General features: G+C 47.8%; 57 protein-coding genes and 1 riboswitch (1 of these 58 cut by a window edge). Of the genes, 14 read left to right on the forward strand and 43 right to left on the reverse strand.

The genetic code is table 11. The annotated features are described in order from the left end of the window. Positions 1 to 239: 239 nt before the first annotated feature. Positions 240 to 1,241, reverse strand: coding sequence for an NAD(P)/FAD-dependent oxidoreductase (locus FC26_RS06590; protein ID WP_057778951.1), 1,002 nt, complete (start codon positions 1,239 to 1,241; stop codon positions 240 to 242). A 176-nt stretch (positions 1,242 to 1,417) separates the two neighbouring features. Here FC26_RS06590 and FC26_RS06595 point away from each other — a divergent pair, with 176 nt between their 5' ends. Further along, positions 1,418 to 2,377, forward strand: coding sequence for a nucleoside hydrolase (locus FC26_RS06595; RefSeq protein ID WP_057778953.1), 960 nt, complete (start codon positions 1,418 to 1,420; stop codon positions 2,375 to 2,377). 118 nt (positions 2,378 to 2,495) lie between these two features. Here the strand turns inward: FC26_RS06595 and FC26_RS06600 are convergent, their stop codons facing one another. Further along, positions 2,496 to 3,887 (reverse strand): amino acid permease, encoded by a 1,392-nt coding sequence (locus tag FC26_RS06600; protein WP_057778955.1) that lies wholly within the window; start codon positions 3,885 to 3,887, stop codon positions 2,496 to 2,498. Positions 3,888 to 4,126: 239 nt separating this feature from the next. Continuing rightward, positions 4,127 to 4,732, reverse strand: coding sequence for a L,D-transpeptidase (locus FC26_RS06605; protein WP_057778956.1), 606 nt, complete (start codon positions 4,730 to 4,732; stop codon positions 4,127 to 4,129). A 155-nt stretch (positions 4,733 to 4,887) separates the two neighbouring features. After that, positions 4,888 to 4,977: riboswitch (TPP riboswitch) on the forward strand. Between the two features lie 240 nt (positions 4,978 to 5,217). Here FC26_RS06605 and FC26_RS06610 point away from each other — a divergent pair. The 4 genes from FC26_RS06610 (at position 5,218) to FC26_RS06625 (ending at position 10,169) form a co-directional block, all read left to right on the forward strand. Next, positions 5,218 to 5,784 carry an ECF transporter S component gene (locus tag FC26_RS06610; protein ID WP_057778957.1) on the forward strand — a complete coding sequence of 189 codons (567 nt, stop codon included), beginning with the start codon at positions 5,218 to 5,220 and terminating at the stop codon, positions 5,782 to 5,784. Positions 5,785 to 5,798: 14 nt separating this feature from the next. Further along, positions 5,799 to 7,181 (forward strand): ABC transporter ATP-binding protein, encoded by a 1,383-nt coding sequence (locus tag FC26_RS06615; protein ID WP_057778959.1) that lies wholly within the window; start codon positions 5,799 to 5,801, stop codon positions 7,179 to 7,181. Then, the gene (locus FC26_RS06620) at positions 7,181 to 7,837 is read left to right on the forward strand and encodes an energy-coupling factor transporter transmembrane component T family protein (RefSeq protein WP_057778961.1); all 657 of its coding nucleotides are present in this window, start codon (positions 7,181 to 7,183) and stop codon (positions 7,835 to 7,837) included. The genes FC26_RS06615 and FC26_RS06620 overlap by 1 nt, the downstream gene beginning before the upstream one ends. 121 nt (positions 7,838 to 7,958) lie before the next feature. Further along, complete coding sequence (locus FC26_RS06625) at positions 7,959 to 10,169, forward strand: cation:proton antiporter (protein ID WP_057778963.1); 2,211 nt, start codon at positions 7,959 to 7,961, stop codon at positions 10,167 to 10,169. 196 nt (positions 10,170 to 10,365) lie between these two features. Here FC26_RS06625 and FC26_RS06630 read toward each other — a convergent pair whose 3' ends face one another. From FC26_RS06630 to FC26_RS06655, 6 genes are all read right to left on the reverse strand, one after another. Beyond that, the gene (locus FC26_RS06630) at positions 10,366 to 11,304 is read right to left on the reverse strand and encodes an ABC transporter substrate-binding protein (protein WP_157061085.1); all 939 of its coding nucleotides are present in this window, start codon (positions 11,302 to 11,304) and stop codon (positions 10,366 to 10,368) included. Between the two features lie 25 nt (positions 11,305 to 11,329). After that, positions 11,330 to 12,319 carry a FecCD family ABC transporter permease gene (locus tag FC26_RS06635; protein WP_057778967.1) on the reverse strand — a complete coding sequence of 330 codons (990 nt, stop codon included), beginning with the start codon at positions 12,317 to 12,319 and terminating at the stop codon, positions 11,330 to 11,332. Then, positions 12,316 to 13,299, reverse strand: coding sequence for a FecCD family ABC transporter permease (locus FC26_RS06640; RefSeq protein ID WP_057778969.1), 984 nt, complete (start codon positions 13,297 to 13,299; stop codon positions 12,316 to 12,318). The genes FC26_RS06635 and FC26_RS06640 overlap by 4 nt, the downstream gene beginning before the upstream one ends. Further along, complete coding sequence (locus tag FC26_RS06645; protein WP_057778971.1) at positions 13,296 to 14,087, reverse strand: ABC transporter ATP-binding protein; 792 nt, start codon at positions 14,085 to 14,087, stop codon at positions 13,296 to 13,298. The genes FC26_RS06640 and FC26_RS06645 overlap by 4 nt, the downstream gene beginning before the upstream one ends. A 6-nt stretch (positions 14,088 to 14,093) precedes the next feature. Beyond that, complete coding sequence (locus tag FC26_RS06650; RefSeq protein ID WP_057778973.1) at positions 14,094 to 14,603, reverse strand: flavodoxin family protein; 510 nt, start codon at positions 14,601 to 14,603, stop codon at positions 14,094 to 14,096. Positions 14,604 to 15,050: 447 nt separating this feature from the next. Then, on the reverse strand, positions 15,051 to 15,953 hold the full coding sequence (locus tag FC26_RS06655) for an alpha/beta hydrolase (RefSeq protein ID WP_057779096.1): 903 nt from the start codon (positions 15,951 to 15,953) through the stop codon (positions 15,051 to 15,053). A 58-nt stretch (positions 15,954 to 16,011) separates the two neighbouring features. On the opposite strand from FC26_RS06655, the gene FC26_RS06660 reads away from it, so the two are divergent. From FC26_RS06660 to FC26_RS06670, 3 genes are read left to right on the forward strand one after another with little or no spacing between them, the layout of a single operon-like run. Then, on the forward strand, positions 16,012 to 16,926 hold the full coding sequence (locus FC26_RS06660) for an alpha/beta fold hydrolase (protein ID WP_057778975.1): 915 nt from the start codon (positions 16,012 to 16,014) through the stop codon (positions 16,924 to 16,926). Between the two features lie 13 nt (positions 16,927 to 16,939). Next, positions 16,940 to 17,353: a helix-turn-helix domain-containing protein gene (locus FC26_RS06665; protein ID WP_057778977.1), complete on the forward strand. Its 414-nt coding sequence runs from the start codon at positions 16,940 to 16,942 to the stop codon at positions 17,351 to 17,353. Between the two features lie 12 nt (positions 17,354 to 17,365). After that, positions 17,366 to 18,220, forward strand: coding sequence for a hypothetical protein (locus FC26_RS06670; protein WP_057778979.1), 855 nt, complete (start codon positions 17,366 to 17,368; stop codon positions 18,218 to 18,220). A 272-nt stretch (positions 18,221 to 18,492) separates the two neighbouring features. Here the strand turns inward: FC26_RS06670 and FC26_RS06675 are convergent, their stop codons facing one another. The 3 genes from FC26_RS06675 to FC26_RS06685 all read right to left on the reverse strand — a co-directional run bounded on the left by FC26_RS06675 (position 18,493) and on the right by FC26_RS06685 (position 20,490). Further along, on the reverse strand, positions 18,493 to 18,960 hold the full coding sequence (locus tag FC26_RS06675; protein ID WP_057778981.1) for a hypothetical protein: 468 nt from the start codon (positions 18,958 to 18,960) through the stop codon (positions 18,493 to 18,495). A 3-nt stretch (positions 18,961 to 18,963) separates the two neighbouring features. Then, positions 18,964 to 19,365, reverse strand: coding sequence for a hypothetical protein (locus FC26_RS06680; protein ID WP_057778983.1), 402 nt, complete (start codon positions 19,363 to 19,365; stop codon positions 18,964 to 18,966). A 114-nt stretch (positions 19,366 to 19,479) separates the two neighbouring features. Continuing rightward, complete coding sequence (locus FC26_RS06685; RefSeq protein ID WP_057778985.1) at positions 19,480 to 20,490, reverse strand: lipoate--protein ligase; 1,011 nt, start codon at positions 20,488 to 20,490, stop codon at positions 19,480 to 19,482. Positions 20,491 to 20,853: 363 nt separating this feature from the next. On the opposite strand from FC26_RS06685, the gene FC26_RS06690 reads away from it, so the two are divergent. Further along, positions 20,854 to 21,300, forward strand: coding sequence for a universal stress protein (locus FC26_RS06690; protein ID WP_057778987.1), 447 nt, complete (start codon positions 20,854 to 20,856; stop codon positions 21,298 to 21,300). A gap of 78 nt (positions 21,301 to 21,378) precedes the next feature. Here the strand turns inward: FC26_RS06690 and purD are convergent, their stop codons facing one another. The 15 genes from purD to FC26_RS06765 all read right to left on the reverse strand — a co-directional run bounded on the left by purD (position 21,379) and on the right by FC26_RS06765 (position 38,225). Further along, positions 21,379 to 22,638, reverse strand: a complete 1,260-nt coding sequence (gene purD, locus FC26_RS06695) for a phosphoribosylamine--glycine ligase (protein WP_057778988.1) — start codon at positions 22,636 to 22,638, stop codon at positions 21,379 to 21,381. A gap of 157 nt (positions 22,639 to 22,795) precedes the next feature. Continuing rightward, positions 22,796 to 24,334: a bifunctional phosphoribosylaminoimidazolecarboxamide formyltransferase/IMP cyclohydrolase gene (gene purH / locus FC26_RS06700; protein WP_057778991.1), complete on the reverse strand. Its 1,539-nt coding sequence runs from the start codon at positions 24,332 to 24,334 to the stop codon at positions 22,796 to 22,798. Between the two features lie 17 nt (positions 24,335 to 24,351). Continuing rightward, positions 24,352 to 24,948 carry a phosphoribosylglycinamide formyltransferase gene (purN, locus tag FC26_RS06705; RefSeq protein ID WP_057778993.1) on the reverse strand — a complete coding sequence of 199 codons (597 nt, stop codon included), beginning with the start codon at positions 24,946 to 24,948 and terminating at the stop codon, positions 24,352 to 24,354. Continuing rightward, positions 24,941 to 25,987, reverse strand: coding sequence for a phosphoribosylformylglycinamidine cyclo-ligase (gene purM / locus FC26_RS06710; RefSeq protein ID WP_057778995.1), 1,047 nt, complete (start codon positions 25,985 to 25,987; stop codon positions 24,941 to 24,943). Before purM ends, purN begins: the two co-directional genes overlap by 8 nt. 16 nt (positions 25,988 to 26,003) lie before the next feature. Further along, complete coding sequence (gene purF / locus FC26_RS06715) at positions 26,004 to 27,476, reverse strand: amidophosphoribosyltransferase (protein WP_057778997.1); 1,473 nt, start codon at positions 27,474 to 27,476, stop codon at positions 26,004 to 26,006. Beyond that, positions 27,461 to 29,665, reverse strand: coding sequence for a phosphoribosylformylglycinamidine synthase subunit PurL (gene purL / locus FC26_RS06720; protein ID WP_057778999.1), 2,205 nt, complete (start codon positions 29,663 to 29,665; stop codon positions 27,461 to 27,463). The genes purF and purL overlap by 16 nt, the downstream gene beginning before the upstream one ends. Positions 29,666 to 29,732: 67 nt before the next feature. Beyond that, positions 29,733 to 30,410, reverse strand: coding sequence for a phosphoribosylformylglycinamidine synthase subunit PurQ (gene purQ, locus FC26_RS06725; protein ID WP_057779001.1), 678 nt, complete (start codon positions 30,408 to 30,410; stop codon positions 29,733 to 29,735). A gap of 3 nt (positions 30,411 to 30,413) precedes the next feature. Then, the gene (purS, locus tag FC26_RS06730; RefSeq protein ID WP_057779003.1) at positions 30,414 to 30,671 is read right to left on the reverse strand and encodes a phosphoribosylformylglycinamidine synthase subunit PurS; all 258 of its coding nucleotides are present in this window, start codon (positions 30,669 to 30,671) and stop codon (positions 30,414 to 30,416) included. Continuing rightward, positions 30,671 to 31,393 (reverse strand): phosphoribosylaminoimidazolesuccinocarboxamide synthase, encoded by a 723-nt coding sequence (purC, locus tag FC26_RS06735; protein WP_057779005.1) that lies wholly within the window; start codon positions 31,391 to 31,393, stop codon positions 30,671 to 30,673. The genes purS and purC overlap by 1 nt, the downstream gene beginning before the upstream one ends. Next, positions 31,393 to 32,532, reverse strand: coding sequence for a 5-(carboxyamino)imidazole ribonucleotide synthase (gene purK / locus FC26_RS06740; protein ID WP_057779007.1), 1,140 nt, complete (start codon positions 32,530 to 32,532; stop codon positions 31,393 to 31,395). The genes purC and purK overlap by 1 nt, the downstream gene beginning before the upstream one ends. After that, the gene (gene purE / locus FC26_RS06745) at positions 32,516 to 32,998 is read right to left on the reverse strand and encodes a 5-(carboxyamino)imidazole ribonucleotide mutase (RefSeq protein WP_057779009.1); all 483 of its coding nucleotides are present in this window, start codon (positions 32,996 to 32,998) and stop codon (positions 32,516 to 32,518) included. Before purE ends, purK begins: the two co-directional genes overlap by 17 nt. Before the next feature lie 216 nt (positions 32,999 to 33,214). Continuing rightward, positions 33,215 to 33,598 carry a Rid family detoxifying hydrolase gene (locus FC26_RS06750; RefSeq protein WP_057779011.1) on the reverse strand — a complete coding sequence of 128 codons (384 nt, stop codon included), beginning with the start codon at positions 33,596 to 33,598 and terminating at the stop codon, positions 33,215 to 33,217. Between the two features lie 103 nt (positions 33,599 to 33,701). After that, positions 33,702 to 34,649, reverse strand: coding sequence for a 2-hydroxyacid dehydrogenase (locus tag FC26_RS06755; protein WP_057779012.1), 948 nt, complete (start codon positions 34,647 to 34,649; stop codon positions 33,702 to 33,704). Positions 34,650 to 34,749: 100 nt separating this feature from the next. Next, positions 34,750 to 37,209 (reverse strand): phosphoketolase family protein, encoded by a 2,460-nt coding sequence (locus FC26_RS06760; RefSeq protein WP_057779014.1) that lies wholly within the window; start codon positions 37,207 to 37,209, stop codon positions 34,750 to 34,752. A 287-nt stretch (positions 37,210 to 37,496) separates the two neighbouring features. Next, positions 37,497 to 38,225 carry a GntR family transcriptional regulator gene (locus FC26_RS06765; RefSeq protein WP_057779016.1) on the reverse strand — a complete coding sequence of 243 codons (729 nt, stop codon included), beginning with the start codon at positions 38,223 to 38,225 and terminating at the stop codon, positions 37,497 to 37,499. Positions 38,226 to 38,352: 127 nt separating this feature from the next. Here FC26_RS06765 and ybaK point away from each other — a divergent pair, with 127 nt between their 5' ends. The 3 genes from ybaK (at position 38,353) to FC26_RS06780 (ending at position 39,600) form a co-directional block, all read left to right on the forward strand. Then, positions 38,353 to 38,850, forward strand: a complete 498-nt coding sequence (gene ybaK, locus FC26_RS06770) for a Cys-tRNA(Pro) deacylase (protein ID WP_057779018.1) — start codon at positions 38,353 to 38,355, stop codon at positions 38,848 to 38,850. A 19-nt stretch (positions 38,851 to 38,869) separates the two neighbouring features. Beyond that, on the forward strand, positions 38,870 to 39,229 hold the full coding sequence (locus FC26_RS06775) for a hypothetical protein (RefSeq protein ID WP_057779020.1): 360 nt from the start codon (positions 38,870 to 38,872) through the stop codon (positions 39,227 to 39,229). An 80-nt stretch (positions 39,230 to 39,309) separates the two neighbouring features. After that, positions 39,310 to 39,600 (forward strand): hypothetical protein, encoded by a 291-nt coding sequence (locus FC26_RS06780; RefSeq protein WP_057779022.1) that lies wholly within the window; start codon positions 39,310 to 39,312, stop codon positions 39,598 to 39,600. Here FC26_RS06780 and FC26_RS06785 read toward each other — a convergent pair whose 3' ends face one another. From FC26_RS06785 to aroE, 16 genes are all read right to left on the reverse strand, one after another. Next, positions 39,601 to 40,257: an HD domain-containing protein gene (locus tag FC26_RS06785; RefSeq protein WP_083483772.1), complete on the reverse strand. Its 657-nt coding sequence runs from the start codon at positions 40,255 to 40,257 to the stop codon at positions 39,601 to 39,603. It lies immediately after the preceding gene. 172 nt (positions 40,258 to 40,429) lie between these two features. Beyond that, positions 40,430 to 41,383 carry a TerC family protein gene (locus FC26_RS06790; RefSeq protein WP_057779024.1) on the reverse strand — a complete coding sequence of 318 codons (954 nt, stop codon included), beginning with the start codon at positions 41,381 to 41,383 and terminating at the stop codon, positions 40,430 to 40,432. Beyond that, positions 41,380 to 42,228, reverse strand: a complete 849-nt coding sequence (locus FC26_RS06795) for a DUF368 domain-containing protein (protein ID WP_057779026.1) — start codon at positions 42,226 to 42,228, stop codon at positions 41,380 to 41,382. Before FC26_RS06795 ends, FC26_RS06790 begins: the two co-directional genes overlap by 4 nt. A gap of 247 nt (positions 42,229 to 42,475) precedes the next feature. Beyond that, positions 42,476 to 43,261 (reverse strand): ABC transporter ATP-binding protein, encoded by a 786-nt coding sequence (locus FC26_RS06800; RefSeq protein WP_083483773.1) that lies wholly within the window; start codon positions 43,259 to 43,261, stop codon positions 42,476 to 42,478. Between the two features lie 27 nt (positions 43,262 to 43,288). Beyond that, on the reverse strand, positions 43,289 to 44,563 hold the full coding sequence (gene ilvA, locus FC26_RS06805) for a threonine ammonia-lyase IlvA (RefSeq protein WP_057779028.1): 1,275 nt from the start codon (positions 44,561 to 44,563) through the stop codon (positions 43,289 to 43,291). Between the two features lie 324 nt (positions 44,564 to 44,887). After that, entirely contained in the window at positions 44,888 to 45,907 is a 1,020-nt protein-coding gene (gene ilvC, locus FC26_RS06810; RefSeq protein WP_057779030.1) for a ketol-acid reductoisomerase, read from the reverse strand. A 102-nt stretch (positions 45,908 to 46,009) separates the two neighbouring features. After that, complete coding sequence (ilvB, locus tag FC26_RS06815) at positions 46,010 to 47,710, reverse strand: biosynthetic-type acetolactate synthase large subunit (protein ID WP_057779032.1); 1,701 nt, start codon at positions 47,708 to 47,710, stop codon at positions 46,010 to 46,012. 135 nt (positions 47,711 to 47,845) lie between these two features. Beyond that, the gene (locus FC26_RS13200; RefSeq protein ID WP_157061087.1) at positions 47,846 to 48,061 is read right to left on the reverse strand and encodes a double zinc ribbon domain-containing protein; all 216 of its coding nucleotides are present in this window, start codon (positions 48,059 to 48,061) and stop codon (positions 47,846 to 47,848) included. 515 nt (positions 48,062 to 48,576) lie between these two features. After that, positions 48,577 to 48,843, reverse strand: coding sequence for a chorismate mutase (locus FC26_RS06820; RefSeq protein WP_057779034.1), 267 nt, complete (start codon positions 48,841 to 48,843; stop codon positions 48,577 to 48,579). 4 nt (positions 48,844 to 48,847) lie between these two features. Next, positions 48,848 to 49,357 carry a shikimate kinase gene (locus tag FC26_RS06825; protein ID WP_057779035.1) on the reverse strand — a complete coding sequence of 170 codons (510 nt, stop codon included), beginning with the start codon at positions 49,355 to 49,357 and terminating at the stop codon, positions 48,848 to 48,850. Beyond that, on the reverse strand, positions 49,354 to 50,208 hold the full coding sequence (locus FC26_RS06830) for a prephenate dehydrogenase (RefSeq protein WP_057779037.1): 855 nt from the start codon (positions 50,206 to 50,208) through the stop codon (positions 49,354 to 49,356). Before FC26_RS06830 ends, FC26_RS06825 begins: the two co-directional genes overlap by 4 nt. A gap of 15 nt (positions 50,209 to 50,223) precedes the next feature. After that, a complete protein-coding gene (gene aroA / locus FC26_RS06835; RefSeq protein WP_057779039.1) occupies positions 50,224 to 51,516 on the reverse strand; it encodes a 3-phosphoshikimate 1-carboxyvinyltransferase in 1,293 nt (430 codons plus the stop codon). Positions 51,517 to 51,567: 51 nt separating this feature from the next. Next, entirely contained in the window at positions 51,568 to 52,743 is a 1,176-nt protein-coding gene (gene aroC / locus FC26_RS06840; RefSeq protein WP_057779041.1) for a chorismate synthase, read from the reverse strand. Between the two features lie 39 nt (positions 52,744 to 52,782). Then, complete coding sequence (aroB, locus tag FC26_RS06845) at positions 52,783 to 53,847, reverse strand: 3-dehydroquinate synthase (RefSeq protein WP_057779043.1); 1,065 nt, start codon at positions 53,845 to 53,847, stop codon at positions 52,783 to 52,785. After that, positions 53,840 to 54,865 carry a 3-deoxy-7-phosphoheptulonate synthase gene (gene aroF / locus FC26_RS06850; RefSeq protein WP_057779045.1) on the reverse strand — a complete coding sequence of 342 codons (1,026 nt, stop codon included), beginning with the start codon at positions 54,863 to 54,865 and terminating at the stop codon, positions 53,840 to 53,842. Before aroF ends, aroB begins: the two co-directional genes overlap by 8 nt. Before the next feature lie 16 nt (positions 54,866 to 54,881). Continuing rightward, entirely contained in the window at positions 54,882 to 55,775 is an 894-nt protein-coding gene (gene aroE / locus FC26_RS06855; RefSeq protein WP_057779047.1) for a shikimate dehydrogenase, read from the reverse strand. Positions 55,776 to 56,514: 739 nt separating this feature from the next. Here aroE and FC26_RS06860 point away from each other — a divergent pair. Beyond that, complete coding sequence (locus tag FC26_RS06860; protein ID WP_057779048.1) at positions 56,515 to 56,757, forward strand: hypothetical protein; 243 nt, start codon at positions 56,515 to 56,517, stop codon at positions 56,755 to 56,757. Between the two features lie 34 nt (positions 56,758 to 56,791). Then, a protein-coding gene (locus tag FC26_RS06865; RefSeq protein ID WP_057779050.1) for a glycoside-pentoside-hexuronide (GPH):cation symporter crosses the window boundary here: on the forward strand, positions 56,792 to 57,671 show its 5' portion. 545 nt of this gene lie beyond the right edge of the window; only the first 880 of its 1,425 coding nucleotides appear in the window; it begins with the start codon at positions 56,792 to 56,794; the stop codon falls past the right edge of the window.

The following is a 57,671-nucleotide window of genomic DNA, read 5'->3' on the forward strand; positions in this document are numbered from 1 at the left end:
AGGAATCAACAGGTCTGGTACTCTGTTTTTTTAGTTGGGTTCCGCAGAGCAGACTCCTGCGCTTAACCCGTCTTAGGTAAGTCAAAAAATAATATGCCTAGTGTTACTTTTTACATTTCAGATTAGTTGGGTTCCGCAAGGGCAGAAGTCTGCGCTTAACCAAATAAGACCTGTCAATTCCAAATTCAGGAATCAACAGGTCTTATTCCGTTAATGCTCAACTTCTAAGCGCCCTTGCTTCACACCCTATTTTTTCTCGACGCCAACGATGTGCTATGCACTGGCGCGTGTCTATCTGGGTAGAGCTGCTTAGCCACCGAACTGATTGCCGTTGGGGCCTCTCCAAATGCACTCGCGATCAACTTCACCTTACCGTCAAAGTTGACGCCATCCCCAATCGCATACACACCCGCCACACTCGTTTGCATCGTCGAATCAACCACAATATCATGCCGATTTTGTTCTAATTCCAACGACCAACTCGTCAGTGCCTTATTGTCAGACGTAAAGCCGTAGTTGACGATCACATCATCAACATCTAGCTCCTTTTCGTCATCTGAACGCATTTTCTTCATTGTTAGGTGTAACGAATGGTCCGCATTTTCATCAATCTCTTTTAACAGGTAGGGTAATTCCAGTTGGACGCTCGACTGCTTGAGCTTCGTCACTTCGTGTTCCAGTCCGCGGAATTTTTCCCGCCGGTGCATCAAATGAACTTCCGCGGCCACGGGTTCCAACATTAAGGCCATATCAATTGCGGAATCTCCACCACCAGCAATCAGCACCCGTTGATCGCGGAAATCATCACGATGGGTGACTGCATAGAATAACTGGTGGTTTTCAAATTGATCAGCATTTTCCACGGCCAGCTTACGCGGTGAAAACGCACCATTGCCCAGCGCAATAATTACGGTCTTAGAATAGGACGTCCGTTGGTTCGTCACCACTTTAAAGCCCCCATCCACTTTGACAACGTCCTCGACCGTTTCGCCAAGGTAGTTTTCGATTGGTGCCTGCTTCATCTGCTCTGATAGCTGGTCAATCAGCTGTTGCCCCGTCACACTGGCAAAGCCCGCAATATCCAAAATTTCCTTTTCGGGATACAGTGCACTGACCTGTCCACCTAATTGGGGGAGACTTTCAATTAATTGGGCTTTTAGCTCCCGTAATCCGGCATAAAAAGCCGCAAACATTCCGGCTGGTCCGCCACCAACAATCGTCACATCGTAAAAATCTTGCATGTCAACTCACCTTTCGTTAAACCGTTTTACTTATCTTCTCCAGTTTATTAGGTCTTATTATAACAATTTTCGTAAATCATGCGTCAGTTTTGTTGTTTTGTTTGTTTTTTTACGGAAAGTTGGTTATCATTAAATATGCAGAAAAGGCTTACATCAACAAATTTGGAGGTAGTTACATGGCAACAAAAAAGATGATTCTTGATTTAGATACCGGTGTCGATGACGCCCTCGCCATTGCATACGCACTGGCTGCTCCCGACGTAGATTTGATCGGGATCGTAAGCTCATACGGTAACTGTTTGGTTGAACAATCTGGCGAAAACAGCCTCAAGCTTTTAGAGTTGTTAGGCGCAACTGATGTTCCTGTTTTCTTGGGTGCCAGTCATTCAAGCACCACCGATCACTTTGATGTGATGCAAGTTAGCAAAGATATTCATGGGAACAATGGGATTGGTGAAGTCGCATTACCAAAGGCGAAACGTCCCATCGAAACCCAATCCGGCATTGATTTTCTGATCGAAGCTGCTCACAAATATGCAGACAACTTAATTTTCGTGCCGACTGGCCCAATGACCAACTTAGATGCAGCCCTCGCTAAGGACCCTGCAATCGCAGACTTGATCGGCAACGTCACCTTCATGGGTGGTGCCCTCACCGTTGAAGGGAACGTTACCTCCGACGCCGAAGCCAACATCAACCAAGATCCAGAAGCTGCGGATCGCGTGATGCGCAGTCACTTGAAGATTACGATGGTCGGCTTGGACGTTACATTACGGACCCTCCTGACCAAGGCGGAAACTCAAGTTTGGCGGAATCTCGGCACCGATGCTGGTAAAAACTATGCCGACATCACCGACTTCTACATCGACGCTTACTACAACCTCGACATCGATAAAAACGGATGTGCCTTGCACGATCCCCTCGCTGTGGGCGTTGCACTGGATCCTTCATTTGTCCAAACCATCGATTTGAACATGAAGGTTACCTATGATGAAAGCAACTACGGCCGGACCGTTGGTGATAAGGATCGGCTCAACGACCCAACAACCAACGTCAAGGTGGCGGTGAACGTTGACAAACAACGCTACCTCGATACCTTTATGAACTACCTCACTCAATTATTTAAACAACACTAAATCGGTAAGTGACCAGCTACTATGGCGGGTCACTTTTTTAATTCACAATAAGATCACGGCAACTAAACGAGACGTATCGTCTGGCTGCCGTGATCTTATTAGTTAGCTAGAATTATTTTCATTTATTAACGACCACGCTACGTTGCTCCTCAAGATAGCACCAGCCACCAAAAACCAGCGTCCAAATAATCGCACCGACGGCCGGAATCGCATCCCCGCTAATGAAGAAGAGACTCACGAAAATGACCGCGAAGAAGAGAATGGTCGCCACACTGGTGACGCGATAACCGGGCATCTTGAAACCGGTAGGCAAAAAGTCAGCCGAAGCGCGGTAACGCCGGTGAGCCAGCATCGCCATTGTATAGACAATCAAGTACATATCGCTAGAAATAGAAGTCACAATCGTAAAGACTGCTAGCAGGCCGTGTGACAAACTCATGATTGGCGTGATCAACACGAAACCGGCAGAAATTAAAATGGCCGCCGCTGGAACCCCGTTTCTGGAAATGATGCCAAAATGACGGTGGACCCATGATTTCTCCGACGCTTCCGTGGCGAGCTGGTAAAAATGACGACCGGCGGAAAAAATGACGCTATTCAGTGCCGAAGCGGCGGCCGTCAACACGACGAAATTAATGACTGCAGCAGCGGCCGGCAACCCGGCCAACTGAAAGACTTGCACAAACGGACTTTGTGACGCTGTCAACGACCGCCACGGAATGATACTCATAATAACAACCAAGGCGCCAATATAAAAAATCAAAATTCTAAATAGGGTTTCGTTGATGGCCTTTTTCAATACCGTTCGTGGTTCCTTCGTTTCACCGATCGTGATGCTGACAAATTCAATTCCCTGAAAGGCAAAGAACACCATCGGAAACGCCGCAACAAAGCTACTAATCCCCTTTGGGAAAAGCGCATAACCACTGGTAATGTTACTAAACGTTGCGGTACCAGTTGGCGTTTTGAAATGCGTCACCACCATATATATTCCAATGACGATCATCATGATAATGGCAATAATCTTAACCATCGCAAACCAAAACTCGGCTTCACCAAATAGTCGGGCGGCAACTAAATTAATGGTCGTTAGGACCGCTAAAAAGACGATTTCGATAATCCACGCGGGCACCCCCGGCACCCAATACTGAACATAGGTAGCAACTGCTGTTAATTCAGCCATTCCGACAAACACTAGTCCGACCCAGTATGTCCAGCCGCTAAACTTGCCTGCCGCTGGACCCAGATAACGACTGATAAACGAGACAAATGTGTGCTGTGATGGATCTGAATAAAACATTTCACCAATTGCGCGCATCATCAAAAAGAAAAATAGTCCTAATACCGCGTACACAACTAAAATCGACGGTCCCGTTTTGGTAATCGTGCTTCCGGCGCCTAAAAATAATCCGGTGCCAATTGTGCCACCAATCGCAATCAACTGAACATGGCGATTACTAAGCGCCCGTTTAGTCCCATCGGGATTAGTTCTAATTCGTTGTTTTTCCATTCATATCGCTCCCATCATCCTCGTGTGCGACTACTCAACTTGAAGTCAGTATATCGGGACCTGCGCTTGAATTCATTATGCAAATTAGCTAAATTTATGGCGCCTTTTTAGGCATTCCAATCAACTAACCACGGTAATGTTAGCTTTCTTTCCGCACCAAAAAACGCCACTTGATTGGTCAATGACCAGTCAAGTGGCGCTGCCTATTTTATTGATAATCGCGGTAGTTCGGCTGCCAGCTAATGCACAACAACCTTCATACCGTAAGGAACGTTCTCATAAACCCACTTGGCATCGGGAATCGTGAGTTGCACACAGCCGTGAGAGGACGCTTTATGCCCGATATTATCGGCGATCGACTTAATATAGTTGCCGTTAGCGTCGACGGGCACCGTGTGGAATAAGTATTCACCATGATTCTTCCATGACACGTAGTAATTAGCCCCCTCTTTTTCACTCGCATTGTAGAAATGAGGGCCCCGTTCTGCTTGAATATGGTACGTACCACGCGGTGTGGCGTTATTCTTGCCGGTTGAACAATACATCGTGTACAACACCTGATTATGGTTGGCGCCGTCGCGAATGTATACCCGTTGCTTGGCAATGTTGACATCCAGCCAGGCTTTCGGATACTTCGTTAGATCAGGATACGCCTTTTTTTCCGAGGACTGTGTCCAGTCGACCGTCTTGACGACCTTCGCTACGGTACTACTTGAAGTACTGCTCGTCGCAGTGGCCTTTTGCGTCGTGCTGGCGGCATCGGCCGCGTTAAATGCAAAGTATCCCACCACCAATACGATGGCAATGAGTCCAATCAATAATCCACTCTTCTTTATTCTTTTCATGTGACACTGGTCCTCCCTTGAATCAATCCGTTAAAATTCTTCACCAGAGATGATTATACCGAGCTTAATCGGTGGACGCAAACATTTCAAATGATCATTAACTGAAAATTTATAATTGCATTTTTCAAACAGATCGGTTATATTGGCCTTAAATCATATTACATCTGGGGTGCCATTTTGGCTGAGATATACCCATTGAACCTGCTCTGGTTAGTACCAGCGAAGGGAGATATTAAAATCGCTATTATTAAGTCATTAATGATACTTAATTTAACGTCTCTCCGTTAGCGGAGGGACGTTTTTTAGTTGGTTTGGTTGGTTTTTTACCTGGGATGTGGTTTTGATTAATTTAGGGTGTGCAACAGAGCGGTTAGACGTTGAGCATCAACGTGATCAATTTAATTGATCCTGGGTTTGGATTGATTGAATTGATTGGGTTGAGCACAAACGTCTGCTCTGTGAAACCCAACTAGGGAGGATTCACCATGCATCAAGACAAAAAGTTACACGTTCGCGACATCATTTTACTAGCACTAATTGGCATTATATTCGGGGCCATTTTCATGGGAACAGATTTCATTTACAACGCCCTCACCGTCGTACTGACCCCCATTGGGCTCGCCCCAATGGCTAACGACCTCATGATGGGGCTGTGGATCATGGCGGGCCCACTGGCCGGTTTCATGCTTCGACTCCCCGGTACCGCCTTTTTAGGCGAATTTTTAGCGGCCGTTGGTGAAATGTTTTTCGGGGGTCAATGGGGCGCCGCAACCTTAATTTCTGGCGTCGTTCAAGGGGTGGCCGCCGAACTTGGGTTTACCCTGACCGGCTACAAGTATTACAACTGGGTAACGCTGGGACTCTCCACGATTACCTCAACCGTTTTGACCTTCGCGTGGGATATGTTTAAAAATGGGTATAGCGCATTCCATCTCCAACTTCTCATTATCTTGTTCATCGCCCGCCTCATTTCCATCTTTATCTTCGGGGGCGTGTTCGTCAAACTAATTACTAACCTACTCAATCGCGCTCACGTCTTAGTCGCCCGTTAGGAGCAATGACCCATATGGCACCCATCAAAATTGACCACCTGACATTTCAATACGATCAACAACCACCCACATTGACCGACCTCACGTTAACCATCCCCGCTGGCCAGCTATCCCTATTAGTCGGCCCATCGGGATGTGGTAAGTCGACCCTGCTGAAACTAATGGCGGGCCTGTATCCCACGTTCGGCGGCCAGTTGCTTCACGGCCACGTTGACGTCGCCACCGACCAGCAAATCGGCTTCATGTTTCAAGATCCCGATCAGCAGTTTACCTTAGACACCGTGCGCCACGAACTGATTTTCAGTCTCGAAAACTTACAAGTTGCCCCTGACGAAATTGATCGTCGGGTGCAACAAGCGCTGCGGTTTTGCCACATTGAACCGCTGGCCGACCGTCAGTTTAGCACGTTGTCCGGTGGTGAAAAACAGAAATGCGCACTAGCAATTATGATCGCCATGGACAGTCACATCTTTTTGCTCGACGAACCCTTTGCGAGTGTTGATCCACAATCACGCAAGCAGCTATTAGACCAGCTCGCTGTATTACGAGATCAGTATCATAAAACCATCATTATTACCGACCACGATCTGTCGGGGTATGACACCCTTGTCGATCAAATTTACCAGTTCAATCCCCAGCGGCAGGTTCGTCAACTCGCCACCGAGCAACGACACACCCTGCTGGCTAGCTATCATCAACAAGCCCACGTTCCAGTCGCCCTACCCGGCGCGACCGATCACGAGGTCATTCACCTCCAATCACTGACGCTCGCGCGGGGGACCCGATCTCTTCTAACCGCCGCTGATTTCTCGCTCTATGCGCATAAATTGACGCTGATTACGGGCCATAACGGGATCGGCAAGTCGACGCTGTTCACCGCTCTCGTTCGGATGTTTGCGTATCAGGGGACCATCACACTTGATGGAACGGATATTCAAGCCATCCGGAAAAAGAAGTATTGGCAACAAATTGCGCTCGTCTTTCAGGAGTCGGCCCATCAATTTATCGACATCACAGTTGCCGAAGAACTCGCCCTCAGCAAGCAGCACCGGTTAACCGACTACTTTTCTGATCAAAAAATTGACCAAGCTCTGACGCAACTCGGCCTCGACGGCATGGACGAGCGGGTGGTTTATTCGCTCAGCGAGGGGCAACAAAAAAAGCTTCAAATCTTAACGATGCTGATCATTAGTCCGGCCATTTTATTGCTCGACGAACCACTCAAGGGGCTGGACCGCCAGTCAATTAATCAGGTCTTTCAGCTCCTCCACGAGAGTTGCCAAGCACAGCATCAGACCGCCATCATCATCAGTCATCAGCTGACCGATCTGGCAACGTGGGTCGATTACCATGTGGTCTTTGACCAACATCACTTACAGTACGCGGAGGTGTTATAGTGAACCCCAGTCTCAAATTATTAACCGTTTTACTCGCCTCACTCGAGATTTCGTTTACCTATAATACGGCCGCTAACCTGCTAATCGTGGTGACGGCCAGCATCTACCTGATCAGCCACCGGATTCGTTGGCGCGCACTCATGTGGTTGCTGGTCGTACCACTCATTCCGGCGGTCGGACTCTTCACCACCATTTATTTTTTCGGTGCGCATCAACTCGCCACCGCGGTCGCCCTCTTCACCCGAATGTACGCCTACGTCTTTGCCGGCGCGGCGTTCACCTTAACGACCAGTCCACTGGTGCTTGCGCACAGTTTGGAGCAAAACTGCCATTTGCCTTCCAAGTTTGCGTACGGCACTCTCGCGGCATTTAACATGCTTCCCAAAATTAAAACGACCATCTTGACAATCAAAAACGCAGCGGCCATGCGAGGTGTCACCCTCTCATGGTGGTCACCGAGGCTCTACTTCAAGGCTATCTTGGTCGCCATTACCTGGTCAGAAAACTTGGCCCAGGCCATGATCTCCCACGGCTTTGTTGAAGGCCAACCGCGTAGTACCTATTCAGTCGTCCGTGTGACGGCAAGTGACATTGGCTGGACGATCGGCTTACTCGTGCTCCTTCAAGCCCCGATCGTTTGGGCTGGACTTCATTAAATTAATTTTTACCCAAGCTGACGATTCCCTATAATCGTCAGCTTTTTGTTGTTGTATACCTTAACTTTTCGATGGACTCTGGTAAAATTAACCCATTAAGTTTTGATCGGAGATGAACCACGTGACCATTATTACATCCGCCGTCTTGTTGTTAGCGGCCGTCGTTGGCGCCAACATTGTCGGATTACTACTGCCCAAGGTCCCACTGGCCCTATTTCAAATTGCGGCCGGTCTCATCCTTTCTTTGGATCCCATGTTTAACTTTAAACTCGATCCCGAAATTTTCATGCTGATCATCATTGCCCCGTTAATGTTTAATGACGGACAAAATCAGTCCCTCGAAAAGCTCTCCAAAAACGTGTCGAACATGCTGTCCATGGCCGTCTCACTCGTTTTGGTGACCATCATTTTAACGGGCGTGGCCGCCCACAGCGTCTGGAGTGCCCTCCCACTGTCATTAGCCTTCATGCTGGCGGCAATCATCACCCCGACCGACGCGGTTGCCGTCGAGTCGATCACCCAAAACGTCGTGGTTCCCAGTCATGTGCATAACGCATTGGAACACGAATCGCTCTTTAATGACGCATCTGGGATCGTCTTGTTTGACTTGGCCTTAGCCAGCTTTGTATCGGGTAATTTTTCTCTTTCCACCAGCGTTCTTTCCTTTTTAAAAGTCTTTCTCGGCGGCCTAATCGTTGGCTGGATTCTCGGAATGCTGATTGTGAGCTTGCGGATGTACCTGACCCGCACCCATACCGACATTAGTGCCGTCATCATCCCCATCAACGTCATGACCCCCCTGTTCGTTTATTGGATTGCCGAACGTCTCGGTGTTTCCGGCATTCTGGCCGTCGTGGCGGCTGGGTTAGCGCATGGCATGCTGCGATCCCGTCTTCAACTGACTTCGACAAAGCTGCAAATCGTGTCGAATACCACTTGGACCATCTTAGCGGACATCCTCAACGGGTTTGTCTTCGTGCTCCTCGGGACGACGCTGCCCCACGTCATCATGTCACTGAGCCTCCAAGAAAACACCTTACTCTTCGGAATTGGGTGCCTGCTCTACGTCTTGATGTTCGCCATTCGTTACAGTTGGGTCCGATTCCGGCTCGTTAAGATCAAGGAAGACACTCAGTCACCCCATCAAACGGCCCTGCAAGTGGCCACCGGTGGGATTCACGGAACGATCACCCTGGCGATGGCGTTCTCGATTCCAACCGTCATTGCCGGTCATGCCTTTGCCTTTCGCGATCAGATTATTTTCATTGCGGCCGTCGTGATCCTCATTAGCCTCTTAGTGGCAACAATTGTATATCCACTGATTCTGGCACCGAAAAAGCAGAGCTTTACGGATGATCAGTACAAGGATGCCCTGAACCAGATGGTCTACTCCGCACTGGAAGCTCTGCGACAGGGTAATCCGGCCTCCAAAGAAATTGAACAGGTCAGTCAGGTCATCACCAGTCAACTCGGCTTTGATCAACACGTCGATCGTAAGAGTTACATGCAGTTGATGGAAAAGGCGCAAAAAGTGGAACTAGAAACCCTCGATCAACTCACCGACGATGGCGAAATATCCGAAGCCACCCGCCGCATTTACCAACAGATGCTGAGTCGCATTTCCATCAAAAACGGTCCTGGGGGCTTTAAGGGCTTCACTCGGCTGGTATCGCGCCAACTAACTCACCGATTACGGAAACGACAAAACCAGCGCAAACACAAGAAGTTCATGCGTAAATACCACCAAAACATCGACCTCCTCACCACCGACATAGATAAATTCAAGAAACTTTACGGTGACAAGATGAGTCCAGAGGCGATGAACAAACTTCTGAAGTACGCGCAACAACGACCTGATCGTCATGGACGTCTTACACAATTGCCATCGTCATCCGCTGACCGTCCCGTCGAACCGAGTGCTCCCGCAACACCAACAGCACCGCACGACGCGCAACCGGCACTGACACCCGACAAAGCTCAGCACACGTCCCCATTTCATGATCGTGTGCACCAGCAACGCAAGGAAATCATGACCTTAATGGACCTCCTCACAAAAGCGGTGGTGGACTACCTCAATACCATCCAAACCGCTGATAACTTAGCCGAGGTCAACATGGTGCGTAATTCCTACCTGCAACGAACGCAACAGTTCCGGCAAAGTACAGAACTTGATGAAGACTACCTTGCAACACTCTTCATTCAGGTCTTTCAGGCTGAACACACCTTCATTCAGGAACGGCAGGCCAGTCAGCAAATCGTGCCCGAGCTCGCCAACCGACTCAACGAACAAATTTCCACGGATGAACTCGTTTATATGCAAAATCGCGTTTAAATGATCACCGTGCCGCAAAAAGTGGCTGGGGAACCCCCCCCAGCCACTTTTGTGTCTCCGAACTTTAATAGCCGAAATCGGGAAAAAAAGGCTGACTTCTCCGCTTAGCTACGATAACCAAACGATTCAAAGTATGAATCATTCGGTTTTCTAGGCTATGCTCGAAGTCAAACCGCCTTTTTTTCCACTCTTATTTTTAATTTTGCTTAATCATCGCGGCGGTGATCATCTTCATTTGTCCCTTAACTGCCGCTGGATCATAGTAATACATCTTGTTAAACGGTAATTCCACCACGTGGCCCGCCTTCACAGCCGGTAGGTTCTGCCATACCGGATTACTCTTTAAGTCGCTGACGGCCTGGTCACTACCACTCTTGGCCGAACTATAACTCGTAAAGAACATCCAATCGGCGGAATAGTGACTCAATGACTCGGTGGAAATTTGCTTGTATCCCGCGCCATCTTGAATCTTTTGAATCGAGGTTGGCAGCTTAAATTTCATCGCCGTCACGAGTGCTTCACCGCCCCGCCCCCAACTTGAGCCATCCACGTAGAGCTTACTATTTTGCATTTCGTACATCCCCACCGTCGTCTTAGCGGGATTAATGCCCGCCTGCGTCAATTTGGTTGTCTCTGTCTTCGCCGTTTGCTTCAGGTCACTGGCTACCGCCTTCGCCTGCTTTTGCCGGTTTAAAATCTGACCAAATTTCGTTAACGTCTGGTACACATTACCGGTCGACCCATAGGGAATATACACTACTGGGGCAATTTTCTTTAATTTTTTCACATCTGATTCATTGCTGGTAATGATCAAATCCGGCTTGAGTTTCAACACGGCTTCGCTATTAAGGCCGTTACCCAAATTTTTGATCTTCTTCACCGTCTTCTGGCTCAGAAAGGGGTTCGCCAAGTCCATGCTTGTTGACCCACTGACATGAACCCCCAATGATAAAATCTCACCGGTATACACGGTCGAAACCACCCGTTTTGGATGAACGGGAACCTTCACGTTACCCTTCGCCGTCTTAATCGTTCTCGTCTGCTGACTGCTACTAGACGACGAACTGGCCTTTCCACAGCCGGCAAACATCACTGCCGCTGTCAATACAACGGCTACCAATTTCCACTTTTTCATTCTCATCCATTCCCCTCATAATTAATTAACCCTTAAATAGTTGGTACAAAAAGTACGGCATCGTAATAACCGCAACTACTAATCCCACCGGCAATACCGATGGTAAAAAAAGATTATTGGCGACCACCGTGGCAAGCACCATGATCACGCACCCGAGTAAACAGGTCACTGGTAATAAGACCTGAATGCGACTTCCACAAAAGCGGCGCGCCATGTTCGGCGCCATCAGCCCGACTAAGCTAATCGCACCCCCGACCGAGACGGCAACGGCCGCCATTGCAACGGCGAGAAGCATGAGGAGACGCTTAACGGTCGTCAAATTCACCCCCGCACTGCGCGCCATTTGATCGCCTAATACCAGTACGGCTAACTCACGATGCAACAGCCACGTTGCGCCCAGTAATAGGACGGTGAGGCCCGCATACGGGCGTAAAAAAGCCATCTCCGTATTCCAAAAACTACCACTTAACCAAACTAAAATTTTATCAAAATCAAAACTATCCATTCGCAGTTGGATCATCAAAATGATCCCGTTCAGTAGGGCGGTCAACGCCACCCCACCAAGCAAAATTTGCATTTTGGTGCCACTTTTGCCGATTAGCATCACCAGTAACAGGCTAATGCAGGCGCCCACAACGGCGGCTGCAGGTAACCAACGATCAACGCTAATCGTTTTGACGAGCCCGCTCAAGCCAATCAAGATGACCGCGCCAAGACTCGCGCCGGCATTCACCCCTAACAGGCTTGAATCAACCAAATCATTATTCGTCAAACTCTGTAAAATGAGGCCACTGACGGCCAGACAGCTACCAGTAATTAAAGCTGCCCAAACATAAGGTACCCGCATATCCCAGACCACTAGGTTGGCGACTCGATCGGATGACAGACCCAACAACGTCTGGGTTGTCGTCCATAGCGACAGATGAATGTCTCCCATTGATAGAAGCAACAGACATAAGCCTCCCAGACACCCGAGCGCGCCAAGCCAACTGATGGTCACTCTTTTTTTACTCATCTTTCAGTCACCCGTGCACCTTTCATAATGACAAGCAACAGAAAGATTCCGCCGCAAATCGCGCTCAACGCGGACAGCGGTAATTCGCTCGGAGCAGTCAAAGTCTTGGCGACAATATCAACCACCATCATAAAGATGGCGCCAAGTAACACCGTTGGGACCACATTACGCTCCAACCGATCCGGATGCACATAATTAATCATTTGGGGAATTCCTAACCCAACAAAGCCGATATTTCCCGCAACGGCCACGCTAATCCCCGCACTAATCACAACCAGCAATGCGGCCACCACCCGTGTGAGGCCTGGTTTTGCGCCTAGGGAGCGCGCCGTGGTATCATCCAACACCAATAAACTCAGTTGCTTGCGCATGAGCAAAATCGTCGCCAGCACAATGATCAGACCGCCGCATAGCACCCGCACGTGGGCGTACGTCACCGCGCTGAAACCACCGACTAGTAGATTGCGAAATTGCATCGTTGTATTGGTGAGCAGGCTGCCCGCATAGGCTAGGCAACTAATAAAACTAGAAAAAACCGTGCCCCCGAGAATAAAGCGTAAGACGTCTAGTCCCTGCCGCGTCATTGCGATCAGGAGTACCGCCGTAAAAGCCACCGCGGCCCCCACCAAGCTCAACCATATCGTCGTCACAATCGACAGACTCATTCCGAGCAGCGACCCAATAATCAGTGCCAGCATGGCACCAGCATTCACCCCCAAAATCGAGGGATCCGCAATGGGGTTACGTGACAGGCTTTGCATCAGCAAGCCACTGACTGACAATAGCGCCCCCACCATCACAACGCTCAAAATACGGGGAATCCGAATGGTCCACATAATGCGCCCGTCTAAGCTTGCCGGTGCGCGCCATAAGAGGGTTAACGATTCCCACTTCACGCCCGTGCAGAGCCCCAAAACGGCCACGCTAATCAAAACAAGGGCTAACAAAACGTTGAGCTGCCACAGTTTTATTCGTCTCATCGGTTCACCAGCGTTTCGTAATCGGTCATCTGCGGATACTGCGTCTGCGTCCGGAAACTCACCTTGGCACTGACCTGAAAGACATCGGCTAAGAGCTGTTCCGTCAACACTTCATGGGGCGTTCCCGTGGCCACAATTTGACCTTGTTGCAAACAGACCAACTGGTCACAGTACTGGGCCGCCTGATTCAAATCATGCAGCACGAGCACCACCGTTTTATGCGCTGTGGTATTCAACTGCCGGAGCAAGTTCAGGACATCGAGTTGATGGGTCAAATCAAGGTAGGTGGTCGGTTCATCTAGCATAATGATTGGACTATTGTGGGCGAGTGTCATCGCAATAAAGGCACGTTGCCGCTGACCGCCGGATAGGGCATCAATTGGCCGATTAGCCAACTCGGCGACCTTGGCCGCTACCAGGGCCTGCTGAACCTGAACGGCGGCGTCCTGGTCCCGACCAAACAAGCCACGACCGTACGCATAGCGCCCAAGCTTAACTAAATTTTCCACCGTCAAATCTCCCGGAACACTGGGCGACTGGGCCAGATAGGCAATGCATTTCGCCCGTTGTTTGGTACTCAATCGGCCGATTTCACGCTCGTTGACAAATACTTGCCCCTCATTCACCGGTTTAATCCCGCTAATGGCCTTGAGCAATGTCGATTTACCACTCCCGTTTGGACCAATCAATCCGGTAATTTGGCCGGTAGCAATATGAATCGATTGATGATCAATAATCTTTTTATTTCCGTAACCAACTACAAGTTGGTTGCCAAATAGTGCATCCATCAGCCACTACCCCGCTTTGACGATCATATGTAATTTTTGTTGTTCGTTATGTAACGCGGCTGCATAGTCGGCCGGCTGCACGATGACACTCGTATCCACGTAGATGGCGTCTTGAAAATCCATCTTCAAAAAGTCGCACAGCTGCGCGACCGCTGGCGCAATTCCGGCCGCCGTTGTGGTGGGCGATTGCGTCCCGTTAATCAGCACGTAAACCGGGATTTGACTAAAATCAAACTGGCGCGCCACCAGCGTGCACCGGTCAAGAAATGTTTTTAGCAAACCCGTCATATCCGACCAGTAAATCGGCGTGCCAATGAGGAGGGCATCGACGGCCGCCACTTCTTTAGCAATTGCCAAAAAATCATCATCTTGGGCCTGCCGCTGCTGCCCTAACTGGGCCACATGGTGCTCCACTAAGTTCCAGCTCACCTGTGACTGATCCGCTAACAAGTACTGCGCCAATTTGGCCGTATGTCCGTGCGCATTTGGACTACCATTAATAAATCCCCAATGCATAATTCCATCCCCTAACATTATAAATTAGTGTGAATTATTCTGGATTTTCTCATAAATGTCAAGGCACGTTAATCTATTTTTAGTTTGATATTCACTAATCAGTTAATCATCTGATTATTTAAAAAGCTCATTTTTCGATCAGGTCAATAATCCGGCCAATGATGAAAAAAACGTGCTATTTCAACGCCTTGCCACGTATTTTTCCGTTAAAGCACCCCTTAACTCAAATAGTATTTTGACACTTTTGTTTGGTTCGTTAATTAGAAATATTAAAATAATGTTACAATAAGTAAGTGAGAACCGTTCTAAATTAGGATTAGAACCGTTCTAATTTACTCATTATTTTCAGTTCAATTATCGACTGGCAACTTTCCTTTGAGCGACATTCAGAATTCAATTAATGGATAAAAAAACGAGGAAATTTAATAATTTTCCTCGTTTTTTGCCTTATTTAACATACTGCTTCAAAAAGGCAGCGACATGTTGCTCATACTGCTTGGGGCTTGTCTGATACGACTTAGCGTGGCCGGCATTTTTAACGATCCACTTTTGCTTGGGTCCCCGAGTTGCTTGGTAGTTCTGGTCAATCATTTTGGTTGGCACAAAGGTATCCTTGCCCCCGTGGATGAACAGCATTGGGCGGTGATTATGGTGCAGTTGCGCAATCGCGTTCGCCTGCCCAAAGAAGTACCCCGCTCGAATACGGGTAATTCCGCTCACAATATTAATCAACGGCCATCTCACGATCGTGGGTAAATGATAGAGTTGTTGTGCCTGATAATTGATTTCCGTTTTGGCGTTTGTGTACCCACAGTCTTCCACGAACGCCTTCACCTGACTTGGTAGGTGCAGGCCGCTGACCATCATCGTCGTGGCGCCCCCCATGCTGACACCGAACATCACAATTTTCGACTGGTCACCATTTTTGTGGATAATTTGCTGAATCCATTTTTTATCATCTAAACGATCCGGCCAGCCGTAACCAATATAGTTGCCTTGGCTCTGCCCGTGCCCCCGTGCATCCCGTAGTAAGACGTTATAGCCGAGTTGGTGGAAAAGATAGGCGTACGCCCCCATATCATTCTTACTACCGTTAAACCCATGCGCAATGAGCACCGTCTTGGCCGACTTATGGGTTGCGGGAATATAGTTTGCCACCAGCCGATAGTTCCCGCCGGCCGATTTTATTGTCCAACGCTGTTTATTTGCGTTCTCATACCATAATTTTTGATGATATAATGGATCTGACTTACGCAACGGGGTTTTCTTACTCAAAAAACTTTTTTGGCCCGGCACAACGGCCACTTGATAAAAGTACAGTCCGGCTCCTAATAGGCCCCCTGCAAGCATGATGACGAAGATTGCTAAGATCCAATACCAGTATTTTTTCTTCAAAGGAGATTCCACCTTGTCTAACGAATTTCATTTTTTATCTAGTGATGATCATACTACTATTTATGCCAAAAAATGGTGTCCAACACAACCCCCAATCGGCATCATCCACATTATTCACGGGATGGCCGAACATATCAACCGTTACGACGAGTACGCGCAACACCTGGTCCAACAGGGCTGGCTGGTCGTGGGGGACGATCACTTAGGGCACGGGCATAGTTCCCCGACTGAGTTGGGTTACTTTGGCGAACACCCCGTTTTGCACCTTCTGGATGATGAGGTTCAGCTCTTTCATCAAGTCAAAGCGCAGTATCCTCACCTGCCCTACGTCCTTCTCGGGCATAGTATGGGATCGATGATGGCTCAGGCACTCTTGCCACGGCTGAGTAACCAGCTTGCCGGCTGCATTTTAACCGGCACAACGGCCCCGCATCCCGAGCTCATCCCCGTTTGGCCGCTAGTGGTCTCGTTGAGTAAAACTGCCGGTCATCAAACTGGGACCTTCTTTGACCGGTTAGCGTTTGGGAGCTTTTCCAAGCGCTTCAACCGCCACGTCAAATATTCTTGGCTGACGCACGATTCAAAAATCATTGATTCTTACAATCGTGATCCGTGGTCTGGCTTTATTTTCACGTATAATGGTTTCTACGCCCTGTTCACCCTCACCAAGATGGCAACAACGGCTGACTGGTACCACGGGATTCGGCGCGATTTACCGCTTCTTCTTACCAGTGGCACCCATGATCCCGTCGGCAAGTTTGGCCGTGGTCCCAAACGTCTCTTCGATCAACTGACACACGATCACTTCACGGCAGTTACGTTACACCTGTTTGACCAGATGCGCCACGAGATCTTAAACGAAACCGATCGATCGACCGTGTACGATTTTATTGATCAATGGTTACATAAGAATGTTAAAATAATCTAAAGGATGTGATGAGATGTTTCCAGAACGTTTACGGGCCCTACGCCGTGGTGAAAATATCACGCTAAAGGAATTGGCAACGGCGCTTAACGACCACCTGACTAAAAATGAAAAACCAAATACCCCGTCCCAAATTGGTAACTGGGAGCGGGGCATTCGAACACCGTCATACGTGGAAGCCAAAAAATTGGCGGAATACTTCGATGTCAGCTTAGACTACCTGACTGGCAAAACCGAAAAAGACGAGTACGATCTCGGTAAGCTATTCTTATCTGGCAAAGAATTAACCTTTAATCACCAGACATTATCTAGCGATGACCGGTACGAAATTTATCAGCTCATTGATGGCTACCTCTACGGTCGTACCCATCGTAAGGACACCGATAAATTCTATGGCAAGCAAGAAGAGCTTGACCTACATCTTTTCTAAACGAGGTTGGTAATGAATCCAAAACAGCGTAAAAAGCTCAAAAAAATGATTAAGACCCGACAAAAGGCCCAACCAAGTGGCTACATTCAACAATTGACAACGTATGCCACTTTATTTGACGACTTTCCATCCGTGAAATATCTCATTAATAACGTTATCGAAAGCGATCGGCTGCTAAAAAACGGGCTCCTACCGCAGCCCCTCCCCAAGTTACTTTTACCAGACGATATTCAAGATACCATCTTTCAATTCGTTAACCACAAGTATCCGGCTGGCGATCCGCAGGGTGATCAGCTCTGGAACCAGTACACGGCGGCGTTGCCTGAGGTCGATCGTCTCCTGCGAAACTATCGCGAATACTTAGAAACGACGTACGGCATGTGGGCTTACATCAGCGCACCGGTCATCAGTGACCTCGCGCACTACATCAATCATGCGCCCGTTTTGGAAGTGATGGCCGGTAACGGCTACATTTCCAAGGGGCTACGCAACCTCAGCCAGACCCAGACAATTTACACCACTGACAGTCAATCGTGGACGGCTGAAAACGAGACGGGCAAACATCCGGTGACCACGATCGAGCCCCTAGACGCCTTAGCAGCGCTGCGTAAATACGGCGATCAGGTCCAATTCGTCATCATGTCATGGGCCCCTGATAAGCAAACCACCGATTGGGAACTTCTCCAAATGATCCGCGCGGACTATCCCGACATCACACTCATCACCCTCGGTGAACAAAATGGCGCAACAAACTCCCACGAATTCTGGGAAAACGCACAGTTCATCGATCCAGAGGCAACACAACGGCTTAACCGCAACTTCGCGCCGTTTGATCTCGTCAATGAGCATCTCTTTTTAGTTAAGTAACTCTCGAATTAACTCATCGTACCACGCAAAAATGGACCATCACACAACTAACGTTGTATGATGGTCCATTTTCAATGTGTATTGATATTATCTCAGATCATGAGCGCTCCACAACGCATCATGATCGGACACCCTACATCATCCGGTAGGTAAACGTGTCCCACTCGAAATGTCACTAGCCGCTTGCGCGGAACAGCTCGAAAGCTGCCTGACGTTCTCGACTCATCGCATGGAACTAGCATACCATGTTTTAAGAATCGGTGCAAATCAAACTAGTCTTTTTCTTCCTTCGCGGCTGCAATATTATCGCGAACCGCTGCTAACTTTTCGTCGATCCACTGCTGAGCAGCCCCCGTCTCGCTGTCAGCATCGTCTACCAACGCGGTGGCCGACGCCAACTTATCGATGCGTAACCCCGACCGATTAATATCCGGCGTCTCACACACCAGATAGACGTTTACTTCCGCGGTGGCATTAACGTCCATAATCTTCGAAATGGTCTTGGCATTCACCAATGGTAAGTTGATCACGCTCGTTTCCAAGCGCACGCTTACTGGCTGTTCAGCTTCTGGCACCGTCACCTGCCACTCAAATTGCGCCAGTTGCTGCTGACTGATCGCCTGCGCCATCGCCGCGATACCGGTTGCTACCGTCACCTGACCATCGTCAACCGTCTCGCTTTGTTGCGTATACTGGCCATCCATTACTTGATCAATAAACTGTTGTACATTGATTTCCATGAGTTACTTCCTTCTAAGAAATTTAAAATTAGACTGATGGGTCCGTAGCCGCACCGCCGCAGCTGCACAGAGGACATTTATCACGACACCAATCACACTCAGTACATTAATTAGCATTTTAATAAAGGAACTGGCATCTGAGTGCCACGTCACCTGAACAAACGCCACGACTAGTGCAATCGTATAAATCAGAAGCACTAACATCATCACATAAACCGCACTACGGGAGTTCATCGCACTGAGAACCGCAGCGATCAAAAAGAGCGCTATGGCAATTCCGGTGTGGACAATGACTTCCACGCTCCAGAGGGCAGTCCCCGTCTGCGCGTACATTAATAGGCTTACGACACAATAAATGATCATTGCTACTGTTGCGTATGAAATTGTTTGTCTTGCTTCTTTCAAATTAAATCGCTCCCAATTGATAGTAGTTTCATTTTACTATTAAAATCAAAAAAGAACCACCAATATATGGTGATCCTTCATCGATCTGGATTAGTATGGCGTCGCGAACGCCCGCTAGGCCAGTAGATCGACCAATTGATCGGTCGTAATCCCGACAATATACTGGCTCGTATCGGCTTGATCGAGCACCTTTTTGAGAGTTTCCCGATCATAATGACTACCCTTGAGCTGCTCGGCTAGCGCACTCACATCTTGCGGGCCGAAGAAATCTCCGTAAAATTTAATATCCGTAATTTGGCCGTCTGCCACGGTTAGTCGGGCATCGACCGTCCCCATGTCAAAGTGTTGCCGCTTTTGAACACTAAACGTCGGTGATTTGCCGTACACCCAGTCCCAGTTATTATAAAATTGCTCATAAATCGCATCGATCTTAGTCTGCTCATCTGGGGTCACCACATATTCTTGATCTTTAATTTCGGCGAGGTCATCGACATGGAAAAGCTTCTTTAACAGAATGTCGCGAAATTTTGGTACGGTTAAATCCCGATAGTTATCGGCTAAGTAGGGTTTGAGATTCGTCACCCGTGAGCGGACGGACTTAATCCCCTTTGACTTGATCTTATCTTCAGGAACGTTCAAGGCGTGCGTCACGACGTCTAAGTCAACATCCAGCATCAGTGTGCCGTGTGAAAACGTCTTGCCATTCTTCGTGTACATGGCGTTGCCCGAGAACTTCTTGCCATCAACTAAAATATCATTGCGACCGCTGACCTCGGCCGTCGTTGCGCCCATTTCGTGCAGCGCATCGACGATTGGCTGGGTAAAGGATTTGAAATCACCAAACTCTTCGCTATTGCTATCAACCACGAAGCTGAAGCATAAATTACCGAGATCTTGATAAACCGCGCCACCACCGGATAACCGCCGCGTCACCCGAATATGATGATCATCGACGTACTTCTGATTGATTTCTTCCAGTGTGTTTTGGTTCCGACCGACAATGATACATGGCTCTTCATAGTAGAACAGCAGCAATGGCTCACCAAAATCCTTGTGATTCATCAAATACTGTTCCGTGGCTAAATTCCGACCAATATTGTGTGATGTCATTGAAACGTAGCGCATAATCAACGTCCCCCTACCTAAATCTCGATTTAATAGACTGTTTGAGTAATTATGTCATTCAATCAGCTTTCGCCCATAGCTTACCACCTTTTGAAACCGATTACAATCTCTTTTAAATCACCTATTTCTCCCATTCTGACGATGAAAAAGTTAGTGAAAAAGATTCACCTTATCGGACGGTTTAACGCTGATTTATCAATGACTGGCCTAATTTTTTGATCAAAAAATCACAGCTTTTCCTAGACGAAATATGAAACACCGTGCGCTAAGAGACTTTTTTAAGACTTTTGCTTACAGGAAGCGTAATCAATAGTATAATTAAGATAATAACAAACCATTCCATATAGAAAGAAGACCTGCCTTATGTTACAACAATACAAGAACGTCCTGGCTCCGGTGGACGGATCCAAGGCAACTCCACAAGTGATCGCTAAAGCAATTGAAATTGCTAAGCAAAATAATACCCATCTGGATATTTTAAACGTCGTGGAAGTCAATCAATTCTCTGACAGCTACGGCGGTGCCGTTAGTGGAGATGTGATCTATAGTCTGGTTGAAGAGATCGAACAACGTCTGGACGACTTGAAGCAACAAGCCCTCGACGCCGGACTAGAAGACGTCAGCATCCACGTTCGTTTTGGTAATCCTAAATCAGTCATTGCCCGCGAATTCCCCGCTGATCACGCTAACGAATTGATCGTTGTTGGTACCACCGGCTTATCAGCCGTTGAACGGTTCATGGTCGGCTCCGTTACCAGCTACGTCAACCGCAACGCCAAGTGCGATGTGTTGATCGTTAAAATCAAATAGACCACTCTAAAACCCCCACATCGTCAATGATGTGGGGGTTTTGTGTGCTAATATACGTGAATTCTATTTTTACTAAGCTTACTTGACGCCCTTATTGCCAATATCGTGCCGGTACCGCAAGCCGGGGAGCGTCTGTGCATCCAGCCAAGCGTATATTTTATCCTGAGCAGCGACAATATCGGCCGCTTGGGTGGTGAGGCACAAAATGCGCCCACCATGGCTCACAAGCTGACCATCATCCTCGGCCGCTCCGGCAAAATTGCAATGTAATCCGGCCGGCAACTGCGTAAACCGGGTTAAATCTGCCCCGTGACCGGAAGCTTGCGGATACGTTGCGGAACTCACAACCACCCCGAGATACGTTGCCGCCGTTTGCCACTGTGCGGTCACCGGTTGATGATCCAGTAAATCGACCAGTAATTGGTAGAAGTCACTCTTGAGTTGGGGTAATACCACTGCCGTTTCCGGATCCCCAAAACGAACATTAAACTCGATCACCTTGGGTCCCTGAGCAGTCATAATCAGGCCCGCATACAAGATTCCAGTAAACGGGGTGCCATTATCGGCCATCGCCGTCACAACCGGCCGCAAAATACTCGTCAAGCATTGGTCACTCAATCCAGCTTCAAACTGGGGCAACGGACTGTATGCGCCCATGCCACCGGTATTGGGCCCCTTATCACCATCGTAGGCCGCCTTGTGATCTTGTGCCAGTGGCATTGGAACGATCTGATCACCACTCACAAACGCCATAAACGAAAATTCCTGACCAACCAAGAACTCTTCAAAGATAATTTCAGTTGTTGAAAATTCGTGTTCTCCCAGCATTTGATGAACGGTGGCCGCCGCCTCATCTCGATCCTGAGCAATCACCACGCCCTTACCAGCAGCGAGCCCATTGGCTTTAATCACTAGCGGGAAGGTTTGGTCATTCAATGCCGCCAACGCCGTCTGCTCATCAGTATAGCTTTGATAGCGTCCCGTTGGTACCCCAGCGTGAGCCATAATTTGCTTGGCAAACTTCTTTGAACCTTCCAGTGCGGCCGCCTGCCGGTTAGGACCAAATACCCGTAAGCCCGCAGCCTCGAAAGCATCAACCGCCCCTCGTTGGAGGGGAAGTTCAGGTCCCACCACCGTTAAGTCCACATGGTGGTGTTGGGCAAACGCGACTAACCCCGCGAAATCTAATTCTTCAATTGCCACACAGGTAATACCGTCGTATGTCATCCCCGGATTCCCCGGTGCACAAAACACCTCTGTCACCTGTGAACTGTGGCGCAGTTGCCGACACATTGCGTGTTCGCGCGCCCCGCTACCAATTACTAATACCGTCGCCATGTTGTTGACTCCCCTCATTTGGTCAAGCTCTTTTAATCGATCATTCAACAAAATTAATCACCCATAAGTTGGATGATTAATTTTGAATGGTGTGATCCATGCTATTTAGGTGAAAATTCACCCCTTCGCGCCATAAGGCTGAAAGGCGTGCTCCGTTCTAATGTCTAAAGTGTCTGCGGCCAGAGAAGACTAATGTGACCCCATACTTGTTCGCGTTGTCGATCGATTCTTGATCTCGAATGCTGCCACCGGGTTCTACGATGGCCTTAATGCCGTGCTTAGCGGCAAATTCGACACTGTCACCCATTGGGAAGTACGCGTCCGAAGCGAGGACTGCTTGATCATAGTTAGCGGCTTTTTCTGCTTGTGCCACCGCAATTTCAGCTGATCCGACCCGGTTCATTTGGCCCGCGCCAATTCCTAACGTTTGCGTGTCAGTCGCCACCACAATCGCATTACTCTTCACGTGCTTAGCCACGATTTGTGCAAAGACCATTGCCTTCACTTCTTGTGCCGTTGGTTGCCGGTCTGAAACAACTTGAAAGTCTTCCGCCGATTCGATCAGCGTATCTTGTTCCTGACGAAGGACCCCGCCCATAACCGAAACCGTTTCGAGCTCTTTGGCATCTAAACGTGCGTTGAAGTCGACCGTCAATAAGCGTAAATTCTTCTTTTTGGCTAATACTTCGTAGGCGTCCTGATCAAAACTTGGGGCAATGATAATTTCAAGGAATAATTTATGCATCTTTTCTGCCGTCGCCAAGTCCACGTTCCGGTTAAGCACGATAATGCCCCCGAAAATTGACATGGAGTCGGCTTCATATGCCTTATCCCACGCTGCTTCAATCGTTTCTCCCAGACCAATTCCACATGGGTTCATGTGCTTCACGGCCACCACAGCGGGTTGCTCGAATTCTGCGGCCATCTTCAGGCCCGCATCAGCATCCTTAATGTTGTTGTACGATAATTCCTTACCGTGAAGTTGCTTAGCAGATGCAATTGAAAATGGTACGGGAATCGCATCTTGGTAAAAGGCGGCTTTTTGATGGCTGTTTTCACCATAACGGAGTTCCTGCTTTTTCGTGTAGGTCATGGTTAGGCTGTCAGGGAATTCTTCGGCAGCGGTCCGACCCAGGTATTGCGCGATCAGGGTATCGTAGGCTGACGTGTGTTGGAAGACCTTCAATGCCAGCTGACGGCGGAAAGCCAAATCAGCCGTATCATTTTCAATCGCTGCCAATACTTTGTCATAGTCAGTAGGATCGACGACGGGTAACACACCAGCAAAATTCTTAGCGGCCGAGCGTAACATGCTGGGACCACCGATATCAATTTGTTCGATAGCTTCCGGCTCAGTGACACCGGCCGTCAAGATGGTTTTCTTGAACGGATAAAGGTTAACAGCAACTAAGTCAATGGGATCAATTTTTTGCTTCTTTAAGGCTGCCATATGTTCTGGTAAATCGCGCCGAGCTAGTAAGCCCCCATGAATGGCAGGATGCAAGGTTTTAACCCGTCCATCTAGCATTTCTGGGAAGCCGGTCACATCTTCGACCGCGGTGACGGCGATTTGGGCGCTTTCGAGCGCTTTTTTCGTCCCACCAGTGGACAAAATCCGGTAACCCTGTTTAATTAATCCTGCTGCAAATTCAACAATTCCTGTTTTATCAGATACACTCAATAATGCCGTTTTCATTTGATAAATTCTCTCCTTTATCCGTTATCCTGTACCGTCAGTAATCCTTGATCACGTAATACCTGACACAGACTCTCAAAATACAGTTCATGTTCAACATCGTGAATCTTCATCGCCAGTGACTCCACCGAATCCTCCGGTAAGATCGCCACCGGTTGCTGGGCAATTACGGGACCACTATCGACACCCGAGTCCACGTAATGCACCGTCACCCCTGTCACCTTGACCCCGTAATCAAAGGCGTCTTCAATGCCGTGACGTCCCGGAAACGAGGGTAATAATGCCGGATGAATATTAATAATCTTGCCCGCATAGGCGTTTAGTAGTACCTGGGTCACAATTCGCATGTACCCCGCCAAAACTAGTAACTGGGCGTTGTCGGCTTGAACCTGCGTCAAAATTGCCTGTTCGTAAGCTTCCTTCCCCTCAAATTCCTTGAGCCGGTGCGTCCAAATTGGAATCTGCCGTTCGCGAGCCCGGTCTAACACCGCTGCTTTAGGTTGATCACAGATCACCCGGGTAATTTCAATTGGCAACTGGGCCTGCTTGATATGGTCGTAAAGGGCCACAAAGTTAGTGCCCGTTCCCGACGCAAATACTGCAATCTTAATCATTGTCTACCCCCACAAGTTGAACCGCATCCCCATTATCACGCGGCTTCATTCGGCCAATATGATAAAACGGTTCATGCTGCGCAATCAGCTGATCGGTGACAGCATCGAGTTGCGCTGGATGAACGGCCAAAACCATTCCAATCCCCATGTTGAAGGTCTGGTAACGGTCCGTCACCGACAAGTTGCCTAACTTCACGAGTTCGTTAAAAATCGCTTGTTGCGGCCACGTCCCCGTATTAATCTCGGCGGCCAAGGAATCGTTAAACATCCGAGGGACATTTTCTAGTAATCCGCCTCCAGTAATATGAGCCGCACCGGCGATCAAGTGTTGACCGAGCAACGGTCGTAAAACGTTCACGTAGAGTTTGGTTGGCCGGAGCAACTCATCGATCAGTGCGTGCCCAATACTGGGGAGCACTTGGTCAAACTGATAATCGTGGTCGGTAAACAAGATTTTCCGGACGAGTGAAAAGCCGTTACTGTGTAAGCCATTGGATGGTAACCCAATCAGATAGTCGCCGGCCTGCACGTTAGCCGGTGTCAATAATGCCTGTTTACTGGCTAACCCCACTGCAAATCCGGCTAAATCAAAGTGCTGCGGCTGGTAAACACCGGGCATTTCAGCCGTTTCTCCACCGAGTAGTGTGATCCCTTGTTCCTGACAGGCAGCCAAGACGCCACTCAAGATTTCGCTCACCTGATCTTCTTCCAGCTTCGACAAGGCGAGGTAATCCAAGAAGAATAGCGGTAAGGCCCCTTGTGCTAACAGATCGTTCACGCACATGGCAACGAGGTCTTGCCCGATCGTGTTCACCTGACCTGACTTGGCGGCCAGTAAGACCTTGGTCCCCACACCGTCACTTCCGGCAACTAACACTGGAGCATCCAGTTGGTCCTCACTGAGTTGGTAACAGCCGGCAAATCCGCCAATGCCCCCAAGAACGTGCGGATCAGTTTCATGAACCTTTTTTTGAAGTGCGTCAACGACGGCCTCCCCGGCGGCGATGTTAACTCCTGCTTCTTCGTACGCGTTTTTCATCGTTAAATCTCCTCCGTTAAATCGTCGTGGGCTGATTGGCCGACGCGGCTAAAACATGATCATCGGCCGTCTTAGGTGCTTCAAAACCCGCTTCGTAGTCGTACAGTGCAGTCGGATAGTCACCACTAAAGTACGCCACACACAGCCCTTCATTCGGTGCATCCTGCTTCAAGCCAATCGCCTTGATCAACCCGGGCAAGCTCAGAAAGTGAAGTGAATCCGCACCAATCTGGTCGCGCATTTCTTCCACCGTGTAGTTGGCCGCCATTAGTTCACGGGTATGTTCAATATCGATGCCATAAAAACATGGGTACTTCAACGGTGGCGAGGCAATTAAGAGGTGAACTTCTTTAGCACCAGCCGCCTTGAGCATCCGCACGATATATTGGCTGGTAGTGCCCCGCACGATTGAATCATCGACGAGTGCCACTTTCTTCCCCGCCACAACGGCCCGAACAGCCGAAAGCTTCATCTTGACCCCTTGCTCCCGTAGTTCCTGCGTTGGTTGAATAAAGGTCCGTGAGCTGTATTGATTTTTAATGAGGCCCATTTCATCCGGCACGCCGAGTTGCTGTGCCACTCCTGAAGCGGCCGAAAGTGATGAATTAGGAACCCCCACCACAATGTCAGCATCGATCGGGTTTTCTAGTGCCACCTGCCGCCCCATTTCTTGGCGCGCCATATGAACATTAACCCCATAAATATCAGAATCTGGCCGCGCAAAGTAGATGTATTCCATCGAACAGATTGCGAGTTGTGTCTCCGTGGTGTATTGCATGACGTGGTAGCCACTGTCATCAATCTGAATCAGTTCGCCCGGTTGTACGTCACGCACAAACTTGGCGCCCACCACGTCCAACGCACAGGTTTCACTAGCTACAATGTAAGAGCCACTTTCAAGTTGCCCCACGACTAGTGGCCGAAATCCATTCGGATCAAGGGCAGCATACAGCGCATCCTTCGTCAAAATCAGGTAGGCAAAGCCGCCCTTAATTTGGCGTAAGCTGGCCTTCAAGCGATCGACAAACTGCGCTTGTGGTTGACGCTGAATCAAATGCATCAAGACCTCGGTATCCGAGTTAGATTGAAAAATAGCGCCATCTGCTTCCAGCTTTTCCCGCATGCTGACCGCGTTAGTGAGGTTCCCGTTGTGTGCCAGTGCGACGTCTTCTTTTAAATAGTGGAATAGCAGGGGCTGAATGTTTTCAATTCCCCGGCTCCCCGCCGTACCGTAACGAACGTGACCAATCGCGCTGCGCCCTTGTAATTCGTCGATCGACTCTGGCCGATCAAAGACGTCTGCGAGAAGGCCGAGGCCCTTATGACCAATCAGACGATCCTCGTCGGTTTTGACCACGATTCCGGCGCCTTCTTGGCCGCGGTGTTGGAGACTGTGGAGACCGAAGTAGGTCCGTTGTGCGGCCTGATCGTCGTTCCAGACGCCGAACACACCGCATTCTTCGTTCAGACTTTTTAGTTCAGTTGCCATGCCAATGCCTCTTTCCACGAATGCTTAGCATCCGCTAGACTCATGTCGATGGACTGGCCGTTCGTGTGAATAGCAAACCGGTCATCATCAACGGTTCCAATTAGTTGTGCTTGATCACCTGCCAGCGCTTCGAACGCAGCCTGGTTGTCTGGTGTAACCGAAACGATGAATCGTGATTGGGTTTCCGCAAACAGCCAACTTTGTGGTAGATCGACGGTAACGGCCACACCCAGATCGCCGGCAAAACTACTTTCTGCCAAACCAACTGCTAAGCCACCTTCGGCTAAGTCGTGAGCACTCGCCACCAAGTGTTGGTCAATCAAGTCGCTGACCAAATCCTGATGTTGCTTTTCTACCTGCAGATCAAAGTCAAATAGCTGCCCACTAACCGTTTCATTTTGCATTTTTTGAATTTCACTACCATTAAAATCATCCTTGGTGGTCCCGATGACGTAAATCAGATCACCAGTGTGTTTGAAGTCGATGGTCGTTAGTCGATCCATCGATTCGATTAAGCCCACCATACCGACCATCGGTGTTGGATAGATTGGTTGCTTATTAAATTCGTTATAAAGTGATACATTACCAGAAATGACCGGTGTTCCAAAGGTATCGCAGGCTTCCGCCATCCCCTTTGTCGCCTGTTGTAATTCGTAATAAACTTCTGGGTCTTCAGGACTCCCGAAGTTCAAGCAGTCGGTGATTCCAAGCGGTTGGGCCCCACTCGCAACAATGTTTCGTGCGGCTTCACTCAACGCAATTTGGCCGCCCTTGTAAGGATCCAAATACATATACCGTGGGTTGGCATCGGTCGTCATCGCCAAGCCCTTATTAGTTCCGCGGAGTCGAATAACGGCTGAATCAGCCCCCGGTGCAACCACCGTGTTCGTTTGCACTTGCGAATCGTAACGTTCGTAGATGGCGTGCTTGCTGGCAATGGTTGGTTGTTCGAGCAACTCAATGAACGTGTCGTTCATATTTTCAATTTCTGGTTCGAACTGCTCAGTCACTTGCTTGAGGCGTTCCGGTTGGCGACTTGGTTGCGTGTAAACCGGCGCTTCATCAACCAGTGCGTGCACTGGTACATCGGCCACTTGCTGCCCCTTATGGAAGAGTTGATACTGCGTCTCCGCGGTCACATGGCCGATTTTAACGGCTTCGGACTCATACTTTGCGAAGAGCGCTTCAACTTCTTGTTCGTGGCCCTTCTTAACGCACAGCAACATCCGCTCCTGTGATTCCGACAGCATCAATTCGTAAGGAATCATGCCACTTTCACGTTGGGGAACGAGGTCCAAATCAAGTTGCATACCGTAGCCCGCCTTGGCCCCCATTTCAGCGGAGGATGATACTAACCCAGCCGCCCCCATGTCTTGAATGCCAACCAAAATATCGGCATGATCGTGAATCAATTCCAAGCAGGCCTCCATGAGTTGTTTTTCGGCAAATGGATCGCCAACTTGAACCGCGGAGCGTTGTGATTCCTGTTCGTCACTAAATTCAGCCGAAGCAAAGATCGCGCCCTGAATGCCGTCCCGCCCCGTTTTAGCGCCCACGTAATAAATCGAGTTGCCATCGCCGGCAGCGGCACCCTTTTGTTGGTCATCAACGTTTAAAATTCCGACACACATTGCATTCATGATCGTATTATTTTTGAAAATTGCGTCAAAGGTCGTTTCGCCGCCGACGGTTGGAATCCCCATACAGTTACCATAATCGCCAATTCCGGCAATTGTCTGATCGACCAAGTACTTGGTTGCGGCATCGTCTAACTCACCGAAGTGTAAGCTATCGAGCATGGCAACTGGTCGAGCGCCCATCGAAAAAATATCACGGACAATGCCACCAACGCCAGTTGCGGCGCCTTGATATGGCTCGACTGCGGTTGGATGGTTATGGCTTTCCGCCTTGAAGACAACGGCTTGACCGTCACCAATATCGAGCACGCCAGCCCCTTCACCGGGTCCTTGTAAGATCCGGTCGCTAGTCGTCTTGAACTGTTTCAAGAGTGGTTTGGAATTTTTGTAGGCACAGTGTTCACTCCACATTGCGGCAAATAAACCTGTTTCGGTAAAGTTTGGCAGGCGTCCTAAAATCTTTTCAACCTGTTGAAATTCGTCTTCGCTCAATCCCCACTGGAGATAAAGACCTTGAGCCTTAATTTCTGCGGGTGATAATTCGGTCATCATGTTTTGGAATTCTCCTTTGTAAGTTAGGGTGCGAAATAAAGGGTCACAGTGATACTGTCAGCTGACCCTACTGAGCGGCTGCAGTCACGCTGGCAATTAAGCTGGCGAATAGTCGTTGACCATCATCGCCACCTAAAATTGCTTCACTCGCCCGCTCTGGATGGGGCATCATGCCGAGGACGTTCCCCCGCTCGTTTGTCACACCGGCAATATCTGCCGTACTCCCGTTGGGATTATTTTGATAGGTAAACGCAATTTGGTGATTTTGCTTGAGTTGCGCCAACGTTGCGTCGTCGCAGTAGTAGTTTCCCTCACCATGCGCAATGGGAAACATCACGGTTTCACCCGCATCAAACTCGTGGGTAAATAACGTAGTCGCATTTGTCACCGTCAATGGTTGCGGCTTGCAGATAAAGTCCAGGCTACTATTTTTTCGTAATGCACCGGGCAACAGACCGGCTTCTGTGAGAATTTGGAATCCATTGCAAATTCCAATTACTGGATGGCCCGCATCCGCGAACGCCTTCACGGCCGCCATAATCGGTGAAAACCGGGCAATCGCCCCACTTCGTAAGTAATCCCCGTATGAAAAACCACCGGGAACCAACACGGCCGCCGTTTCATCTGGCAACGTGGTTTCCCGATAATCGACAAATTCAGGGGTCACTGCCATCACATCACGTAATACGTAGAACAGATCCCAGTCACAGTTTGAGCCGGGGAAGCGAATAATTGCATACTTCATTAACTAGCCCTCCGTAGTCGTTGATTCGATCTCGTAACGGTAGCTTTCCATGTTCACGTTGGCCAATAATTGATCGCACATTTGATCGACTTCTTCGTCAATATTTTGACCACGATCAGCAATGTTTAATTCAAAGTACTTCCCAACGGTTACCTTTTCGACGGTTTGGTAGTCGAGCCGGTGTAAGGCAGTCTTAACGGCTTCGCCTTGGGGATCAAGGATCGATTCTTTATAGGTCACATAGACTTTAACGCGATACATTAGGCTTCCTCCTGTGAGTCGTTCAACCGGTTCAACACTTCTTGATAGGTGGTTACGAGGTCGCCAGTCTTCTTACGGAAAACATCCTTATCGAAGGAATCACGGGTTTCCAGATCAACTAACCGGCATGAATCGGGTGAAATTTCATCGGCCAAAATAATTTCGCCATCGGCCTTCTTGCCAAATTCAACCTTAAAGTCAACTAATTCTAAACCAGCCTTGGCAAACCGTGCCTTGAGTAAATCGTTAATTTGAAGTGCCAGTTCCTGTAGTCGTTCACTTTCACCGGGTTTAATCACGCCCAATGCCAAAGCTTGACTGGTATTAATCGCAGGATCATCCAACTCGTCTGACTTGTAGAAGTATTCCACAACGGGGTGGTCAAATTTTTGTAAGTACGGTACCGCAAATTTTCGTTGGAAACTACCCGAGGCCGCATTCCGGACCACAACTTCGAGGGGAATAATGTCAACGGTTAGGTTTAACTGTTCGTTATCGGATAGCTGCTTCACAAAATCGGTGTGAATGCCGTTATCCATCAACATCTTGAATAACATCGTATCGATCTGGTTGTTCAAAACACCCTTGCCGACGATGTGATCCTTGCGTTTTCCGTTCAGTGCGGTTGCCTGATCCATGTATTCAACCCACACGTAGCCGTCCTCGTCAGTGTGATATAACCGTTTTGCTTTTCCTTCTTTAATTAACGTACCCTTTTCCATTATGATTCAGCCTCCCAGATGCCTTCTGATTTAATTGATGTCAATGATTGATCAAGATCGCCCAAGATGGTGATATGGCCCATCTTCCGATCCTGTCGACTTTCAGCTTTGCCATAGTCATGAAAATGCCACTGTGGTCGCTGTGGTAATTTTTGCCGCGCGGGTTGTAACTGTTGGCCCAGTAAATTGACCATGACCGCGGGCTGCTTGAGTTCGATGGTTGGAATTTCTAATCCACAAATACTGCGAATATGCGCTTCAAATTGTGAGACGTTACATGCTTCGATTGTGTAGTGACCGGAATTATGAGGTCGTGGTGCCAGTTCGTTAACCATTAGTTGACCATCGGGGAGCATAAAGTATTCAATCCCGAGAACGCCGCGCAGATTAAGTCCTGTGGCAATGCGCCGAGCCAACTCCTGAGCATGATCGTGAACAGCTTGATTCACCCGCGCAGGAATGATGCTCTTATGCAGAATATGGTGATGATGGATATTCTCCGAAACTGGAAAAACTTGAATCGTCCCTGCTGCACTACGCGTGACCATCACGGAAAGTTCCTTTGCAAAGGCCTGGCGCTTTTCCAAAATACATTGCGCTTGACTTGCAAGTTTTCGCCCAGCCGGTAAATCGGCCGCCGAGTTTAAATCTTGCTGACCGTGACCATCGTAGCCCCCATCGGCCGTTTTCAAAATACTAGGATACCCGATTTGAGCCACCGCAGCGGTTAGTTGATCAGCACCATCAACCACTGCAAAATCGGTAACGGGAATCCCGTGTTGTCGCAGGAACGTTTTTTCGTTAATCCGATTACCCGTAATTTCGAGTAACTCGGTTCCCTGTGGCAGAGCCGCCAACTTTTGGGCATCTTTGAGCGTGGCAACATCAACGTTTTCAAATTCATAGGTTAAAACATCGCTTTTCTTAGCCAGTTCAAGTAACGCATCGTGGTCATCATATTCAGCCGTAATTTGGAAATCAGAAACCTGTGCGGTAGGACAATCCGGTGTCGGATCGAGAACGCCAACCTTATAGCCCATTTCTTTGGCCGATAAAGCCATCATCTGGCCTAGCTGACCGCCCCCGACAATCCCAATACATGCTGGCGGTAATAGTGGCGTCTCAGAACTGTTGTTCACTATTGATCGCCTCCTGCGTTTGATGGGCCCGAAAGGCCTTCAAGCTTTTTGTCACCGTTGGTTCAGTAATGGCAAGCATTTCGGCTGCTAACAACGCTGCGTTCTTCGCCCCTGAATTACCGATCGCCGTCGTTGCAACAGGAACACCGCTAGGCATTTGGACGATCGACAGCAATGAATCCATGCCATGAAGCGCATGACTTTCAATGGGCACGCCAATCACAGGTAACACCGTGTTGGCCGCTAACATTCCGGGTAAATGAGCGGCGCCACCGGCACCCGCAATAATCACCCCGAAGCCTTGATCGGCCGCTGTTTGACCAAATTCTTGTAACTGCACCGGCATCCGGTGCGCTGAGATAATATGACGTTCATAAGGTAGTTTCAGCTGGTCTAATAAATCGGTAGTAAGTTTCATGGTTGGCCAGTCAGAAATTGAACCCATCACAACCGCAATTTTTTTCATGATTCTTCCTTTCCTTAATCCATCATTTTGCACCCTTAGTGTACCAACCTGACCCGGTCCCGTCAATTGATTTTCCAAACATTTTTAAATTTTATCTTCTTAATGTTCGTGTTTTTATTAGTTTAACGTTTTACGAAACGTTTTCAACTACTATTAGATATAAAAAAATAGGTAAAGGCGAATTTAATCGTCTCTACCTACTTTGATCTCGAATCATTATTTAGTTGCAATATACTCAATTTCGATGAGTGCCCCCGCTGGTAGCTGAGCCACTTCAACACAGGACCGCGCCGGCAAGACCTGACTATTTTGGAAAAATTGTTCGTATAATCCGTTCACCGTTGCAAAATCAGCCACGTTATCCAAAAAGATGGTGGTCTTAACCACATCGGCCGGTGTGAATCCGGCTTCGGTCAAAACCGCGTTAATGTTCCTAAAAATCTGACGCGCTTGTGCTTCGATCGTAGTGCCGGCAAATTCACCCGTTTCCGGATTGAGGCCCACTTGGCCCGACCCGTACAACACGCCATTGGCGAAAACAGCTTGTGAATAGGGTCCTAACGCGGCGGGTGCATTGGGTGTTGCAATTACTTTTTTCATTTGAATCCCTTCCTCATCATCAATACTTTGTTTCTCATGGTTCTATGATACTCCTGATAATGAGGATGAACAACGAAAAATCTCATCATATATTAATATGATTTTAATTAAGTGCGAATCTTGGCGTGCGTTCTTCAAACAAATCAATACAGTTTTGGGCAACCATGTGTGCGGTCTTAACTTCTGCTTCGATGGTAAACCCGCCAATATGGGGCAGTAGCACAATCCGTTCATGCGCTAATAATGGACTTTGCGCTGGAACAGGTTCCATACCCGTCGTATCCAATCCGGCACCCCCAATGATACCACCATCAATTGCGGCAACCAGATCAGTTTCATTCACCAACGACCCGCGCGATGTGTTGATCAGAATGGCATCAGTTTTCATTTGCGCAAACAACTGCCGATCAAACAAGCCTGTCGTCTCAGCAGTGGCTGGTAAATGGAGTGACACCACATCCGATTCAGCCAAGAGAGTCGCCAAATCGACAAATTGACCATATTTTGGCGTATGGGGGTGACGCGCAGTCACCAAAATTTTTGCCCCAAATCCAGCCACCATTTGCTCCGTGGCCTTCGCAATATTGCCATACCCGACTAAGCCGACCGTTCGCGATCCCAAACTATGACTAACGAGATAACTTGGATACATTTTACCCGTCAGTTGGTTCAGATAATCACGCGCAGCTGGCATCTTACGAACCGTCTCTAACATCAATCCCACGGCAATTTCAGCAACCGAACTGGCATTGGCCCCCGGCGTATTTGCAACCCACACGTGACGTTGTGTGGCCGCCTCAATCGGAATCTTATCATAACCGACACCCCGCCGGATAATCAGTCGGAGCTGTGGGAGTTGGTCAAACCAAGCCTCCTTAAAATAATGATCATCCATCACCACGATTTGAGCTTCACGAGCACGCCGTAAAAAATCAGCATCGGTTTGATCATCGACTCCCCGCAGAATCGTGTAACCACGATCAGTCAACATGTCCAACGCTGTGTGGTGCAGGCCAAGCTTGCCGTACAAGTAAATCAACTGTTCTGTCAAAATATTGTTTCCCCCACATCTCAAGATTTAGATGACAAAAAAGCAGACGCCTAGCGTCTGCTTTTAAGTTATTTAAGGTGCTTAAACAAGTAATCGGAAATTACTTCTTTAATGCAGTCCACTTCCAGTTAGTGAATTCTTCGATATCGCGACCTTCATCACGAGTAACCTTGAAGTGTTTTGCAAGAACGTCGTCCATCTTCTTATCGAAGGCTTGGGCGTCTGCTTCCTTGATAGTTCCTTCAGCAACCAATGCCGAAACAGCATCTTTGGCTTGGTGGAAACGATCAAGTTCTGAGTAAACACGCATGTCGTATTGAGTCGTGATGTCACCATCTTCACGGTAACCATGAACATGGAGGCCAAGGTGTTGACGTTCGTAGAAGATTGATTCGATCAAATCTTCGTAACCGTGGAAGCCGAACAGAACTGGTGTCCCTGATTCGCCGAAGAACTTAGTGAATTCTTCGTCAGAAAGGGCACGGTCGTCGTTCAAAGGTCCGTTTTTCTTTTGGAGACGGCCTAATTCAACAACGTTGACGTAACGGAACTTAACAGCTGGGAAGGCATCGTTGATCAAGTCGATAGCAGCCAATGTTTCAATTGTTGGTTCAACACCAGCAGAAGCAAAGACGATATCAGCTTTTTCACCTTCAGCAACAGTTGAAGCCCAGTCAATAGTCTTCAAACCAGTAGTTGCTAATTCAGCAGCTTCGTCAACTGAGAACCATTGTTGACGTGGTTGTTTTGAAGCAACGATATGGTTGATCTTTTGACGTTCAGTAAATGCACGGTCAAAGACAGCAAGCAATGAGTTTGCGTCAGCTGGCAAGTATTGACGAACAAAGTCAGACTTCTTTTCAGCCAAGTGAGTCAACAGACCTGGATCTTGGTGAGTGTAACCATTGTGGTCTTGTTGGAATACAGTTGATGTTGAGATCAAGTTCAATGATGGGTAATCATTACGCCAGTCTTCAACAGCAGCTTGACGAATCCACTTGAAGTGTTGAGTAATCATTGAGTCCACTACTCGTAAGAATGATTCATATGAAGCAAAGATACCAGTACGACCAGTTAAGGTATAAGCTTCAAGCCAGCCTTCAGCTTGGTGTTCTGATAATTGAGCATCCAAGATACGGCCTTCTGGGGCTTCGTGTTGATCGTTTGGTTCGTGAACTTCTTCCATCCATTGACGGTTTGTAACCTTGAACATTTCCCATAGACGGTTTGACATTGTTTCGTCAGGGCCGAAGAAACGGAATGAAGTTGGGTTCTTTTGTGACAACTTAGCTAAGTAGCCAGAAAGAACGTTCATATCCATGTTACGGTTTGCATCAGCAAATGTCGTTCCACGGTTTTCAGCGGTTACATCGTTAGTGAATTCTTTCCAGTCTGGCAAGTCGAGCAATTCTGGCTTTTCGCCACGAGCACGGCCACCGTTAGCAACTGGGTTCATTGCCATACGCTTGTCACCCTTAGGTGCAATTTCAGCAATTTCATCTTTAAGTGAACCGTCAGCGTTAAATAATTCTTCTGGCTTGTATGAGTTCATCCAAGCTTCGAATTCTGGCAATTCTTTAAGGTTCTTTTGTGAAAGACCAAGTGGAACTTGGTGAGCACGGAATGAGTTTTCGATTGGTTCGCCGGCAGGGTTGTGTGTAGGACCGCCCCAGCCCTTTGGTAAACGAGCCACGATAACTGGCCATGCTGGTACTTCGCCATCTTCATAACGGCCGTTTTCACGGGCATCATGTTGGATATCCTTGATATCTTCGATTGCGCGGTCAAATAACTTAGCAGCTTTTTCATGGTAAGTCATGTAATCGTGAATGTCGTTGTTTTCAAGGAAACGTGGTGAGTAACCTAAACCTTCGAAGAACTTAGTGATTTCGACATCACTCATCCGTGAGAAGATTGTTGGGTTTGAGATCTTGAATCCGTTAAGGTCTAAGATTGGTAGCACAGCACCATCGTTCTTAGGGTTTACGAACTTGATTGAATGCCAAGCAGTCATTGCAGGACCAGTTTCAACTTCACCATCACCGATAACAGTGAAGGCGATTTGATCTGGGTTGTCCAAGATTGCACCAGTTGCGTGTGAAAGTGAGTAACCAAGTTCGCCACCTTCGTGAAGTGAACCTGGAGTTTGAGCAGTCATATGTGATCCAATTCCACCTGGGAATGAGAAGCGCTTGAATAAGCGTGACATACCTTCAACGTCTTGGGTAATTTCTGGGTAGTCCTCAGTGTATGAACCGTCCAAGTATGAGTTGGTAACCATAACTTGTCCACCGTGACCAGGGCCACCAATGTAGAACATGTTTAATCCGTACTTGTTAATCAAACGGTTAGCATGGGCGTAAAGGAAAGTTTGGCCTGAGATAGTACCCCAGTGACCAATTGGCTTAACCTTAATATCGTCTGCCTTAAGTGGTGTATTTGTAACTGAGAACAATGGGTTGTTCTTTAAGAAAATCATGCCGCCAGAAAGGTAGGTGCTTGCGCGCCACCATGCATCAACTTTTTCCAAATATGCTTTGGAATCGTAATCTACTGCCATGAAATTAACACTCCTTCAATAAATTAATAACTACTTATCATCTTGACTGTGTAACGCAACGTAAATATACCCTTGTTGTGTCGGATCAATTTACAAACCCTATAATACTGACTTTTGAGAAAAAGTCAACCTTTTTGAAAATTGATACGGTCCAATTTTTGGAGCATACAAACTCCGCTACTGACAACAGTATACTACTTTCCGATTCTAAATTTAAATGATTTCAAAAAATTTATTAATAAAAATTGTGAGTACCAGATCAATTTAATCTGATACCCACAATCTCGCTATTCGCCATCTAAACTGACAAACGTATTATATTTAAGATACTTGTAATGCACGCGCATATTCGAAAATTCAAATGGGGTGCCATCATCGAGGAAGAAGATCCCTTCCATGATCCCGACCGGCTCCCGATCGTTCAATCCAAGAAGTGACTGATCCTCTTCGTTAGACGGTTCCGCCAAGATCGACATAAATGACTTGGTAACCGACTTTCCCGCGTTATCTTCTAAGTAATTAAAAATCGAGCCAGTCACAATTTCCGGCGTCAGGGCTGGCGCCACTTTAATGGGAATATATCCCGTTTCAATAATGATCGGTCGGTTGTCCAATAGCCGCAGCCGTTTGATCTGGTACACAAAATCATTTTCATTCAAAAATAAATCCTGCTGCAGTTCCGGAGTCGCCGGGACGACCTGGTAGTCCAATAATTTGACACTTGGGTGTTGACCGTCTAAATTAAAACTATCAGTTACACCAAGATTGGTCCCCTCGTAATGAAACAATGACTGATTCTTCAAATAAAGGGGATTGATAAAGGTCCCCGAACCACGTTTTTTAAAAATAATTCCTTGTTGAGCCAGCACGTTCAGTGCCCGTTTAATTGAGCTGCGACTCACACCATACGATTCACTCAGGCTACGTTCGTCTGGTAACTTCTTATTTTCGAACTGATTTTTAAAAATCCGTTCCTTGAGATCATGCATGACCTCGCGATATACTAAGTCTGCCATTTCATTAGCTCCTAAATTTTGACCATTGCTGTACTCTTTTGGTTTCGAGTATACCAGATTTACATAATTGGTTGTATACTTTTAAAAAATTGGTTCGATCCACATATTAAGATTCGAGGTTTTTAACATGGGTAAAAAGAAAAAGATCAAAAAAACATTAGTTGAACAGATTCTCGACAAAAATAGCATTCCCTACGAGCAGGCCGCCTTTCCGACACATCAAGAAGGCGACGTTGCCCAGTTGAATGTCGATCATAACGGCATTGAGGAACACCTCATTTACAAAACCCTCGTGTTGGCCGGCAATACCACCGGTCCCGTCGTGGGGGTGGTTCCCGTTGACACCCATCTCGACGAAAAGAAGATGGCTAAGGTTTCCGGCAATAAAAAGGTCAACATGGTGCCGCTCAAAGATCTACTGAAAACCACGGGGTACGAGCATGGTGCCAACACCCCCATTGGAATTTACGAAAAATTTAAGTATCCAATTTACATCGACCAATCAGCCCGCGAGATTCCCTTTATCTACGTTTCCTCAGGTAAGATTGGTCGTTCGGTCAAGGTCAACGCGGTTGACATGGCCACCCTTGTTCATGCAAAATTTGAGGACTTGCAACAACAATAACACTGACAAGGAGAATTGAATGGGACAAACCTTACTCACAACTTACGGACAACTCGTTTTATATCTCGTCATCATTCCCGGACTACTCGGTAGCGCCCTCGTGGTGGTGAACCACAATACCAAGCAGCAGATCGTCAACCTATTTGGATTCCACGCGCAAATCTTTGGCGGCTGTCTCGGCATTATTATTCATGAATTCAGCCATCTTATCATGGCCGTGATCTTCGGCCACAAGATTACCGGTTTCCGGCCGCTTCGAATTCCCAACCAAAACGACCCTACCGATTTATCCCTCGGATACGTCAACCACACTTGGGATCAACATCGGTTCTACCAGCAGTTTGGTAATCTATTCATTGGCTCCTTCCCGAATTGCTGACGTCTTGGTCATCGTTTGTCGAAACACACTCGTTTCTGGATGTTTCATTACTTTCCGGCGCCCCATTTAGCGGCTGGAGCGTGTTAATCTGGTTAATTCTATGTAGTAACATTTGCGCAGGCGGGTTCGACCTAAGCCGCTCCGACCTGACAAATGCCGCCTCTGGTTTAATTGGATTAGTACTAATTCTCGCCGTTGTCGGTGGTCTGATTGCACTAATCGGCCTATCGTTGAGTGGGTTTAAGGCCGTCATGGTGACTATTGCGTTCACCATGGGGTTCGCCCTTCTGGTTTCCGGCGTCACCAATCTTCTTGTTCGGTTACTCGGAAAACGCAAATCCCCGCTTCGCCCACGCCATCTACGGTCGTAGCTATTCGCCACGCCACTCCTGCTTAAAGCTCGCCACAAAGTCGGCCATCAGTTGTTGACGGTGTTGGCCAATTCGCCGGGCAGTTGGCGTATTAAGCTGATCGGCAATCTTAAATAACTTTTCATAAAAATGATTAATCGTGGTCCCCGGCTCGTGACGATATTGTTCCTTCGTCATGTTAAGCCGGGGCTTTTTGGCTGGATCATACATCTCTTCACCAAACCGGCCACTGTAATAAAAGGCCCGGCCAATTCCCAGCGCCCCAATCGCATCTAACCGATCGGCATCTTGCACCACTTGTCCCTCTAGTGAGAGTGGCTGGGCATGGGCTCCCAGACTTTTAGCAAACGACATGTTCGTCATAATCGCCATAATTGCGGTCTGCGTCTCATGATCAACCCCCACCTGTGTCAATTGGTCAATCACCGCTTGCTGGCGACTCGCCGGGTCATCCGTCAATTTATCGTCAATCACATCATGCAACCAGCCAGCCGCCAGCGCCACCGACTCATCCACCGGTTCCTGTGCACTAATGGTTCGGATCATAGCTGCCACCCGATTCAAATGGTCCACTCCATGACCGCTATGATCCTGACGAGCAAACTCACAAGCAAATTGCTGGATTGCAGCTAATTGATCAGCATTAATTTTTGACATCGTTTATATTCTCCTCTTCTAAAACTCTGGTTCAATTATACCCCGCCAACCCAAAAAAAGTGGCTGAAAAAAGCCAACCACCTTCATATCTCCGAACTTTAAATCGGGAAAAAAAGGCACTAGCTATGCTCGAAGTCAAACCACCTTTTTTTCCACTTTCCTTTTTAATCGTTTAAAGCTGACGCCGCTTCAAGACGCGATCCACAATCACCGACGCCACGATTGAAATCGTGATCAACCCAATGATCACCACTAATGAAACCACGTTCGAAATCTGCCACGTCCAACCAGCATAGTGGGCCACTTCGTTTAGAATCATCTTGATTCCAATAAAGGCCAAGATGACGGCCAAGGCGTACTTAATATAACGGAAAAGTGGCAAAATCCCACTCAACGCAAAGTACAGGGACCGTAAGCCCATGATCGCAAAAATGTTCGAGGTGACCACAATAAACGTATTCTGTGATACGGAAAGAACAGCCGGAATGGAGTCGACCGCAAAGACCAGATCGGACACTTCAATAAATAAGAGGGCCATCAGAAACTGGGTTGCCATTAATTTGCCGTCAACCCGCAGCACCATCTTCGGGACGGTGGCATCTTCTTTAAACGGAAGTAGCCGCCGTAAGCCCTTGACGATGAGGTTATCATTTAGATCATCAGCGTGGTCTTTCTTTTCGAACAGCATCTTAACACCGGTTACTACAAGGAACAGCCCAAATAAAATCATGAGCCATTTGAACCGATCGAGCAGGGCAACACCGGCGAAGATAAAAATCACCCGCATTACGAGGGCCCCGAACACGCCCCAGAACAAGATCCGGTGTTGGTATTGCGGTTTAATTTGAAAGAAGCCAAAGACCAGAATAAAGATAAACAGATTATCAATACTCAGCGATTTTTCCAGCAGGTACGCGGTCACAAAGTCTAAGGCGTACTCACCACCGGCGAACAGCCAAACACCGCCGGCAAACAAAAACGCTAACCCAATCCAAAACGCACTCCACAGTAGCGACGATTTAATCGTCGGTGTTTCATTATTCTTGTGAAACACACCGAGGTCGAGTGCCAGCATCACCACAATAAACGCAAAAAAGCCAATCCAATACCCCAAACTTACAGTCAATCAGGATCCTCCTTACTTGTTCGGACACGTTGGTCCAAGCGACTCATCCACCAACCTAGCCAAATTCCTAACACCAATAACGCACCCGCTGCACCCAATTCTAAGGGGGCCAACTGAAGCGTCTCGCTCGGCACAATCATCACCGTCGACGCTAACACCACGCCTAGAATAAAGTGGAATAACTGGGGATAAACAACCTTAAATAAATACGCCATGAGCTTTGCCATTAACGCGATCACTAATCCAACCCCCACTAGCAGGGGCAGCAAAACGGTCACATCCCCAGTTTTAATTCCATCGGTCATCCCCTTATACAATCCCAAATAGATGAGAAAATTAGAGGGACTCAGACCGGGAATCACCAGGCCCAGACCAATCAGTGCGCCACCGAGCACCCAGGCGCCAAAAGTCGGCTCAAGCGTTGTCAATAGTGGCGCGCCGAATCGTAAAAACAAGAGCATAGCCGCCAGCGCACTCAGCATGATCACAATATCCCGTGGCTGCCGTCCCTGTTGACCGGCATCATGCCATAATGCGGGAAGGGTGCCCACAATCGCCCCAATAAAAAACCAGAGGACGACCGTTTCAAAATTGCCCAGCAGGTAGCTCACCGCATAGGAGAGTAAAAAAATTCCGCCAATCGCCCCAATGCCGACTGGTAGAAAAAAGAAAACGTCTCGTTTAAAATGTCGCAACGGATGAGCTAAAAATTCGATAATCCGTTCATACAGTCCAAAGACTGCCGCTAGGGCCCCACCGCTAATACCGGGTAAAATAAACCCCGTCCCAATCAGTGCGCCCTTAAGCACTCTGAGTAACCAGCTGCTTGTTCCAAGATTGTTCATTGAAATCCTCCAAATCGCAAATGATGACTGGTACTATCTATAATCACATTATACTAAAAATTAGTTAACACTAATATTAGTTAATCCGGTTTCTAAGGAAAATTTAATAACTTACGGTTAAATAGTCGGTCTCATCACCGATAGCAGCCATGCCGAGACCGCAAAAAGCACCTACCACCAGGACCTTGCCTCAGTGATAAGTGCTTTTTGGTTTCATTCAATTCATTCAGATTATTCGGTAGTAACACTAGCGCGGATAAACGGCCAATCGATCCGTACCAATTCGTGCGGTTTGAATCGGTGCCGCGTAAAAGTGACTCAACGTATCATCAGTTAGAATGTCATCCCGTTTGCCTTGTTGGAAAACCGTACCATCCTTTAACAGGAGGACATTTTGAAAGCATGGCATCAGTTCTTCCGTGTAGTGGGAAACAAACAGGAGGGCCGGGCTCTTCGGCATTGTGGCAATTTTAGCCACCCGTTGTAACAACGCTTCGCGCGCAAACAAGTCGAGTCCGTTGCAGGGTTCATCCAAAATTAACAATTCTGGTTCCGCCATCATGGCCCTAGCAATCATTACCAGTTGCCGCTCGCCTTGTGATAAGACCCGGTATGATTTACCAATCAGCTTGGCGCCACCCATTTCGCTGAGAATTTCTTTGGCCCGTTCCAATTCCGCCTTCGTAAACTGTTCATAAATGCCAATACTGGCAAATTTGCCTGAGAGAACAATTTTTTCAACTAGGTCGCCGGGATGGAGCCAGTCTTGGAGAGCGGTACTCACCCAGCCGATCCGTTTCGTCAATTCTGGAATGGAAGTATGACCAAAGATCCCACCGAGAACTTCCATTTGCCCTTCGGATGGCCATAAATCACCATGAATAATTTTTAGCATCGTCGTTTTACCGGCACCATTCAAGCCAAGAATGGCCCAGTTTTCGCGTGGCTGAATCGTCCAATCGATGTGTTTTAAAATTTGTCGTTGCCCACGTTGTAAGGACACATCTCTAAATGACAAAATGGGTTGTGTCAAGTTCCTCGCTCCTTTCACTCTAAATGACTAGACCAGCATCGTGTATAACATTTGATTATCAACCAGGTTGATAAAGTGGGGATCAAACTTCGTCATTCGTTCGATCAACGCCGGATACGTATTGCGGTCACCAAGCAAAACCCCGATTAAAACGGGTCCCTGCCCGCGGTTAACCTTCTTGGTATATTCAAACTTCGTGATATCATCATCCGGTCCGAGGACTTCATTCGTGAATTCTCGCAGGGCCCCTGGCCGTTGGGGAAAATCAACGATGAAGTAGTGTTGCACACCACCGTAAATCAACGCCCGTTCTTCGATTTCTTGCATTCGGTTGATGTCGTTGTTCCCGCCACTAATGACGCACACCACTGTCTTGCCCTTAATCTCATCGCGAATATTTTCTAATGCGCCGACACTTAGGGCCCCGGCAGGTTCGGCTACGATCGCTTCCTTGGTATAGAGGTCTAGAATCGTCTGGCACACGGCGTCTTCTGGTACTTGTACCAACTGATCGATATTGCGCTTAGCCGTTTGATAGGTTAAATCGCCGGCCGTCTTCACCGCAGCGCCATCGACAAACGTCTCGATCTTATCGAGGGTTACTGGCTGTCCTTGCTTAAAGGCTGCCGCCATCGAGGCCGCTCCAGAGGGTTCCACGCCCACCACTTTTGTTGCAGGGCTGACCCCCTTGGTGTAGGTTGAAATACCACTAATCAAGCCACCCCCGCCGATTGCGACCGTGATGTAGTCCACGTCGATGTCACTATCTTGGGCATCGGCAAAAATTTCCGTTGCAATGGTCCCTTGACCAGCCATCGTGTTGACATTGTCAAACGGAGCGATGAAGGTTTGATTTTCGCGCTCACAAAATTCAGTGGCGGCGCTCGCAGAAGCGTCAAACGTATCGCCCGTCAGCTTGATCGTGACGTCATCGCCACCGAAGAACTGGACCTGGGTTACCTTTTGCTTCGGGGTCGTAGTTGGCATAAAGATGGTCGCATGAACGCCCATGTGATGGCAGGTCCACGCCACGCCCTGCGCATGGTTACCGGCACTGGCGCAAACAACGCCCCGTTTTCGTTCTGCCGGCGTTGTCTGGCTGATAGCATAATAGGCCCCCCGAATCTTAAAAGACCGGACTTCTTGTAAGTCTTCACGCTTTAAATAGACCTGACAGTTATAACGTTGTGATAGGTAAACATCATGTTGTAACGGTGTGTGGCGAATAATGGGTGCCAACACCTCGCTTGCTTTTTCGACATCTGACTGTGTTAATACTGGTTCTGAATCTGTGACTGCCATTTCGCCACCACCCTTTCTTTTTTAGTTGCTTTCAAAATAGTTAACTTCCTAGTATCTGCAGATTAAGGCGTCAAACGACATGGTTACGTCCGCGTCGTCGCGCATTCACTCACGGTTAAAAAATATCGACATTGCTTTCTGACATCGAAATTGATCGAAATCGTTAGCTTAATTTTTATGTTTCAGCCTTAATACATTCGTTAATATGTAAAAAAAGAGCCCGCCACGATTGTGACTGCGGCCCCTTTTTATTGGGTTTACATTACTTTAGAGGATGACCGGCAGTTTGAGTCCGCCCGTCAAAGACTGATTGGAATCGTGTGCCTAGTCTTCTGGTGTGCTGTACTTGTCAGCATCGTTAACGAATGGCATCTTCGAACGCAATTCTGCACCAACTTGTGAAAGTTGTGAATTAGCTGAACGTTCGCGCATCTTCTTAAGGTCTGGGAAGCCTGCACGGAAGTCGTCCATGAAGTTCTTCGCAAAGGTCCCGTCTTGGATTTCCTTCAAAGCTTGCTTCATAGCAGCCTTTGATTCTGGTCCGATGACACGAGGTCCGATGACGTATGAACCGTATTCTGAAGTGTTTGAGCAGTCAGCATACATCTTGTTGAAACCACCCTCATAGATCAAGTCACAGATCAATTTCATTTCGTGTTGTACTTCAAAGTAGGCTAATTGTGGTGAGTAGCCGTCTTCAGTCAAAACTTCAAACCCAGTTTCGATCAGGGCAGTTACACCACCCATGAGGACGTTTTGTTCACCGAAGAGATCTTCATCAGTTTCTTCTTTGAATGTTGTTTTCAGTAAGCCGGCACGAGCTGCCCCGTTACCCTTGGCAAATTCTTTTGAAAGGTCTTCAGCATGACCTGAGAAGTCTTGCCAGTAACCGTATAATGCGGGAACCCCGAAGCCTTCTTTGTATGTCCGACGGCAAAGGTTACCTGGACCTTTAGGGGCCATGATGACAACGTCAACGTTCTTTGGTGGCTTGATTTCGCCGTAGTAAATATTGAAGCCGTGTGAGAATCCTAAGATGTTTCCTTCTTCAAGGCCATCGGCGATTGATTCACGGTAAATGTCACCCATGTTTTCGTCAGTTGTTAATACTTGAATCCAGTCAGCTTGCTTAGCAGCTTCGGCAACGGTGAAGACATCGAAGCCATCCTTCTTAGCAGCATCCCATGACTTACCTGGACGGGCACCGATGATGACATCGAAGCCTGAATCACGTAAGTTGTTTGCTTGGGCATGACCCTGAGCACCGTATCCGATAAAGGCAATTTTCTTGCCGTCCAAGTAGTTTGTAGTAACGTCTTTTTCATATAGCATATCAGCTGACATATGTATTTTCCTCCAATTTATATATCCATTTATAATTGTTTGTCTAATTCTAATTGAGTTTGTTCGTTAAAACCTTGCCTGTGCAACTACCGCAGAAACACTCTAATCCACACCGATCATATGGTCGTTTGATTGCCCAGGGGTAATCATTGGTTCAACGGCCTCTAACTTCGGAATTGGAACTTCGATCAAAGCTGAGTGTTCTGAAGATAAGGCTTGTTGTAATTGCTGCTCCCAATTTCCATGAGGATCAAGAAGGTAGTTTTCAAGTCCGTAGGCTTGTGCTAGCTTCTGGAAATCCGGCTGTTCATGGAAGACAGTTTGCGACCGTCGTTCATCATAGAACAGGTCTTGCCATTGGCGCACCATTCCTAGAGTCCCGTTGTTTAACAAGATCACTTTTACGTTCAAGTGATAGGCACTCAAGACATCCATTTCTTCGCTCGTCATTTGTAAACTGCCATCACCAGTAAACAAAATGATCGGTTGATCCGGATGCGCGAATTGGGTCCCAATCGCGGCTGGCAAGCCAAATCCCATTGTTCCAAGTCCCCCGCTTGTCACGAGTTGTCGTGGGAACGAATACGGATAGAACTGCGCTGCCCACATTTGATGTTGCCCAACGTCGGTCACCACGTACGCCTTACCTTCAGTCAATGCACCAACTTTTTCGATTAACTGTTGCGGTTTGATTGCACCGTCTTGCTTCCGATAGTGATAAGGATGTTGTGCTTTGCGTTGTTGATTTTCGGTCACCCATTCGGCATGCGTGTCTGCCGTGGTGTCGTAAGTCAGCATCTGATCAAGCGCATCCTTTGCATCAGCCACCACCTGATACTTGGTCTCAATAATCTTACCAATTTCTTTGGGATCGATATCGATATGAGCCACTTCGGCGTTTGGTGCAAATCGTTTCGTGTTTGTTGCTAGCCGATCTTCAAACCGACATCCGATATTAATCAATAAATCACACTTATGTAATGCCATGTTAGCTGCGTAGGAGCCGTGCATGCCGGCCATTCCCATGAACAACGGATCCGCGTTAGGGAGTACCCCTAATCCAAGTAGTGAACTGACTACCGGAATCTGATGTTGATGCGCAAATTCTATGAATTCTGGACTTGCTTGTGCTGCGACAACGCCGCCTCCCGCAATCATCAATGGCTTACTTGCGTGCTTCAATGCTTGAATGATCGCATGTAGGTTATCAGCACTTTCAGCACTCATCTGAGGAGTTGCTGGTTGGTTGGTCACTGGCTTGGTCTCATCAATTTCAATTTTTTCTGACATCACATTTTTCGGTAGATCGACGACCACGGGGCCGCGACGACCAGAGTTGGCAGTTTCAAACGCATCTGCGACAGTTGATTCAATTTCATCGACTGAACGAATCTGGTAGTTACGTTTGGTAATTGATTTGGTGAGGCTGAGCACATCGGCTTCTTGGAACGCATCCGTTCCGATCAGCTTGGTGCCCACCTGACCAGTGAAGACAACCATTGGAACTGAATCACGCATCGCATCCGTGATGCCGGTAATTGCGTTTGTCGCACCCGGACCACTTGTCACAAGGACCACGCCGGTTTTGCCAGTTGATTTGGCAAACCCTTCAGCGGCGTGTGCGGCTGCTTGTTCGTGTCTCACCAAAATATTTTTGAAGTGCTTGCGATACATCGCATCATATTGAGGGAGAATCGTTCCACCAGGATAACCAAAGATGAGGCTGACCTGCTGTTTTGATAAAGAATTGATTAACAACTCTGCACCACTAAGTTGTGTCTTACTTGACTGTTTCGTTTGCATTTATTCACCTCCTTTCAATGATTAGAATCAAATTAGAATTTGATTAAAATCTATATGTATTAACTTACTATAATTTTGCGTAATGTCAACTACTTTTTTGAAAATAAAGTTTTTTTATTTTGTAGGTTAAGATTCTTAAAAATGCTGGTAATCTTTCTCATAACCACACCGTGAGCAATATTTGGCATCGGGTGTCATGGCACCGCAGTTAACGCAAAATGTGGTTTGATATTGTTCTGATCCCTGGTGACTTAACACCTTGGTGCCACACTCACTACAATATTTACCAAACGGAACTTCTGCACCACAATGTTGACATATCATATGTTCAATCGTCATTGTCATTTCCATACACCCTCACCCTTTCATTATCATAATTGCATCAAACGGCGTGGCCCACCTGCGGACACAAAAAAGCGCCCAAAAGACCTATTAAAAGATCTTAAGGACGCTTCTGCGTGTTACCACCCTTAGTTTACAGCCCCGTTGCCGTAGCTGCCTCTATCACACACTAGCGCTTTAAGAGCAGAATCATCACAGCCAAAAATCACTGAGATCAAACGAGCTGTCGCGCTGGACGCCGCTCATCCTGATAAAGTCTAATGTGTCGGTGCATTAATGGGCACTCCCAATCCAACCTACTTATTTTCAGCGGATAGCTCAAAGGCTACTTTCGAAATCAATCAGTGCGGCTTCTCTCAGCAAACGAAGTTCTCTGTATCAACACTCATATCTTCTACTTTTCCTTGTCATTGCTTGTTTTGATTTATTTGATTGGTATTAATTTACTCCCCTAAAATGTGAATGTCAACACTAAAAATGAGATTTATATTAAAAAGATTAATAATACTCACATTATTCGTGTTTTAATCATCAATTGTCTCATTTTCGAGTTCGATGGCGTGGTGCATGATCAGATCGTATAATTGCGCGATAAAATCGCTCGATAGGTTTTCACTGCCATACGTCTCCGTCAATCGATCGACCAACTGCGTCATCCGATCAAACTGCAGCACAGGTAATCCATGAGCCTCTTTATATTTCGCCACCTGTTTAACCACGTCATAGCGTTTATCAAGGGCGGTCATAATCTGATTATCATATTCATCAATTTGTTTGCGCAGTTCATCCATCAGTTTAGTTTTGCTCCAATCGTTTTGAAATTAGTGTCACAATCTGATCAATCGTCAGGCCGTCTGTATCGACCACAACATCCGCTGCGGCCTGGTACAGCGGTTCTCTGTACCGCCACAGTGCCATGAAACCCTCCCGATCCATCTGCTTGAGTAGCGGGCGCTGCGAATCACCTTGCAGTCGGCGTAACAATTCTTCCGGCTGTGTTCGTAAGTAAACCACCGGCGTCGCTGTGCGTTGCAACAGTTGCCGACTTGTCGGGGTCATCACCACCCCGCCCCCAGTCGATAAGACGCCGATTTCTGCCAGCTGCCGGTCCAAGACCTGCGCCTCTAACGTCCGAAAAGCCGCTTCGCCTTCTCGAGCAAAAAAATTCTGAATCGATTCGCCCAGGTGCTGTTCGATAATCTGGTCTAAATCATGCTGATATGTATCCAACTGGGCAGCCATTCTGGCACCCACAGTTGTTTTGCCGGCGCCCATAAACCCAATTAGTACTACTTTATCGGTCATCCCATTTCCTCCTCAAACTTTTGCCGCAGTTGCCTTGAAGCCGCAAAAAAGTCGTAGATCTGCTGGGGATCATCTTGTTCCAGTGCCGTCACGAGTTGCGCTAAACTATCCTGATAGCTATGCAGTGCGGCCAACGTCGCAGCCCGATTCGTCGTTAAAATATCCGTCCACATTTGCGGATCAGCGCCGCCAATCCGGGTCGTATCCTTAAATCCGCCCGCCGCATAACGGGGTAGCTCAGGATACTGGGCCGCAGTTTGACGTGTACTGTTCACCAGTGCGGCAGAAACGACATGTGGTAGGTCGCTCAGGTAAGCCATCATCTGATCATGCTGCTCGGCCGGCATCGGGATTAATTGAACCCCCACCCCAGCTAATAACGTCCGCAACCGCCGTTGGGCTGCTACATCGTCACCAACCAAAAAGTAGGGGGCCCCATCATAGAGGTGGGCGTCCAGTGCATGGATGCCCGCCTTCTGGGTGCCCGCCATCGCGTGGCCCCCAACAAAGGCAATCTGCCGCTTAATTAAACCTTGAGCAGCCGCCATCACCTGGACCTTGGTGCTTCCGGTATCGGTTACCAGCACCCCTTCTTTGAGGGGAACCTGCGCTAAATCACGCAGGGTTGCGATAATGGCTCGAATGGGGGTCGCTAAAATGATCACATCGGCTTGAGCCGCGACCGTCATTAAGTCAGTCGTCGTCTGAGTAGTCAGCCCCATTGCCGCTGCTTGATCCAGCGCCGCCTGATTACGGTCAACACCGATAATCTCCACATTGGTATTCGCATTTTTAATGGCGAGTGCTAATGACGCACCCATTTCACCTAACCCGTTTACTACAATTTGCATGCCGCTACCTCTTCTTTATCGCAATTGGTCGAGATCGTTAAAAAATTCAGGGTATGAAACACTGATTGAATCCGCGTTGTTTAAAACGCTGTTTCCACCCGCAATCAGGTTCGCAACCGCCAGCATCATCCCGATTCGATGATCACCATGGGAATCTAACGGCGTCGTCGCGGTATGCAATTTCGTGCCACCTTCAATAATGAATCCATCAGGTTGTGGCGTAATCTTCGCACCCATTTTCGTCAGTTCCTCGGTAACAGTCGCAATCCGATCCGTTTCCTTTACCCGTAATTCTTCGGCGCCGGTAATGACCGTCGTCCCCCGGGCCTGTGTGGCTGCCAATACAATGAGTGGCACTTCATCGACGACCGCTGGAATGTCTTTTGCACCCAGCTTCAGCGCCGTCAATGCTTGGTATCCAATCGTAATATCACCAGCCGGTTCACTATCTGTCGAGCGGTTCGTAATCGTGTAATGGGCGTTCATCTGATCCAGCGCCTTTAAGATCCCATCCCGCGTCTGATTAAGTCCCACTTGCTTGAGGGTAATCTGACTGCCAGGTACGCACGCGGCCGCCACCAAGAAAAAGGCGGCAGATGAAATATCACCTGGTACCGTAATCTGTTGCGCCTCAAAGTGATCCTGTGGCGTCACTGTAATTTCCAGACCGTCTTGTTCCAAATGACCCCCAAACTGGGCAATCATTTTTTCAGTATGGTCCCGGGTGATCAACTTTTCAGTCAAATGACTCGGTTGTTCCGCCTGCAAGCCCGCCCAAATCAGGGCGCTTTTTACTTGGGCACTCGCTACCGGTAATTGGTAATCAAGGCCCCGAAGTCGCGGATTGGCATGCAGAGTCACCGGCAAAAAATTATCATCCGTAGCGGTCACATGCACTCCCATTTTAGCCAACGGCTTGATCACCCGATCAAGGGGCCGCTTGCTAAGTGACGCATCCCCAAACAGGTCAATATCAAATGGCTGGTGGCTCAAGAAGCCTAGTAAAAGCCGCGTTGAGGTGCCAGAGTTGCCCATATCAAGCGGTTTGGTAGGCTTAGTAAAGTGGTTAAAGCCCCCCTTACCTTCAATTGTAACTTGATCACCATCAACCGCGATCGCAACCCCTAATTCCCTAAACGCCCCGATCGTATGGAGGCAATCATCCGACAGCAAAAAGTGGTTCACCACCGTTGTCCCGTGACTAATTGCGCCTAACATAATGCTGCGGTGTGAAATACTCTTATCACCCGGAACGGTGAGTGTGCCATGAAGGCCATTTTCGCTTTTCGGTAGTTCAACTGTTGTCATCTTGATATCCCCTTGCTCGTAATCTGCCATCACTTTTAAATCACGGCCTGCTTAGTACCGTTTTAATTCTTCATTATAGGTTGCTACTTGTTCTTTCAACCGGTCAATTGAATCCGTGTCAAACTTGTCTAGTAAGGCGGTTGCCAGTTGAATCGCGACCATCGCTTCCGCAACCACGGCAGCGGCCGTTACAGCGGTAGTATCAGAACGTTCCACGTTTGCCTTATAGGCTTCCTTCGTTTTCACATCGACACTCATCAATGGTTTGTAAAGCGTTGGAATTGGCTTCATGACGGCCTTCACTACGATCGGTTGGCCGTTTGTCATCCCACCTTCAAATCCACCTAAGTGGTTGGTCTGACGGAAAAAGCCTTGATCCTCATTCCAGAAAATTTCATCCATACCTTCGCTCCCCGGATGGTGGGCAAATTCAAATCCATCACCGAATTCCACCCCTTTGAAGGCGTTAATGCCCACGATTGCGGCCGCTAATTTAGCATCCAATTTAGTGTCGGCACCAACATAGCTCCCTAAGCCAGCCGGCATCCCCGTTGCAATCACTTCCACGATGCCGCCAAGGGTGTCCCCATCACGCTTGGTCTTATCGATTAGCTCCCGCATCTTCTCATCCGCCTCGGCGTCAAACGTGCGCGTGGGACTCTCATCCGTGGCCTTTTTAAGTTGTGTAAGATTCTCGTATTGGCTCATCTTGGCATTATCGGCTTGAACGCCACCGATCTCTTTCACGAACCCGAGCACCTCGACCCCAATTTCAGCCAGCAATTGTTTACATAAACTCCCAACCGCCACCCTCATCGTCGTTTCGCGAGCACTCGACCGTTCTAACACGTTCCGTAAATCCTTGTGGCGATACTTCATTCCACCAACTAGGTCGGCATGCCCTGGCCGGGGCCGGGTTACTTGGCGGACACTATTTTCTGGTGTGGCTGGTGCGGTTGGTGACATCACTTCACCCCAGTGTGCGTGATCACGGTTCGTCACGTTCAGTGTGATTGGTGACCCCAACGATTCTTGATGCCGGACCCCAGATAAAATCTTGACCTGGTCCGTTTCAATTTTCATCCGGTTTCCCCGTCCATATCCTTGCTGCCGCCGTTTTAAATCGTCATTGATCTGATCGGCCGAAACCTTCAATCCGGCTGGAATGCCTTCAATAATGGCGGTTAATTCTGGTCCGTGTGACTCTCCTGCTGTTGCATAGCGCATACGTGATCATGCCTACCTTTCCTACTGTTCCTTCATTAACTATTCCTTGAAAAATGCCTTGACTTCATCAGTCGGAATTCCGTAAATATGCGGGGTTCCGTAGTCTTCGACATAAACCAAGTTTAGTGTACCATTTTTATTCTTTTTATCATTTTTTATTTTTTCATAGAACTCTGGAGTTCCGAGTAACGCGGATTCTGTCGGCAAACCGACCGCCTTGAGTCGCTCTTCGATTGCAGCAGTGATTCCTGGCTTAGTTAATTGTAATTGTTCAAAAACCCGCATAATGTGGACCATTCCCACACTGACAGCTTCCCCGTGGGCTAGGCCACCATGGGCCAATAGTTCAATCGCATGCCCCATCGTATGACCAAAATTAAGTAACTGGCGTTGACCAGTCTCCTTTTCATCGGCCATCACAATGCGTGCCTTGTAAGACACGCTGCGTCGACTTAGTTCGGTTGCGTGGGCGCGAATATCGGCCACCGAATTAATCTGTTCAATCAGGTGCCAAAAATCAGCAGAATCCAGTGCCGCCGTTTTCACAATCTCACCGTAACCCTCCGCCACATAGCGGTCAGTCATCGTGTCTAGCGTATTGGGATCGATATAGACCGCATCGGGTTGGTAAAATGTCCCAATGATATTTTTGGCATCTCCCAAATCAATGGCCGTCTTCCCACCGACGGAACTATCGACCTGCGCCAACAATGACGTGGGAATTTGGATAAACGAGATTCCCCGCATGTAAATCGATGCCGTAAAACCGGCTAGATCCCCAACAACCCCGCCACCAAGGGCAATCACACCATCGCTACGGGTGAAGTGGTCGGCTGCCATCTTAGCGGCTAAATCCGCAATGACTGGCCAAGACTTAGACGCCTCACCAGCCGGGACAACATAGTCGCAAACCGTAAAGCCGGCGGCCGTCAATTGATCGCTCACTTGTGTCTGGTACAACGGGCCAACGTTGGAATCGGTAATCAACGCGACTTTCCGTCCCGACCACTGCTTAGCAATTAAATCGCCAATCTGATTGAGCAACCCGGGTTCGATCAACACCGTGTATTGAGTTTGTGGTAACTGAACTTCGACCTTAGCCATTTACAACTGCACCTTCTTGTTGGTTGAATGAATTGAGCATATCGTGAAGTGCGAAAACTTCACTCGTCATCTTCTTGTAAGTCTTCGGCTTCAAGGCCTGTGGCCCATCCGAAAGGGCTTTTTCTGGGTTGTCATGAATTTCCACCACAATGCCATCCGAACCACTAGCTGTCGCAGCCAGAGCCATCGGAGTCACCAAATCCCAGTGACCTTCAGCATGGCTTGGATCGGCAATGATTGGGTAGTGGGTCAGCTTCTTCAAAACGGGTACTGCGCTGACATCGAACGTGTTACGCGTGTATTTGTCATCAAATGTCCGTACTCCCCGTTCTGACAACGCGATTTGGGTATTACCGCCAGCGGCAATGTATTCTGCCGCATTGAGCAGATCATCAATCGTTGCGGACATTCCGCGCTTCAGTAAAACGGGCTTCCGCGTTTTACCGACTGCCTTCAATAGGGAGAAGTTTTGCATGTTTCGAGCACCAATTTGGATCATGTCGGCGTACTGGCAAACAACTTCCAAATGTTCTTCGTCCATAACTTCGGTGATCATATCCATATTTTGCTTGTCAGCTGCTTCACGCAGGTACTTCAACCCGGCAACACCCAAACCTTGGAATGAGTATGGTGAGGTTCTTGGTTTGAAGGCCCCCCCACGCAGAACCGTTGCCCCGCCGTCCTTAGCTACCTTAGCCATTGCACTCACATGGGCCTCTGATTCAACAGAACATGGACCGGCCATCATCACAAAATTTCCATAGCCACCAATTTGGGTGTGAGGTAATTTAATAATTGTGTCTTCTGGATGGAGGGCGCGACTACTTTGCACGGCACCCGGGTGATCCATGATAATGTCGGCAATTCCGGCTTTTTCATCGTCAGTCAATTGATCCGGTGTCACCTTGTTCAGGGCAATTCGGTTGCCGTGGGTGAAGATATCGGTTTTGCCCCCGAAGTGGGTATTGAGCAATTGTTTGATTTGGGCGGCTTTACTGTTGTTTAGAATGATAATCATATTGAATTCCTGCTTTCTATTGTTGGTTGAGTTGAGTTTGAATGGTTTTTCTAACGAGTTGAACTGGCATATCCTGTCCTGTCCAAAATTTAAAACTGAGAGCGCCTTGATAAATCAGCATTCCAAGACCGTTAAATGTTTGACAGCCTTTTTGTTTGGCGACTGATAAGAACTGTGTTTCAAGTGGCGAATAAATGACGTCGCACACAACATGGTGTGCGTTGAGCTGAGCTAAAACACCAGGTGGCGCAGGCATTTGGGCTTGGTAGTCGCCCATCCCCAGGTTCGTTGCGTTGACAATCAAGGTACTTCGAGCCACGACCGTTGTCATTTGGGCAACATCATCATAGTCGACAAGGCGCACCTTCGTTGAACGCCCTTTGGCCATCGTTGCGAGTTGCTGTGCTACCTGCTCGAAACGTGGGTTGCGACGCTTGAAGACGGTAATTTCAGCCAACTGATGATCAATGCCGGCCTGAATAATTGATAAACCAGCACCGCCGGCTCCCAAAACCACCATCGCTTGCTGAGCAACCGTTACCCCTTCTGCAATCAGGTTAGCGAAGAATCCTTCGCCGTCGACACTGTCACCAATGAGATGACCATTAGAATTCTTAATCACATTCACAGATTCTAATAATTGGGCCCGCGGTGTAATTTCATCTAGCATCGGAATGATGGTTTGCTTGAAGGGCATTGATAAGTTAACGCCGCCCAAGTCTAACGCCCGAATTGCTGCAACGCCCTGTGCCAAATCAGCTGGTTGTAAATCAAACGCCAGGTACCGAGCATCAATTTCCCGATTATTGAAGCTCGTATTGTGCATCAGCGGCGATAAACTGTGGTGCGCCGGATGAGCAAATAATCCGTATAACCTTGTCTGTCCACTAATCTCAATGTTCTCTCTCATGATAATTCGCCCTCCTCCAGGTAAAATAAAAAGCCTCACAGTGTCCTAACACTGTGAGGCTTCAGTCCACCTATAGAGAGATGGTCATCACCAAATAAAAACGCCACACAATGTTATTGTTCAAAATCCTTAACATCTATGTGGCAAATATTTTTTAATATGCTTAAAAACTATTGGTCACTCAGATGCAAACGTGATGTTTGCGTCTGAGTTAGACTCAAACATCACTTCATAAACCAATAGTAATAAAAGCTATTCAATTGTAATAAATTGATACTTCGCATATTAAAATCTCCTGTGAAATTGATTAAACACACTTTAACAATAATTAAACTATCTGTCAACCATAATCTCAAAAAAATTATTGACCCTTGTGAAATTGAATGGGTGTTTTTTTTATAGCTACATTATAGTAACGAAGTTCAACCAGCCTATTTTCATCTTTTTCATCAAATGAAATTGAAATACGCAAAAATATGACACTTATTTTCATTTAGTCTAAAAAGCATTAACAAATGTACTGTAATCCGGTATGATAAGACTATTCTTTTTGCATTCTTGAATTTTTTAGTAAATTATTACTAGTGTCTAAAGCGCTTTCATATAGGCGTTTTAAAAACTAATTCAGTTTTTAACAAGCGTTTTTTACTAAAAAATCCTTGCCTTTTTAACCATTGTGTTTTACATTAAGGCAAGCGTTTACATCGTTGAACTAATCATTATTAGGGAGTGATTTATTTTGGCTAACAACAACGATAAAATCAAAATTGATCCAACGGAATTCGCCAAATTGGTATTGCAAGGCAGCAACCAGCAACCCGATGAAGCCGACGTCAAGTACATTAAGCGTCAGTTACGTCTGTATCTGGAATCATTGGTGCTGATCGACAACTTTAACGATTTAGAGGAATCTCGTTTTGACATTGCAAAGGAAACACAACGCGATAAGATCTTGCAAAAGATTATTGAACGCCGCTATTAATTGATACAGTCTCATTATTTGAGGAGGAAAAATTATGAGTCACGCTAAGCAGTATACGTCATATGCGTTAGGGGCCTTCGGACATGATACCTTCTATGCCACGTTAAGTACCTATTTGATGCTTTTTGTTACCAGTCAACTATTCGATACCAGCAACCACGCCTTCAATACCAAGATGATCGCCTCGGTAACCACCTTAATGATGGTCATCCGACTGGTCGAAATTGTCTTTGATCCATTGATCGGTGGAGCCGTTGATAATACCGAAACCCGGTGGGGTAAATTCAAACCATGGCTGCTAGTTGGTGCCCTTGTCAGTTCAATCATGCTGGCCGTTATCTTCACTGACTTTGGTGGTTTGACCACCAGCAACCCGGTACTTTACCTTGTCCTCTTTGGAATTGCATTTGTTATTTTGGATATTTTTTATTCATTCAAGGATATTTCCTTCTGGTCAATGCTCCCCGCACTCAGTGTTGATTCGAAGGTCCGGGCTAAGTTTGGAACAATCGGTCGTTTTGGTTCCACATTGGGTGCCCAAGGGGTGCCAATCTTTATTTTCCCATTAATCATCTTCTTCTCACAGACCTTCTCCGGCACGTCTGGTGATACCAAAACTAAGACCGGTTGGTTAGGATTTGCGATTGTCGTTGGTTTGATTTCCTTCTTAGGGGCCTTGGCGACCGCCATGGGAACCAAAGAACAAAAGAACCTGATTCGGAACAACACCGAAAAAGTTCGTTTCCGCGACGTCTTTAAGGTGATTGGTCAAAACGATCAACTAATGTGGTTGGCTTTGTCATACTTCTTATTCGCCCTGAGTTATGTGTTGACGAATAACCTGCTCGCCTACTACTTCCAGTATGTTCTCGGACAACCTGGTAAATTCTCACTGGTCGGGGTTATCACCGCCA

Origin of the sequence: Paucilactobacillus vaccinostercus DSM 20634 (assembly GCF_001436295.1) — a bacterium.
GTDB classification, from domain to species: Bacteria; Bacillota; Bacilli; order Lactobacillales; family Lactobacillaceae; genus Paucilactobacillus; species Paucilactobacillus vaccinostercus.

Bases quoted from the DNA above. Each gene is read 5' to 3' on its own strand.
- purL (WP_057778999.1), bottom strand. From the start codon at position 29,665: ATGATGACCGAATTATCACCCGCAGAAATTAAGGCTCAAGGTCTTTAT.
- purF (WP_057778997.1), bottom strand. From the start codon at position 27,476: ATGGCAACTGAACTAAAAAGTCTGAACGAAGAATGCGGTGTGTTCGGC.
- FC26_RS06690 (WP_057778987.1), top strand. From the start codon at position 20,854: ATGTTACAACAATACAAGAACGTCCTGGCTCCGGTGGACGGATCCAAG.
- purH (WP_057778991.1), bottom strand. From the start codon at position 24,334: ATGAAAACGGCATTATTGAGTGTATCTGATAAAACAGGAATTGTTGAA.
- FC26_RS06825 (WP_057779035.1), bottom strand. From the start codon at position 49,357: ATGACCGATAAAGTAGTACTAATTGGGTTTATGGGCGCCGGCAAAACA.
- purN (WP_057778993.1), bottom strand. From the start codon at position 24,948: ATGATTAAGATTGCAGTATTTGCGTCGGGAACGGGCACTAACTTTGTG.
- FC26_RS13200 (WP_157061087.1), bottom strand. From the start codon at position 48,061: ATGGAAATGACAATGACGATTGAACATATGATATGTCAACATTGTGGT.
- aroC (WP_057779041.1), bottom strand. From the start codon at position 52,743: ATGCGCTATGCAACAGCAGGAGAGTCACACGGACCAGAATTAACCGCC.
- FC26_RS06665 (WP_057778977.1), top strand. From the start codon at position 16,940: ATGTTTCCAGAACGTTTACGGGCCCTACGCCGTGGTGAAAATATCACG.
- ilvB (WP_057779032.1), bottom strand. From the start codon at position 47,710: ATGCAAACGAAACAGTCAAGTAAGACACAACTTAGTGGTGCAGAGTTG.
- FC26_RS06590 (WP_057778951.1), bottom strand. From the start codon at position 1,241: ATGCAAGATTTTTACGATGTGACGATTGTTGGTGGCGGACCAGCCGGA.
- purE (WP_057779009.1), bottom strand. From the start codon at position 32,998: ATGAAAAAAATTGCGGTTGTGATGGGTTCAATTTCTGACTGGCCAACC.
- FC26_RS06830 (WP_057779037.1), bottom strand. From the start codon at position 50,208: ATGCAAATTGTAGTAAACGGGTTAGGTGAAATGGGTGCGTCATTAGCA.
- FC26_RS06635 (WP_057778967.1), bottom strand. From the start codon at position 12,319: ATGAGTAAAAAAAGAGTGACCATCAGTTGGCTTGGCGCGCTCGGGTGT.
- ilvC (WP_057779030.1), bottom strand. From the start codon at position 45,907: ATGTCAGCTGATATGCTATATGAAAAAGACGTTACTACAAACTACTTG.
- FC26_RS06795 (WP_057779026.1), bottom strand. From the start codon at position 42,228: ATGAACAATCTTGGAACAAGCAGCTGGTTACTCAGAGTGCTTAAGGGC.
- FC26_RS06650 (WP_057778973.1), bottom strand. From the start codon at position 14,603: ATGCATTGGGGATTTATTAATGGTAGTCCAAATGCGCACGGACATACG.
- FC26_RS06670 (WP_057778979.1), top strand. From the start codon at position 17,366: ATGAATCCAAAACAGCGTAAAAAGCTCAAAAAAATGATTAAGACCCGA.
- FC26_RS06750 (WP_057779011.1), bottom strand. From the start codon at position 33,598: ATGAAAAAAGTAATTGCAACACCCAATGCACCCGCCGCGTTAGGACCC.
- purS (WP_057779003.1), bottom strand. From the start codon at position 30,671: ATGTATCGCGTTAAAGTCTATGTGACCTATAAAGAATCGATCCTTGAT.
- FC26_RS06610 (WP_057778957.1), top strand. From the start codon at position 5,218: ATGCATCAAGACAAAAAGTTACACGTTCGCGACATCATTTTACTAGCA.
- aroB (WP_057779043.1), bottom strand. From the start codon at position 53,847: ATGGCTAAGGTCGAAGTTCAGTTACCACAAACTCAATACACGGTGTTG.
- FC26_RS06760 (WP_057779014.1), bottom strand. From the start codon at position 37,209: ATGGCAGTAGATTACGATTCCAAAGCATATTTGGAAAAAGTTGATGCA.
- ilvA (WP_057779028.1), bottom strand. From the start codon at position 44,563: ATGGCAGTCACAGATTCAGAACCAGTATTAACACAGTCAGATGTCGAA.
- FC26_RS06685 (WP_057778985.1), bottom strand. From the start codon at position 20,490: ATGCGCTACGTTTCAATGACATCACACAATATTGGTCGGAATTTAGCC.
- FC26_RS06655 (WP_057779096.1), bottom strand. From the start codon at position 15,953: ATGCTTGCAGGGGGCCTATTAGGAGCCGGACTGTACTTTTATCAAGTG.
- FC26_RS06640 (WP_057778969.1), bottom strand. From the start codon at position 13,299: ATGAGACGAATAAAACTGTGGCAGCTCAACGTTTTGTTAGCCCTTGTT.
- purC (WP_057779005.1), bottom strand. From the start codon at position 31,393: ATGGAAAAGGGTACGTTAATTAAAGAAGGAAAAGCAAAACGGTTATAT.
- aroE (WP_057779047.1), bottom strand. From the start codon at position 55,775: ATGAGAGAGAACATTGAGATTAGTGGACAGACAAGGTTATACGGATTA.
- aroF (WP_057779045.1), bottom strand. From the start codon at position 54,865: ATGATTATCATTCTAAACAACAGTAAAGCCGCCCAAATCAAACAATTG.
- FC26_RS06645 (WP_057778971.1), bottom strand. From the start codon at position 14,087: ATGGATGCACTATTTGGCAACCAACTTGTAGTTGGTTACGGAAATAAA.
- FC26_RS06605 (WP_057778956.1), bottom strand. From the start codon at position 4,732: ATGAAAAGAATAAAGAAGAGTGGATTATTGATTGGACTCATTGCCATC.
- FC26_RS06615 (WP_057778959.1), top strand. From the start codon at position 5,799: ATGGCACCCATCAAAATTGACCACCTGACATTTCAATACGATCAACAA.
- ybaK (WP_057779018.1), top strand. From the start codon at position 38,353: ATGGGTAAAAAGAAAAAGATCAAAAAAACATTAGTTGAACAGATTCTC.
- FC26_RS06785 (WP_083483772.1), bottom strand. From the start codon at position 40,257: ATGTCAAAAATTAATGCTGATCAATTAGCTGCAATCCAGCAATTTGCT.
- FC26_RS06820 (WP_057779034.1), bottom strand. From the start codon at position 48,843: ATGGATGAACTGCGCAAACAAATTGATGAATATGATAATCAGATTATG.
- FC26_RS06595 (WP_057778953.1), top strand. From the start codon at position 1,418: ATGGCAACAAAAAAGATGATTCTTGATTTAGATACCGGTGTCGATGAC.
- purQ (WP_057779001.1), bottom strand. From the start codon at position 30,410: ATGAAGTATGCAATTATTCGCTTCCCCGGCTCAAACTGTGACTGGGAT.
- FC26_RS06630 (WP_157061085.1), bottom strand. From the start codon at position 11,304: ATGAAAAAGTGGAAATTGGTAGCCGTTGTATTGACAGCGGCAGTGATG.
- aroA (WP_057779039.1), bottom strand. From the start codon at position 51,516: ATGACAACAGTTGAACTACCGAAAAGCGAAAATGGCCTTCATGGCACA.
- purM (WP_057778995.1), bottom strand. From the start codon at position 25,987: ATGAAAAACGCGTACGAAGAAGCAGGAGTTAACATCGCCGCCGGGGAG.
- FC26_RS06675 (WP_057778981.1), bottom strand. From the start codon at position 18,960: ATGGAAATCAATGTACAACAGTTTATTGATCAAGTAATGGATGGCCAG.
- FC26_RS06600 (WP_057778955.1), bottom strand. From the start codon at position 3,887: ATGGAAAAACAACGAATTAGAACTAATCCCGATGGGACTAAACGGGCG.
- FC26_RS06765 (WP_057779016.1), bottom strand. From the start codon at position 38,225: ATGGCAGACTTAGTATATCGCGAGGTCATGCATGATCTCAAGGAACGG.
- purD (WP_057778988.1), bottom strand. From the start codon at position 22,638: ATGGCGACGGTATTAGTAATTGGTAGCGGGGCGCGCGAACACGCAATG.
- FC26_RS06775 (WP_057779020.1), top strand. From the start codon at position 38,870: ATGGGACAAACCTTACTCACAACTTACGGACAACTCGTTTTATATCTC.